56 protein-coding genes and 1 tRNA gene (2 of these 57 cut by a window edge) are annotated in these 56,510 nt (G+C 56.9%); 30 read left to right on the top strand and 27 right to left on the bottom strand.

All coding sequences use genetic code 11. The features are described from left to right. From CAMM_RS00865 to CAMM_RS00890, 6 genes are all read left to right on the top strand, one after another. A protein-coding gene (locus CAMM_RS00865) for an aldo/keto reductase (RefSeq protein WP_003846581.1) crosses the window boundary here: on the top strand, window positions 1–756 show its 3' portion. Its footprint begins 180 nt before the window's first position; 756 of the gene's 936 nt are visible here — the last part of the coding sequence; the start codon falls outside the window, past its left edge; it ends in the stop codon at window positions 754–756. Between the two features lie 35 nt (window positions 757–791). Further along, a complete protein-coding gene (amn, locus tag CAMM_RS00870) occupies window positions 792–2,213 on the top strand; it encodes an AMP nucleosidase (RefSeq protein ID WP_003846579.1) in 1,422 nt (473 codons plus the stop codon). A gap of 138 nt (window positions 2,214–2,351) precedes the next feature. Further along, entirely contained in the window at window positions 2,352–3,008 is a 657-nt protein-coding gene (locus tag CAMM_RS00875) for a biliverdin-producing heme oxygenase (protein ID WP_003846576.1), read from the top strand. Between the two features lie 297 nt (window positions 3,009–3,305). Then, complete coding sequence (locus tag CAMM_RS00880) at window positions 3,306–3,806, top strand: ferritin (RefSeq protein WP_003846574.1); 501 nt, start codon at window positions 3,306–3,308, stop codon at window positions 3,804–3,806. 178 nt (window positions 3,807–3,984) lie between these two features. Continuing rightward, window positions 3,985–4,425 (top strand): cytochrome C biogenesis protein, encoded by a 441-nt coding sequence (locus CAMM_RS00885; protein WP_232051015.1) that lies wholly within the window; start codon window positions 3,985–3,987, stop codon window positions 4,423–4,425. A 150-nt stretch (window positions 4,426–4,575) separates the two neighbouring features. Then, on the top strand, window positions 4,576–5,178 hold the full coding sequence (locus CAMM_RS00890; protein ID WP_003846571.1) for an HAD family hydrolase: 603 nt from the start codon (window positions 4,576–4,578) through the stop codon (window positions 5,176–5,178). Here CAMM_RS00890 and CAMM_RS00895 read toward each other — a convergent pair. Next, window positions 5,175–6,317: an ROK family transcriptional regulator gene (locus CAMM_RS00895; RefSeq protein WP_040355024.1), complete on the bottom strand. Its 1,143-nt coding sequence runs from the start codon at window positions 6,315–6,317 to the stop codon at window positions 5,175–5,177. The genes CAMM_RS00890 and CAMM_RS00895 overlap by 4 nt on opposite strands. Window positions 6,318–6,463: 146 nt before the next feature. Then, window positions 6,464–7,204 (bottom strand): SIR2 family NAD-dependent protein deacylase, encoded by a 741-nt coding sequence (locus CAMM_RS00900; protein WP_003846567.1) that lies wholly within the window; start codon window positions 7,202–7,204, stop codon window positions 6,464–6,466. Window positions 7,205–7,230: 26 nt separating this feature from the next. Between CAMM_RS00900 and CAMM_RS00905 the strand changes: the two genes are divergently transcribed. After that, window positions 7,231–7,794, top strand: coding sequence for an LOG family protein (locus CAMM_RS00905; RefSeq protein ID WP_040355052.1), 564 nt, complete (start codon window positions 7,231–7,233; stop codon window positions 7,792–7,794). Between the two features lie 65 nt (window positions 7,795–7,859). Next, the gene (locus CAMM_RS00910) at window positions 7,860–9,521 is read left to right on the top strand and encodes a DUF885 domain-containing protein (RefSeq protein WP_003846563.1); all 1,662 of its coding nucleotides are present in this window, start codon (window positions 7,860–7,862) and stop codon (window positions 9,519–9,521) included. 11 nt (window positions 9,522–9,532) lie between these two features. Here the strand turns inward: CAMM_RS00910 and CAMM_RS00915 are convergent, their stop codons facing one another. Then, window positions 9,533–10,579, bottom strand: coding sequence for an AbrB family transcriptional regulator (locus tag CAMM_RS00915; protein WP_003846561.1), 1,047 nt, complete (start codon window positions 10,577–10,579; stop codon window positions 9,533–9,535). 85 nt (window positions 10,580–10,664) lie between these two features. Here CAMM_RS00915 and CAMM_RS00920 point away from each other — a divergent pair, with 85 nt between their 5' ends. Beyond that, a complete protein-coding gene (locus CAMM_RS00920) occupies window positions 10,665–11,435 on the top strand; it encodes a TSUP family transporter (protein WP_003846559.1) in 771 nt (256 codons plus the stop codon). Between the two features lie 14 nt (window positions 11,436–11,449). Here the strand turns inward: CAMM_RS00920 and CAMM_RS00925 are convergent, their stop codons facing one another. The 3 genes from CAMM_RS00925 to CAMM_RS00935 all read right to left on the bottom strand — a co-directional run bounded on the left by CAMM_RS00925 (window position 11,450) and on the right by CAMM_RS00935 (window position 15,638). Next, window positions 11,450–12,541, bottom strand: a complete 1,092-nt coding sequence (locus CAMM_RS00925) for an HNH endonuclease signature motif containing protein (protein WP_075761507.1) — start codon at window positions 12,539–12,541, stop codon at window positions 11,450–11,452. 107 nt (window positions 12,542–12,648) lie between these two features. Next, entirely contained in the window at window positions 12,649–14,997 is a 2,349-nt protein-coding gene (locus CAMM_RS00930) for an ATP-dependent RNA helicase (RefSeq protein ID WP_003849827.1), read from the bottom strand. Beyond that, on the bottom strand, window positions 14,994–15,638 hold the full coding sequence (locus CAMM_RS00935) for a sugar O-acetyltransferase (RefSeq protein WP_003849825.1): 645 nt from the start codon (window positions 15,636–15,638) through the stop codon (window positions 14,994–14,996). The genes CAMM_RS00930 and CAMM_RS00935 overlap by 4 nt, the downstream gene beginning before the upstream one ends. Window positions 15,639–15,674: 36 nt before the next feature. Here CAMM_RS00935 and CAMM_RS00940 point away from each other — a divergent pair, with 36 nt between their 5' ends. The 6 genes from CAMM_RS00940 (at window position 15,675) to CAMM_RS00965 (ending at window position 19,026) form a co-directional block, all read left to right on the top strand. Next, window positions 15,675–16,355 (top strand): alpha-ketoglutarate-dependent dioxygenase AlkB family protein, encoded by a 681-nt coding sequence (locus CAMM_RS00940; protein WP_040356407.1) that lies wholly within the window; start codon window positions 15,675–15,677, stop codon window positions 16,353–16,355. 84 nt (window positions 16,356–16,439) lie between these two features. Continuing rightward, the gene (locus tag CAMM_RS00945; RefSeq protein ID WP_003849821.1) at window positions 16,440–17,159 is read left to right on the top strand and encodes an SDR family oxidoreductase; all 720 of its coding nucleotides are present in this window, start codon (window positions 16,440–16,442) and stop codon (window positions 17,157–17,159) included. A gap of 30 nt (window positions 17,160–17,189) precedes the next feature. Continuing rightward, window positions 17,190–17,519: a YbjQ family protein gene (locus tag CAMM_RS00950; RefSeq protein WP_040356485.1), complete on the top strand. Its 330-nt coding sequence runs from the start codon at window positions 17,190–17,192 to the stop codon at window positions 17,517–17,519. Between the two features lie 3 nt (window positions 17,520–17,522). After that, window positions 17,523–17,834: an MGMT family protein gene (locus CAMM_RS00955; RefSeq protein WP_003849817.1), complete on the top strand. Its 312-nt coding sequence runs from the start codon at window positions 17,523–17,525 to the stop codon at window positions 17,832–17,834. Between the two features lie 55 nt (window positions 17,835–17,889). Next, window positions 17,890–18,180: an RNA-binding S4 domain-containing protein gene (locus CAMM_RS00960; protein WP_003849816.1), complete on the top strand. Its 291-nt coding sequence runs from the start codon at window positions 17,890–17,892 to the stop codon at window positions 18,178–18,180. 3 nt (window positions 18,181–18,183) lie between these two features. Continuing rightward, complete coding sequence (locus tag CAMM_RS00965; protein WP_003849814.1) at window positions 18,184–19,026, top strand: VOC family protein; 843 nt, start codon at window positions 18,184–18,186, stop codon at window positions 19,024–19,026. Here CAMM_RS00965 and CAMM_RS00970 read toward each other — a convergent pair. From CAMM_RS00970 to CAMM_RS00980, 3 genes are read right to left on the bottom strand one after another with little or no spacing between them, the layout of a single operon-like run. Continuing rightward, the gene (locus CAMM_RS00970; RefSeq protein ID WP_003849813.1) at window positions 18,935–19,912 is read right to left on the bottom strand and encodes a PrsW family intramembrane metalloprotease; all 978 of its coding nucleotides are present in this window, start codon (window positions 19,910–19,912) and stop codon (window positions 18,935–18,937) included. The two genes, CAMM_RS00965 and CAMM_RS00970, sit on opposite strands and share 92 nt — an antisense overlap. Beyond that, window positions 19,909–20,472, bottom strand: coding sequence for a hypothetical protein (locus CAMM_RS00975; protein ID WP_003849812.1), 564 nt, complete (start codon window positions 20,470–20,472; stop codon window positions 19,909–19,911). Before CAMM_RS00975 ends, CAMM_RS00970 begins: the two co-directional genes overlap by 4 nt. Window positions 20,473–20,499: 27 nt before the next feature. Beyond that, complete coding sequence (locus tag CAMM_RS00980) at window positions 20,500–21,921, bottom strand: Na+/H+ antiporter NhaC family protein (protein ID WP_232051016.1); 1,422 nt, start codon at window positions 21,919–21,921, stop codon at window positions 20,500–20,502. 327 nt (window positions 21,922–22,248) lie between these two features. Here CAMM_RS00980 and CAMM_RS00985 point away from each other — a divergent pair, with 327 nt between their 5' ends. From CAMM_RS00985 to CAMM_RS01010, 6 genes are all read left to right on the top strand, one after another. Further along, window positions 22,249–24,192, top strand: coding sequence for a M13 family metallopeptidase (locus CAMM_RS00985; RefSeq protein WP_003849809.1), 1,944 nt, complete (start codon window positions 22,249–22,251; stop codon window positions 24,190–24,192). 21 nt (window positions 24,193–24,213) lie between these two features. Next, window positions 24,214–25,116 (top strand): alpha/beta hydrolase, encoded by a 903-nt coding sequence (locus CAMM_RS00990; RefSeq protein WP_003849807.1) that lies wholly within the window; start codon window positions 24,214–24,216, stop codon window positions 25,114–25,116. Window positions 25,117–25,338: 222 nt separating this feature from the next. Beyond that, window positions 25,339–26,544 carry an ABC transporter substrate-binding protein gene (locus CAMM_RS00995; RefSeq protein ID WP_232051017.1) on the top strand — a complete coding sequence of 402 codons (1,206 nt, stop codon included), beginning with the start codon at window positions 25,339–25,341 and terminating at the stop codon, window positions 26,542–26,544. Then, window positions 26,541–27,323 carry an ABC transporter permease gene (locus CAMM_RS01000; RefSeq protein WP_003849803.1) on the top strand — a complete coding sequence of 261 codons (783 nt, stop codon included), beginning with the start codon at window positions 26,541–26,543 and terminating at the stop codon, window positions 27,321–27,323. Before CAMM_RS00995 ends, CAMM_RS01000 begins: the two co-directional genes overlap by 4 nt. Beyond that, window positions 27,316–28,104 (top strand): ABC transporter ATP-binding protein, encoded by a 789-nt coding sequence (locus CAMM_RS01005; RefSeq protein ID WP_003849801.1) that lies wholly within the window; start codon window positions 27,316–27,318, stop codon window positions 28,102–28,104. Before CAMM_RS01000 ends, CAMM_RS01005 begins: the two co-directional genes overlap by 8 nt. A gap of 67 nt (window positions 28,105–28,171) precedes the next feature. After that, window positions 28,172–28,615 (top strand): hypothetical protein, encoded by a 444-nt coding sequence (locus CAMM_RS01010; RefSeq protein WP_003849800.1) that lies wholly within the window; start codon window positions 28,172–28,174, stop codon window positions 28,613–28,615. 68 nt (window positions 28,616–28,683) lie between these two features. Here CAMM_RS01010 and CAMM_RS01015 read toward each other — a convergent pair whose 3' ends face one another. From CAMM_RS01015 to CAMM_RS01045, 7 genes are all read right to left on the bottom strand, one after another. After that, window positions 28,684–32,079 carry an arabinosyltransferase domain-containing protein gene (locus CAMM_RS01015; RefSeq protein ID WP_003849798.1) on the bottom strand — a complete coding sequence of 1,132 codons (3,396 nt, stop codon included), beginning with the start codon at window positions 32,077–32,079 and terminating at the stop codon, window positions 28,684–28,686. Between the two features lie 10 nt (window positions 32,080–32,089). After that, window positions 32,090–34,030 (bottom strand): galactan 5-O-arabinofuranosyltransferase, encoded by a 1,941-nt coding sequence (locus tag CAMM_RS01020; RefSeq protein ID WP_077715782.1) that lies wholly within the window; start codon window positions 34,028–34,030, stop codon window positions 32,090–32,092. Window positions 34,031–34,158: 128 nt separating this feature from the next. Next, window positions 34,159–34,917, bottom strand: coding sequence for a decaprenylphospho-beta-D-erythro-pentofuranosid-2-ulose 2-reductase (locus tag CAMM_RS01025; protein ID WP_003849794.1), 759 nt, complete (start codon window positions 34,915–34,917; stop codon window positions 34,159–34,161). A 12-nt stretch (window positions 34,918–34,929) separates the two neighbouring features. Further along, complete coding sequence (locus CAMM_RS01030; protein WP_040356399.1) at window positions 34,930–36,345, bottom strand: decaprenylphosphoryl-beta-D-ribose oxidase; 1,416 nt, start codon at window positions 36,343–36,345, stop codon at window positions 34,930–34,932. A 103-nt stretch (window positions 36,346–36,448) separates the two neighbouring features. Further along, window positions 36,449–36,727 (bottom strand): hypothetical protein, encoded by a 279-nt coding sequence (locus CAMM_RS01035; protein ID WP_003849790.1) that lies wholly within the window; start codon window positions 36,725–36,727, stop codon window positions 36,449–36,451. A 23-nt stretch (window positions 36,728–36,750) separates the two neighbouring features. Beyond that, the gene (locus tag CAMM_RS01040; protein WP_003849788.1) at window positions 36,751–38,193 is read right to left on the bottom strand and encodes an MFS transporter; all 1,443 of its coding nucleotides are present in this window, start codon (window positions 38,191–38,193) and stop codon (window positions 36,751–36,753) included. A gap of 43 nt (window positions 38,194–38,236) precedes the next feature. After that, window positions 38,237–39,250 (bottom strand): nucleoside hydrolase, encoded by a 1,014-nt coding sequence (locus CAMM_RS01045; RefSeq protein WP_003849786.1) that lies wholly within the window; start codon window positions 39,248–39,250, stop codon window positions 38,237–38,239. 78 nt (window positions 39,251–39,328) lie between these two features. On the opposite strand from CAMM_RS01045, the gene CAMM_RS01050 reads away from it, so the two are divergent. Genes CAMM_RS01050 through CAMM_RS01065 form a run of 4 tightly spaced genes read left to right on the top strand, consistent with a single transcriptional unit; the run spans window position 39,329 to window position 41,639 of the window. Further along, complete coding sequence (locus tag CAMM_RS01050; RefSeq protein WP_003849784.1) at window positions 39,329–39,760, top strand: hypothetical protein; 432 nt, start codon at window positions 39,329–39,331, stop codon at window positions 39,758–39,760. 21 nt (window positions 39,761–39,781) lie between these two features. Beyond that, complete coding sequence (locus tag CAMM_RS01055) at window positions 39,782–40,750, top strand: IS1096 element passenger TnpR family protein (protein WP_003849782.1); 969 nt, start codon at window positions 39,782–39,784, stop codon at window positions 40,748–40,750. A 6-nt stretch (window positions 40,751–40,756) separates the two neighbouring features. Next, window positions 40,757–41,167 (top strand): GtrA family protein, encoded by a 411-nt coding sequence (locus tag CAMM_RS01060; protein ID WP_040356397.1) that lies wholly within the window; start codon window positions 40,757–40,759, stop codon window positions 41,165–41,167. Window positions 41,168–41,180: 13 nt separating this feature from the next. After that, a complete protein-coding gene (locus CAMM_RS01065) occupies window positions 41,181–41,639 on the top strand; it encodes a GtrA family protein (protein WP_003849777.1) in 459 nt (152 codons plus the stop codon). Window positions 41,640–41,659: 20 nt separating this feature from the next. Here CAMM_RS01065 and glfT1 read toward each other — a convergent pair whose 3' ends face one another. Further along, on the bottom strand, window positions 41,660–42,601 hold the full coding sequence (gene glfT1, locus CAMM_RS01070) for a galactofuranosyltransferase GlfT1 (protein ID WP_040356395.1): 942 nt from the start codon (window positions 42,599–42,601) through the stop codon (window positions 41,660–41,662). Between the two features lie 43 nt (window positions 42,602–42,644). On the opposite strand from glfT1, the gene CAMM_RS01075 reads away from it, so the two are divergent. Next, window positions 42,645–43,301 (top strand): GNAT family N-acetyltransferase, encoded by a 657-nt coding sequence (locus CAMM_RS01075; RefSeq protein ID WP_003849772.1) that lies wholly within the window; start codon window positions 42,645–42,647, stop codon window positions 43,299–43,301. An 88-nt stretch (window positions 43,302–43,389) separates the two neighbouring features. Here the strand turns inward: CAMM_RS01075 and CAMM_RS01080 are convergent, their stop codons facing one another. The 4 genes from CAMM_RS01080 to CAMM_RS01095 all read right to left on the bottom strand — a co-directional run bounded on the left by CAMM_RS01080 (window position 43,390) and on the right by CAMM_RS01095 (window position 48,300). Further along, window positions 43,390–44,712, bottom strand: coding sequence for an enolase C-terminal domain-like protein (locus CAMM_RS01080; RefSeq protein ID WP_003849771.1), 1,323 nt, complete (start codon window positions 44,710–44,712; stop codon window positions 43,390–43,392). A 36-nt stretch (window positions 44,713–44,748) separates the two neighbouring features. Next, a complete protein-coding gene (locus CAMM_RS01085) occupies window positions 44,749–46,323 on the bottom strand; it encodes an aldehyde dehydrogenase (NADP(+)) (protein WP_003849769.1) in 1,575 nt (524 codons plus the stop codon). 33 nt (window positions 46,324–46,356) lie between these two features. Continuing rightward, window positions 46,357–47,301 carry a 5-dehydro-4-deoxyglucarate dehydratase gene (locus CAMM_RS01090; RefSeq protein ID WP_003849767.1) on the bottom strand — a complete coding sequence of 315 codons (945 nt, stop codon included), beginning with the start codon at window positions 47,299–47,301 and terminating at the stop codon, window positions 46,357–46,359. Window positions 47,302–47,397: 96 nt separating this feature from the next. After that, on the bottom strand, window positions 47,398–48,300 hold the full coding sequence (locus tag CAMM_RS01095) for a LysR family transcriptional regulator (RefSeq protein WP_003849765.1): 903 nt from the start codon (window positions 48,298–48,300) through the stop codon (window positions 47,398–47,400). A gap of 200 nt (window positions 48,301–48,500) precedes the next feature. Between CAMM_RS01095 and CAMM_RS01100 the strand changes: the two genes are divergently transcribed. Continuing rightward, window positions 48,501–49,856 carry a gluconate:H+ symporter gene (locus CAMM_RS01100; RefSeq protein ID WP_003849763.1) on the top strand — a complete coding sequence of 452 codons (1,356 nt, stop codon included), beginning with the start codon at window positions 48,501–48,503 and terminating at the stop codon, window positions 49,854–49,856. Window positions 49,857–49,911: 55 nt separating this feature from the next. Beyond that, window positions 49,912–51,042 carry an L-talarate/galactarate dehydratase gene (locus tag CAMM_RS01105; RefSeq protein ID WP_003849762.1) on the top strand — a complete coding sequence of 377 codons (1,131 nt, stop codon included), beginning with the start codon at window positions 49,912–49,914 and terminating at the stop codon, window positions 51,040–51,042. Window positions 51,043–51,101: 59 nt separating this feature from the next. On the opposite strand, the gene CAMM_RS01110 is transcribed toward CAMM_RS01105, so the two are convergent. From CAMM_RS01110 to wzm, 3 genes are all read right to left on the bottom strand, one after another. Beyond that, window positions 51,102–51,548 carry an XRE family transcriptional regulator gene (locus CAMM_RS01110; RefSeq protein ID WP_147581021.1) on the bottom strand — a complete coding sequence of 149 codons (447 nt, stop codon included), beginning with the start codon at window positions 51,546–51,548 and terminating at the stop codon, window positions 51,102–51,104. A gap of 161 nt (window positions 51,549–51,709) precedes the next feature. Beyond that, a complete protein-coding gene (gene wzt, locus CAMM_RS01115; RefSeq protein ID WP_003849759.1) occupies window positions 51,710–52,504 on the bottom strand; it encodes a galactan export ABC transporter ATP-binding subunit Wzt/RfbE in 795 nt (264 codons plus the stop codon). Window positions 52,505–52,512: 8 nt separating this feature from the next. Further along, entirely contained in the window at window positions 52,513–53,406 is an 894-nt protein-coding gene (gene wzm, locus CAMM_RS01120; protein WP_003849757.1) for a galactan export ABC transporter permease subunit Wzm/RfbD, read from the bottom strand. A 103-nt stretch (window positions 53,407–53,509) separates the two neighbouring features. On the opposite strand from wzm, the gene CAMM_RS01125 reads away from it, so the two are divergent. Beyond that, window positions 53,510–54,718, top strand: coding sequence for an aminotransferase class V-fold PLP-dependent enzyme (locus CAMM_RS01125; protein ID WP_040356484.1), 1,209 nt, complete (start codon window positions 53,510–53,512; stop codon window positions 54,716–54,718). Window positions 54,719–54,761: 43 nt separating this feature from the next. Here CAMM_RS01125 and CAMM_RS01130 read toward each other — a convergent pair whose 3' ends face one another. After that, the gene (locus tag CAMM_RS01130; RefSeq protein WP_232051018.1) at window positions 54,762–55,730 is read right to left on the bottom strand and encodes an NAD(P)H-quinone oxidoreductase; all 969 of its coding nucleotides are present in this window, start codon (window positions 55,728–55,730) and stop codon (window positions 54,762–54,764) included. A 127-nt stretch (window positions 55,731–55,857) separates the two neighbouring features. On the opposite strand from CAMM_RS01130, the gene CAMM_RS01135 reads away from it, so the two are divergent. Then, window positions 55,858–55,945, top strand: a tRNA-Ser gene (locus CAMM_RS01135). 157 nt (window positions 55,946–56,102) lie between these two features. Here CAMM_RS01135 and CAMM_RS01140 read toward each other — a convergent pair. Next, window positions 56,103–56,354, bottom strand: a complete 252-nt coding sequence (locus CAMM_RS01140) for a hypothetical protein (RefSeq protein ID WP_040356393.1) — start codon at window positions 56,352–56,354, stop codon at window positions 56,103–56,105. Between the two features lie 144 nt (window positions 56,355–56,498). Beyond that, on the bottom strand, window positions 56,499–56,510 hold the end of the coding sequence (locus CAMM_RS01145) for a ThiF family adenylyltransferase (RefSeq protein WP_003849749.1). The gene runs 1,101 nt beyond the window's last position; 12 of the gene's 1,113 nt are visible here — the last part of the coding sequence; its start codon lies beyond the right edge, outside the window; its stop codon occupies window positions 56,499–56,501.

The raw sequence follows: 56,510 nt of genomic DNA on the forward strand, positions 1-56,510 counted from the left end.
GGCGAATCCGAGCGCGAAATCGGGGCATGGCTCAAAGAACGCGGCCGGGACAAGCTCATCGTTGCTACGAAATCGGGCGAGCTGCAGGGCGTCGAAGGACGCTCCCGCGAGGCAACCTACAAGGCAGTCGAAGGCTCCTTGGAGCGGCTCGGCATCGATCAAATCGATATTTTCTACTATCACTATGACGATGAAAACGTCAGCATCGATAACCAAATCGCCATCGCCAACGACCTCATCGCCGAAAGAAAAATTAAGCACCTCGCGCTGTCGAACTACACGCCGGCACGCCTGCGGGAATTCTTCGAAAAATCTGCCGGAACCCCAGCTCGACCAGTTGCTCTGCAGCCGCACTACAACCTTTTGGCACGAAAGGAGTATGAGGAAAATGTCCAGCCGATCATCGACAAGCATGGCGTCGCAGTCTTTCCTTACTTCTCCTTGGCTGCCGGCCTGTTGACCGGCAAGTACGCCAGCGAAGAAGAAATCGCCGGCAAGCAACGCACCGGCCAGCTGGAAGGCTATGTCACCAAGGAAGCCTTCGAGGTCGTCGATGAATTGCGCGCCGTGGCCAAGGAACTCGACGCTGCTCCCACTACTGTTGCGCTGGCTTGGCTGATTGCGCACGGAGTTACCGCACCTATCGCCTCTGTCTCTAACCCGGAGCAGCTGACGGATCTGATGGCGGTGAAAGAGCTTAAGCTTTCCGATGCCCATGTGGCACGCTTGGATAAAGCTTCAGCACCATTTGCTTAAGGCACAGCACCAAAGACGTAGCTAGGATTGCCAGCATGAGTGATTTGCAGCATGCGCACACGGTAGATGAGGCTATTGATCGACTAGTTGAGCTGTATGAATCATCATGCCAACTAGCGCGAGAGTCCCTGAAAAGTGGCGATTATGATGCCTACCGCCACGTGGTCTATCCCAAGATCGTCGTCGACGTTCGCGAATGGCGCCCGATTGACCGCTCCCAACCATTTGGCTACGTCGATGAAGCGGGGCGGTACAGCGCGACGCTTTCGAAGCCGCATATCATTCGTGACTACCTGCACGAACAGCTGACGCGCCTGACCGAGAACTATCCGTGCGATATTTTCGTCGGCCAGTCATCGCTGCGCATCCCGCCGGAGTACATTCGCGATGTTGGTGATACTTCCGAGGCGCGCCGGGCTGGCGATGTCGCTGATGCCATCCCGCGTCCGACCTTGGATGAAGTCCACGACGCGATCATCGATGGTGATTGGGACGCTTTCCATGGTGAAGAAAAGCCGCTGTTTCACTTTGGTCCGCAGCGTTTTGATATCGCGTGTGCCCGGATTGAGCACTACACCGGTGTGGAAATTGATACCGTGCAAAAGTTCATCCTCTTTACCAACTACGCCATGCACACCACTGAGTTCGTGCGGTTTGGATTGAGCCAGTTAGCGCAGGAAGACTCCCGGTACACGGCGATGGTCCTGCCCAATGGGGAAACGTTGCATTCCGACGATGCGGTCAATGTCGATTATGAACAGCTGACCTTGACTTCCCGTTTTCAGATGCCGCGCTTTGATTTGGTCACGGCAGCAGGCGATGGCATCACGATGATCAACATTGGCGTGGGGCCATCGAATGCCAAGACTATTACCGACTGCCTAGCGGTCTTGCGCCCCGAGGCCTGGATCATGATTGGCCACTGCGCCGGCCTGGATGGCCGCATGCGTATTGGGGACTTAATCCTCGGTAACGCGTATCAGCGCGAAGACAATCTTTTGGATGGATACGTTGGTTCGCACAACCCGATTCCTGCTATCCCTGAAGTCCAGCGCATGCTCGAAGTATCAGTTGATGAAATCTACGGTAAAAATAAAACCTTGATGCGCACGGGCACCGTGTTATCGACCGATGACCGCAACTGGGAATGGCGCACCAGCCGGCAGCTGTGGGAATGGCTTCGCGCCTCAACCGCTGTGGCCGTGGACATGGAATCCTGCACCATTGCCGCCAACGGATACCGCTACCGCGTGCCGTATGGCACCTTGCTCTCAGTCTCCGATCTCCCGCTGCACGCGGTGCCAAAGCTACCGGCGCAGGCGCAGGCTTTTTATTCCAACTCCAAGGAAGCACACGTGATGTGTGCGGTGCGCACGGTGGAGCAACTTGCGGATAATCCGCAGCGTTTGCACACGCGCAAGCTGCGCCGCACCATCGGCGAGGTGCCATTCCGGTAGAACCGGATCGCTGGGGGTGCAACTTTCGGAGGAACTTTGCACAACTCGTTGCATTTTAGGTAACCCTAACCTTATAGTTGGGGGCAGTGAAGTCAACGATTGTCGCTTGCTCGGCGACGACCTGAAGGAGAAAACGCCATGACTGTTGCAACCTCGCAGCCACTGTCCGCAGCCCTGAAAGAGGCAACCGCCGCGGCGCACGAAGATGCCGAAGGCTCCCGTTTTATGGAAGAGCTCCTCAGCGGTCAGCTCAACCGAGGCGCGGTGGCCGAATTTACCGGCCAGTTATGGTTTATCTACGAAGCGCTGGAACGCGCCGTGCGCGAGATTGAAGATCACCCCTTGGCGGCTTCCATCGTGGACCGTCGCCTGGAGCGCCAAGTCTCGCTCGAGGCTGACTTAGCGGGAATGTACGGCTCCAACTGGCGTGATGCTATCCGTATCCTTCCCGCGACGATGAAATATGTGTCCCGGCTCGAGGAACTTACCGGCACGGGCGATGCAGTTCCAGTCATTGCTCATCACTACGTGCGTTACCTCGGTGACGTATCCGGCGGGCAGGTCATAGCCGCACGTTTGGGCACGTACTATGATATCGACTCGGAGTCGTTGAACTTTTATGACTTCTCGGCCATCGGCAAGATTCCTCCCTACCGCAATAGCTACCGCGCTGCATTGGATGAGTTGGATTTAGATGACAAGCAGCGCCAGCACCTCGTTGAAGAAGCGCGCCGCGCTTTCGGGTTTAATTCCGCGGTCTTTGCCGATCTCGCGCAACGCCACTGCGCCCTATAAATGAGGTAGTCATTGGTTTGATGGCTGAGCTATGAAGTAAAAGCTATCAAACTGTGATGATTAAAAACCGTGGCTGTTCTGCGTGTTTAAGCTTGTAATCTTAGGGTTTCCAAATTTTGGGTGGGCTTACCTACGTGGCACAGGCTGCGCAAGCCCTCTAATGTTGTAAGCGAACGCAGCGGACAGAAGCTGCGCGGTAGGTACCGAAGGCTAACGGTTTTCTGTGCACGCTTTTAGTACCTGCAACACTCGCATTTTGAAGAGTATGACGTAGAAGTACGAAGGAAGAGGAAAATCATGAATGAGAAGCTCGTTACCGCAATTAATAACCAGGTCACCAATGAGCACCAGGCTGCAATGATCTACACCCAGCTGGGCTACGAAATGGATGACCTGTCCTTTACCGGCATGCGTGACTGGTTTATGGCGCAGGCAGAAGAAGAACGCGTGCACGCGCAGAAGTTCTCTGATCACTTGCTCGCTCGCGGATACCGCGTCGAGCTCGGTGATATCACCATGCCATCCATCAAGGCAGCCACCCCATTGGACGCTTTTGAGACGGCACTTGCTCACGAGCAGAAGGTTTCCGAAGACATCCGCGAAATCGTTCGTATCGCTGATGAGGTCAAGGACCTTGATTCCCGCTCCTTGCTCAACTGGTTCATGAATGAGCAGATCGAGGAAGAGGACACCGTTTCCGAAATCATCGACCAGGTCAAGCTGGTTGGCAATGACGGTGCTGGCTTGCTGCGCATCGACCGCGGTTTGGCGTCTCGCCAGCCTGCTATCGATGCATAAAATGCGTCGCAGGTAGCCGCTCGCACCATGTCTTGCGCATGGGCGGGCGGCATCGCTATGTAAATATCGAGGTAAATAGCCACTTTTTAGTGAAGTAGGTCATTCGGGAAATAACATCTCGGTATATTTCCGCGAATTTTCTTTCATTCTGACTATGACAAGTGGCAGAATACTTGCTATGTCACCAAAGCAAAAGATCGCGTTGTGCGCATTCCTGATCAGTTTAGGGTTTGCCATGATGTGTGGAGTCACCCTGATGGCTACGCAAGTAGCCTTAGGGACTTTTCTTTTCGCGTTCGCCCTCATGCTTGCCCCGCTGGCCGCAATTTTCATGTTGCTGGTCAGCTGGTACATGAACGTGGGCACTATTTCTAGAGCCCTGTTTGGGTTAAGCGGAACCTTGGTTATGGCGTCTATGGCTTTTGCCATTTTCACTCCCTTTGGCACGCTGCCTGGAATTAGCATTCCTGTCTTTATGGCAGGTACCGCGGTTGGGGTAGGGGCTGTGTTATTGGTCAGCCCCTATGCCAGGTTGGAAGGTCCCTTCAAGGTGCTGCAACCAAAATCTGGCTCCTCGGCTGAGCTATCCAACACTAGTCATTTAGTGGGCAGCCGATAACCACTATTTATGCTGACCGCGCAGAAGAGATTCTGCGCGGTCAGCATTGTTTTTATGTCACGGATTCGGGCAGCAAACACAGCTTTGGTGATAAATCATTAAACTGGGTCAGCGTAGTTGGCACAGGCAAGGACTGGTTAGAATCTAAACATGAGTACGCGAGTGTTATTTGACCTCTACGGGGTCTTTCTCACGCGGGGAGTAGAGGACTCTCTGCTCCAAATCACGGACGTGGTAAACGCCGACGCTGCTCAACAATTCCGCCAGACGTACTTGGAACTGCGCCCCGAATTAGAAGCGGGAAATATCAGTGATGAACGCTGGTGGCAGCAGCTAGCCCAGCGCTCCGGCGTGCACAACGGCGAAATCTCCGAAATTGCCCGGGCTCTAGATTCCACCTTTGAGCTCAACCTGCAGGGGCTCGAGATGGCGACCACGGTCATCGATGCCGGATACGTTACCGGCATCTTCGCCAACATCTCACCCGGGATGGCCCAGCTCGCCCGCGAGCGTTTCGCGTGGCTGGAAGATTTCGCCGCGGTTATCTTCAGCTGCGATATCGGCGTGTGCAAGCCAGACCCGGCAGCTTATGAAGTCGCCGCAGAATCTTTAGGCGCCCCGGTGAAAGACACCATCTACTTCGGTTCGAATGAAGTATTTGTCGCTGCAGCCAGCAATTTAGGCATGCAGGCGTTTATGTACCGCTCGCCGCAGCAAGTCTTCGACGTGCTCGACGGCCGCAACGGACATTAACTGCGCACAGACGCGGTGCTGGGCTGCAGTGACAGTGGCACGCGCAGTAGCGGATCCAAGGCGACGGCACGCGCAATCGCACGGACAATCTCCCGGTGAGTGGGGATCAGGCGCAGCTGCGCATCAGTGTTGTGCTGGCGAAGCGAGGACGCGAACAGCTTCGCTGCATGCGGATCATCAATAAAGGCAGAACCGGCGAGCACCACGGTGACCGGGTTGTGTTCGGTGACCAAGTCGGCTGCGATGGATGCCAGCAAATGGGCACGTTCATCTAAAATGCCGCGCGCCGTCTCATTATCTTCGGCGATAGTGGCGGCTTCGGCCAGGGTGCTGGCGGAAATCTCACGCGCTGCGAGGGCATCCAATACGGCTTGGGTGGCAACGTTGTCTTCCGATGCGGAATCGTGCAGGTTCAGCAGCTCAGAGGAAATCCGCGGCAAGGGCACCAACTGGGTGACACCTGCTTCGGTGGACAACGCTGCGCCCGTGGAGTCATCGGCGAAAAGAACTAAGACCTTACCCGTTTGATTCAAATCCGCGCTTTGGGTCTCAGAGCCCAAAATGGCAGGAATCGCAGAAGAGACCACCACGGGAACATTAAATTGGTAGCGCAAGCGCGCAGCAATATCGACGCCTTCCCACCCCAGGTTGGCAGCCCAGACTAACCCGTCTTCATCGACGTTGCCCGATGTCGTAACACCCACGGACACCAGCGTGCGGGAAATTCCCGTGGTCAAGCGGTTAACGCCAGCCATGATGTGCTCAATGAAATCAGATTCACTCAAACGCGCCACGGGAGTGGAGATATCGTCTTCGCGCAGCGTGCGACCCATGGTGTCAAAAAGCGCGATGTGCGTGCGGGAGGTACCGATGGCAATGCCGGCCAGAATCCACTTATTATCGGCTACTTCTAAGGGAACGGTAGGCCGCCCCCGGCCGCGCGTGCGGGTGAGGTCGGTGCGCTCCTGCACCAAGCCGGCTTCTAATAACGCTGCAGTAGCGCGGGTAATCGTCGGCTGAGACAGTCCAGTGGCCTCCACTAATTCACTGCGCGTGATGATCGGGTTAAGCCGCACCAAATGTAAGCAACGCGCAGCAGGGGTTTGTGGAGGCGAAAATACTGAACCGGGCTTAATCATGACGTTATATTAACCTGCATAGACCGCATTGTCTAATACTCTCAACCGAGCTGTCTACAGAAATTCACGATTTGCCCATTCAACAGGAAGAATGCGTGAGGAGTCATCAATAGACTAAGCGGTTCGAAATGCCTTCCTATTTCAGCTTATTTCAGGATTGCAGGCAGCGCCGCTGCCGCGGTATCTTCAATCCACACCGTTGCTAAATCTGTTAAATCACTGCGGTGCGGGGATACCTCAATAATGGGGGTGCCCGCCCGGTGCGCGATGCTTGGCAGTCCCGCCGCCGGCCAGACCGAGCCCGAAGTCCCGACGATGACCACCACATCCGCCGCCCGCATATTCTCTTCCGCCTTCTCCCACTGATCTTGCGGCAGTGATTCTCCAAACCACACCACGCCGGGGCGAATGAGCCCGCCACATTCTTCACAGTGCGGTGGGCGCAGCCGGCTAACCGGCTTACTCGGTAGCTCAATGTGGTGGGGGTAGGGAAGGTGGCAGGAGGAGCATCGAAAAGCGACAAGCGAACCGTGCAAGTGTGCAACGTCGCTGCACCCTGAGCGCTCATGCAGGTCATCGATGTTTTGGGTGGTAACAGACACCTGCGATGACCGTTGCGCGAGTGAGCCAATGGCTAGGTGGCCAGCGTGCGGCTGCGACTGATGCGCGAGGTGAGCACGCCACAAATACCAGGCCCACATAGGCTCAGGGTCCCGCTGCCACGCTTCAATCGATGCCATGTCCTGCGGATTTACTTTCTGCCACAGGCCCGTTTGGGCATCCCGGAAAGTGTCCAAGCCGGAGTCAGCGGACATGCCGGCGCCAGTGAAAAAGTGCACGTGGGAGGCTGCATGAATGATCTCACGTGCTGTAGCCACGGTATCCATGGGTTTAAGCTTATATGCTGAAAGACATGAAGTCAGTCGCTGTTTATTGTGGATCCACACTTGGAAACTCCCCGCGCTTTGAGCAAGCTGCCCAGCAAGTGGGCGCTGAACTGGCGCGTCGCGGACTGCGCATGGTCTATGGCGGCGGCAACGTTGGCCTTATGGGCACGGTGGCAGATGCAGCGGTGGCAGCCGGCGGCGAGGTGGTAGGTGTAATTCCTCGCCAATTAATTGATAGAGAAATGGCGCACGCCGGGCTGACGGAGCTCGAGGTTGTAGACACCATGGCGCAGCGCAAAACACGCATGGAAGAGCTTGCCGATGCCTTCCTGTGCCTGCCCGGCGGCGTTGGCACCTTGGAAGAATTGGTGGAGGTGTTGACCATGCAGCAATTAGGGCACGTCCACGGGCCGGTGGGATTGGTCAATGTCGATGGGTTTTGGCAGCCTTTCCTGCAGACTTTGCAGTCGATGGCGGCGTGCGGTTTTGTTCAGCAGCGCTACATTGATGCCATAGCGTTATCTTCCGATCCGGCCGAAATTTTGGATGAATTCGCTGGTTGGACCCCGATTGGTGCGAAATGGGCGTAAACTAGACACGCCGCGCTATTGTTTGGGTGTGCAACCACCTTTATTGAAAGATAGACTTTGCAGTCATGAGTTCTGAGCATCAACCAGCTCGCGAGCCATCCTTGCTGGATGCCTCCTGCGATAACTTTCTTGCAGACCTTGCGAAGCTAACCCCCACCGATGCCACCGAGTGGGGCATTGAAGGCTACGAAGGGGAGCTGCAAGATTTCTCCCCGGATTACTTCACCGCCGTCGCCGACCGTACCCGCGAGATGGTCGCTGACTTGGACGCACTGGATGACAGTACTGATGAGTCGGACGACGATGATGATTTTGACGACGTCGATTACGTCACCGCCGAAGTCCTGCGCGATCGCCTGTGCTTGGAGCTGGATTTGCACCACCACGGCGAAGATATCCGCAATCTCAATAATATTGCCTCGCCCGTGCAGACTATTCGCGATAGTTTGCTGCTGATGCCGCATGAGACGGCGGAGGAAAAAGACGCGATTCGTTCGCGCTTGTCCAAGGTGAGCGCTTCGCTGCAGGGATATCGTGAGTCCTTGGTCGAAGCCGCTAACCAGGGCATGGTTCCACCAACCAGGCAGATCAATGAAGTCATTGGCCAATGCAATGCGCTTGCCGATGCTTCCTCGATGCTCGATGGGCTCGGCCTTGAAGAAGACAATGCCGAGGTCGAAAGCGCCAAGGCCGCCTTCGATGAGTTCTCGGCGTGGTTATCTGCCGAGTTGCAGCCTTCTTCTGCCAATGAAGATGCCGTTGGTCGCGAGCGCTACGCACGTTTTTCCAAGCTTTTTGTGGGTGATGCCGTCGATCTCGATGAGGCTTATGAATGGGGCTTGCACCGCCTGCAGGAAATTCATGCGGAGCAAATCAAGATTGCCCAGGAATTGTATGGTCCGAGCACCTCGTTGCGTACTGCGGTGCGCAAGCTCAATGCCGATGAGCGCTACCAGCTGCACGGCACAGATGCGCTGGTGGAGTGGATGCAAACTGTTGCCGATAAGGTCATCGCGGATCTTAACGGCACCTATTTTGATATCCCCGAGCAAATCCAAACCATCGAGTGCAAGATTGACCCAGCCGGTACCGGCGGCATTTTCTACACGCAGCCGACGGAAGACTTCTCCCGTCCGGGCCGCATGTGGTGGTCCGTCCCGGCAGGACAAGAAATCTTCCACACGTGGCAGGAGCTGACCACCGTCCACCATGAGGGCGCACCGGGACACCACCTGCAAATTGGTACGGCGTTGATGGAGCCGAACCTGAACTCGTGGCGTCGCAATGCCTGCTGGAATTCCGGCCACGGCGAGGGCTGGGCGCTTTACGGGGAGCAGCTTATGGCCGAGCTCGGTTACTTGGACGATCCCGGTTTCCGCATGGGCCTGCTGGATTCGCAGCGTCTGCGTGCCGCGCGCGTGGTTGTTGATATCGGACTGCACCTGGGCAAAAAGATGCCCGATGGCTCTGGCATTTGGGACAAGGCGCACATGAAGTCCTTCATGCGTGAAAACACCGCTATGGACGATGCCAACCTGGCCTTTGAAGTCAACCGCTACCTGGGCTGGCCCGGCCAGGCACCAAGTTATGCGATTGGCGAGCGGTTGTGGGAAAAGACCCGCGACGATGCCGTCGCCCAAGGCTTAAGCCCCCGCGAGTTCCACTCCCAGGCGCTGGCCTTAGGTTCGATCCCCATGTCGATTTTGCGCGAGACCATCCTGGACTAACGTCACTCGGTCTAAGAGCGGCGTTTGAAGAGGAAATTCAAAATCTGGGGCAGGTAGGCCGCGACGGTGAGTACCAGAATCAGGCGGATTATCTGCAAAGAGACCACCACGGGGCCTGCTCCGCCTTCGGAGGATAGCGCGAGGACCGTTTCCAGCGCGCCGGGGCTGGTGGCCAGGTAGGACTCGAAATAGGTGATATCAAAAATCGCCATCACCGGTATCGCCAGCAGCGCGCACACGGCCAAGACCAGGCCAATCAGGCCAAAGGTAGCCGGAAGTTGGCGCGCGAAGTGCTTTAAGGTGGGCAAATCCAACCCGCCGCCGCAGACCCAGCCGATGGAGATAAACGCCATAATGCGAAAGATCTCCAGCGGCTGCAAGGTGATGTCATCCGGCAACAAGAACGACACCAGTACGGTCAGAACGACTGGCCCCATCACCGATGCCACGGGGATGCGGAGCTTTTTGCCCAAAGGCTCGCCGAAGGCAGCAATCGCTATAACGATGAGCAGCACCCACCACGTGGTACTGGCTTGAATCGACGCGTTGTCGGAGCCGGATGGCTGCGCCATGAAGGTAACCAGCAGCGGCAAACTGACCGAAACACACAATAAGCGCAGGTACTGGGTCAGGGCGACGTAGCGGTAGTCGGCGCCGAGGGCATCGGCAAGCGGGGGCATCATCGATGCACCACCTGGTAGCAGCGATAACACGCCGGTTTCGCGGGTAATGGCGCCGTGTTGCATCTTGTAGAGCAAAAGCCCGCCCGCCATGCAAAAGGCCACGGACACCAGGCCGACGATGATACCCACGGGCAAGTACTGCACCAGCTGGCTCGCTGGGGTTATGGTCAACGGCACCGCCGCCATGACGCCGATGAAACCGCGAGAGAGACCGTAGAAATTCTTATTGACGGGCATATCGCGTTGGGAAATCAAAGCGACAGAACCGGAGGCCACAATCGCGGCCAAAATCCACGAGGCAGGAACGTTGAGCCAATCAAAAAGCAATCCCAGCAGGATGGATGCCGGGACTACTATTAACCAGCGGAGATCCATGTGCCTGCTTTCAGAAATAAAATTAGAGTGTATTTAAATGCAATAACTAAGGGTTACTAGGTTAGCACCGGTTTATAGTTATGCCATGGAGCTAGAGCTTGCGCAGTGGGCGCTACTTATCGGTGGCGCGGCGGTGGCCGGATGGGTCGATGCCGTAATCGGCGGCGGTGGATTGGTGCTCATTCCGCTCATCATGGCCGTGGTGCCCGGCATTGCCCCGGCCACGGCGTTGGCCACAAACAAGCTGGCCGCGGTATCGGGTACGGCATCGGCCGCCTTTACGCTGATGCGCACCGTGAAACCACCGATGAAAGAAACGCTGAAGCTCGCCGCCATCGCGGGCGTGGCTTCGGCAACCGGCGCCTTGGCGGCCACGGTGATTCAAGAAGAGTTCATGCGCCCGCTGATTATCGTGCTGCTGGTGGCAGTCGGGATCTTCGTGGCCTTCAAACCGAATTTCGGCACCGGTACCTCCGATGGAGTACGCGGTGGCTGGCGTACCTGGGCGGCGCTGGCGGCGGTTGCCGGCATTGGCTTTTACGATGGAATCTTCGGACCTGGCACCGGCATGTTCCTCATCATGAGCTTTACCGCCATCTTTTCGCAGAACTTCATCAAATCCGCCGCGATGGCCAAAGTAGTCAACACCGCCACCAACCTCGGCGGTCTCGCCACTTTCATTATCGGCGGCCACGTCTGGTGGACCCTGGGAATTGCGTTAGCGATCGCCAATATCGCCGGCGCCCAACTCGGCGCCCGCACCGTGCTTGGCGGCGGTACTAAACTAGTCCGCTACGCACTGCTTACCCTCGTCGTCGTAATGTCCGTCAACCTCGCCTGGCAGCAGTGGTTTTAAAGCGCTGAGCCAGCTTATTTTATGAGGTCCATTGCTCCCATGTTGCTGAGGTGGTGTGTGTTGCCGAGTAGTTTTCCGCCTGGGGTAATGAGGCGGACTTGGCCGCGGTGGCGTTGTATTCGTCCGCGTCTTCGTTTTGTCGGATCATCGTCGTTGACGCCGTTGTGATAGCGGCACAGCATCGTCAGGTTGGAGGGTGTGGTGTGTCCGCCGTTTTTGTGGGCGTCGATGTGGTGTACCTGGCACCTATCGGCCGGCACGTTGCAGTCTGGCCAGGGGCAGACAAGGTTTTCTGCGGTGGCCACGATGCGCTGTTTCAACGAGGCGAACCGCGCTTCATACAGGTTGACGGGGCCAGCAGTCGGGTGAAATAGTCCAGCGTAGAGGTTCTCACCCAGTGCACCGGATAGTGCGGCGTTGATAAGTTCTGCCCCGGTCATGGTGGTGCCATCGGAGAGTCCGACGATGACGTCGTCTCCAGAACCGCATGATACTTTCGCGAAATCATCCACGCCAATGGCAATCACGGTGCGGTATTCCGGGCGCAGCACGCCGCCGCTGCCGTCGACTCGTTTCCAAAATGCTTCCAGCAGTGCTGTGGAGCGGGGTTGGTCCGTGGTGTCGGTGGCGTCGAGGGTTTTCTCAAAATCCGTAATGCGTCGTTGGGTATCGGTCACGCTAATCGTGCGCATGCCGCTTGCAGCGCGGCCGATGCGAACCCCGGGTTCTTTCGGCTTCTCGCCGATTTCTTCTTTGACGCGTTGTGCGCCATAGGCATCGGCTTCTTCGAAGCTGCCTTGATGCGCGATGAGTTCGGCGCGCAGTTTCCACGCAGCACCACGCTTCTTCAGCTTCTTGGCGTGCTTGTTTACCATTAACAAATGCTCCACGCTTAATTCGCGCTGTTCGGCCAGGGCGACCGACTCGCGTTGCAGGCGGGGTGAGTCGGCGGGGCCAAAAAGGACATCGGCAAGCGTGGCGTACTGCTTCGCTGTTGACAGCGCGATGCCGGAGCTTGCCACATCGTACGGCGAGCGCTCAGCGATGGCTCGCAGCAGCCCGATGCCGTGGCTGTTTAAAAGCACGAATGCTTGGAAAATGTCCATGGCCCCTACGCTAAGCGGCACGATATGACGGGCGCGAGGGAAGCATCGACAAGCTGTGGATAACCGTGCTGACACGTCAACGAATGCGGCAAGTTATCCACAGATTCCTACATCCGGTTCTTGGTGCGCGCGGTGGCTTGCGCCGTCCAGGGGTCTTCTGGCCACGGATGTTTGGGATAGCGGCCGCGCATATCGGCGCGCACGCCGGTATAGGGCCCGGACCAAAAGCTTTTGAGGTCATCGGTGACTGCCAGCGGTCGACCCGCGGGGGAGAGTAAGTGAAACTGCACGCGCACCCCGGCGCATTCGGGAGATTCCGCCAGGCCAAAGCATTCTTGGAGTTTCACCCGCACCACCGGCCGCCCGGTGGAGTAATCAATCCGCGGCTGCGAACCAGACGGCACCGACAGGCGTGCGGGTGCGAGTTCATCCATGGCATTTGCCTCCGGCCAGGGCAACAGCCGTTGTAAGGCTTGATGCATATCGATGCTTTTGGGCGCCATCCCATGCGCCATGGAGTTTAGCTCCGGGCCCAGCCAGTATTCGGGGTCGGCGGATTCCACATCGGGCCAGGGTTCACCGAGTTGGGCGTGCAAGAAATTCATGCGCTCGCGCAGGGCTTGCGCCTTGTCCGAGAAGGTAAAAAGGGATAGGCCGTGGGTGCGGATGCCATCGGCAAGCGCGGCGGCAGCCTGATCTGGTGCAACCTTGACCGGGGTACTTGATAGCTCGATGGCACCTGCGCGTTTGATGGCGCGGCCTTGTACCTTGCCACCTTTCATCGTGGCGGTAATAGTTTCTTCGACCCCGATGATGCTGGTGGCGTCGTGCTCGGTGATCGTCGCAGCGGCGCGGATGACCGAACCTGCCTTGCCCATGCCTGCTTGGGCGACGGTGACCTCTGCGATAGCTAACCACTCGCTGGCTGGAATGGCACTTCCCGGCGGCAGCCAGGCGCGGGTGCCGGAGGCCAGCAGGTACTCGGCATCGGTGACCTTTTTTCCAATGCGCATGGGAAAAGCCAATCCCGTAATCACACCGGGATCACTACTACCTGAGCCCTGGGACACTAGGCGCTGCAGGCGCTTGACTTCGCGCTGCGGCGGCTGCGCGGTGGCAATATTGCCCGCCGGCGAATCCGACAACACCGCGATGGTGGACGCCGCGCGCGGACCGCACTCCAGCAGCGCCCGGCCTAAGCGCGGATGCAGCGGCAGCTGCGAAAGGCGCGTGCCCAACTCGGTGATGGTGCCATCTTGCATCGCACCAATATCTTCTAGCGCATCGTGAGCCTGCGCCCACGCATTATGCGGTGGCTTATCCGGCAGCGGGAAGTCGGCGCCGCCACCCCAGGCGGCAATCATCAAGGCGGCCTCGGTGAGATCGGACGTCGCAATCTCCGGGGTGATATGCGCGGCGGCATGCTGATAATCCGACTGCGCATAGGCGCGAATCACGGTGCCGGGACCTTCACGCCCGGCGCGACCCGCGCGCTGATCCACGGTGGATTGCGCTGCAGACACGGTGACCAAACCAGTCATGCCGCGGGCAGCATCACGGCGCGGAACGCGCGAGAGCCCCGAATCCACCACGGCGCGCACTCCAGGCACAGTCAGCGAGGATTCCGCGATGGAGGTAGAGACAATAATGCGCGGGGAGGCAGAAGGGCTCAGCGCCTGGTCTTGGTCGGCGGAAGTCAGCCGGCCGTGCAGCGGCAGTGCGCCAGGAATCTGCGCGCAGACATGTTCAACCTCGCGCACTCCGGGCACAAAGACCAGCACGGAATGCCCGGTTGTCTCTCGCGCTTGCACAGCTTGCTGCGCCAGGTGGTTAAGAAATTCCCGCGTGCATCCGGCACGGCCCGGATGCGGGCGGTAGTGTGTATCCAGCGGGTAGGTCACCGCCGGGGTGGCGAGCACGGACGCATTCATCAGCTCGGCAAAGCGCTGGGCATCTAAGGTCGCGGACATGGCAACGAGCGAGAGGTCATCGCGAAGCTCAGCGAGCTCAAGCAACATCGCGAGCACGATATCGGTATCCAGCTGGCGCTCATGCACCTCATCGATCGCAACCGCGCCGACACCGGGCAGCTCCGGGTCATTGAGCAGCCTGCGCAGCAACACCCCCGGGGTCATAAACTCCACATGAGTGCCCGGATGGTGTTCCCCGCGGATGTTAAAACCAACCTTTTGCCCAACACGGCTGCCATCAAGCTGCGCTAACCGCCGCGCAGCAGCACGCACCGCCACGCGCCGGGGCGCGGTGACAAGGACTTTGCCGCGGCCATGCCCCAAGTAGTTCGCCAGCGCCGGCGGCAACAGAGTGGTCTTACCGGTGCCAGGCGGGGCGTGCACCACCAACCGGCCTGTGGTAGACAACAGCCCAGGCAGCCGGTCGATATCGCCGGCAACAGGCAGGCCTTGACCGAGGGCCGCAAGAGAAAAAGGCGCGGTCATTGAACCGGCCCCGCACACTCGTCGCGCTCCAGCGGCTGGGAGCCATCCAGGGTGCGCACTACCTTGCCGGGAGAACCCAGCACCAGGCTATTATCAGGGATATCACGGGTGACCAGCGTGCCAGCGCCGATCACGCATTGCTTTCCGATGCTTACCCCCGGCAACACCGTCACATTCGCGCCCAGCCAGGTGTTGTCCCCAATAGCAATGGGTTTCGCCTGCTCCCAGCCCTCGCGGCGCATCTGGTGGTCAGCGACCGGGTGGCCCACGGTAATCAAGGAGCAGTTTGGGCCGATCATGACGTCATCGCCAAGCGTGATGGGAGCTTGGGCCAAAATAGTGGCGTTGAAATTGATAAAGACGCGCTCGCCGCAGCGCAGGTTGCAGCCGAATTCGATATTGACCGGCGCATGAATCATGGTGGCACCGGAATCGGGGTGAATCATTTCCGCAATAAGGCGACGGGCTTTATCGGGATCGGTATTGCTGGCATCGTTAAGCTGCTTGGCGAGCTCAAACCCGCGGGCATGCTCTGTGGCTGTGCCTGGGCGGCCGGGCATATACCACTGACCGGAGGTCATTGCCTCCCACGTGCCATAGTCATCCAGGTGGGATCGCTGGTCGAATTCGCTCATGGACATATTGTCTCAAATCCCCGCGCAACTAGGATGGGGGCCATGTTGTTTCATGACATTGGGCGCAACCCCACCAAGATTAAGCCGGGTGTTGCGCATGTCCCTGGCTGGTTGGATGTGCCTACCCAGCGGGGATTGGTGGAGCAGCTTCGCGATGAAGCCCGGATCATGGCCGGCACGCCCATGGCGATGCGCAAGCCGATACTCAAATCCGGCGGGCAAATGAGCACATTTACGCTGCACCTGGGGCATCACTGGGATCATCAAGGCTATCGGTATGTGGACCGCATCGGGGGTACCAGCGTGCGCCCGGTGCCTGAGAACCTGCTGGAGCTTGCCCACCGGGGTTTGCGCGCCGCAGCGGAAGTCGCTGAGGAATTACAGCCGTGGATCGCGGGCTTTGGCCCCGATATGGCGCTGGTGAATTTCTACCCGCCGGGTGCGACGATGGGCATGCACCAAGATGCCTATGAAACAACGCTGGCCCCGATTGTGTCTTTATCCATCGGCGATGAAGCCGTCTTTCGCCTGGGTAGTACCGAACACCGCAATAAACCCTGGGACGATATCGCGCTGCTATCCGGTGACCTCATTGTCTTCGGCGGGCCCAACCGCCAAGCCTTCCACGGCGTTCCCGAAACCCGCCCCGGCACCCTCGATGAAGCCTGCGGGCTGAAAGAAGGCCGGATTAATATCACCTTCCGGCAGGTCTATCCGCGGTAGTACACGATCCCTGGAGCCCTAGAATTGTGAATTTAACTAGAATCTGCGCTGTGGCAGGGGTCTCAGTGGCCTAGGGTGGTGTGCATGAGTATCCCAGAGAATCAAAAAGTTGCAGTAGTAACAGGTGCATCGTCAGGCATTGGCGCGGCGAGTGCGCGTTTGCTTGCCGATGATGGCTGGCACGTTGTGGTTGCGGCGCGCCGCAAAGACAAGCTGGAGGCGCTGGCTGAGGAAATCGGCGGCACCGCAATCGAGCTGGATGTGACCAAGCAAGAATCCGTAGATGCTTTTGCTCAGCAGCTGCCGCGCGTTGACCTTTTGGTCAATAACGCCGGTGGCGCCAAGGGCTTGGAACCGCTGGTCGATACCGCGATTGATGACTGGAACTGGATGTATGAGACCAATGTTTTGGGCACCGTACGTTTGATTCAGGCATTGATTAAGAAAATTGAGGCAGCGCCGGATAATTCCGGCCTGATCATCAATATGAGCTCGGTCGCCGCCTGGGGCGTGTATGCGGGCGGCTCCGGCTACAACGCGGCGAAGCACGGCGTGCGCGTAATCTCTCGCGCGCTGCGCTTGGAAAATCACAATATTCGCACCACTGAACTTATTCCGGGCCGCGTGGCCACGGACTTTTCCCTGGTGCGTTTCGAAGGCGATGAGGATCGCGCCAAGGCCGTCTACGACGGTCAGCTCAACCTCGTTGCCGAAGATGTTGCAGAAGCTGTGCGGTGGGTAGCGTCGTTGCCGTCGCACGTGAACATCGACAAGCTAGAAATCCGTCCTCGCACCCAAAGCTAATTCCGACCTGGGCGCTGTATGCTGGGGGCCATGATTTTTACTACCACCCACAATGTTGAAGGCCGCGAGATTGACTCCTACATCCGCATCATCGCGGGTGAAACAGTCACTGGTATTAACTTCCTCAAAGACATCGGGGCGTCGTTTCGTTCCTTTACCGGTGGGCGTTCCGCCGGTTATGAGGAAGAAGCGGTTCGCGCGCGCGAATCTGCGCTGAATGAACTGTGGAACCGTGGCCAGGAAATTGGTGCGGATGCCGTCGTGGGAATCTCTTTTGATTATTCTCCGATGGGCGCGTCCAATGACATGCTGATGGTCACCGTCATGGGCACGGCGGTCAAGCTCAAGCCTCTGCAGTAGCTCATGTCGACACCACCTGAGCCAGCCCAGCGGGTTTTAGCACTCGCTGGGCTGATTCCGCCGGGCAATGTCTCCACCTATGGGGAAGTGGGCAAAGCCGCCGGTGTTTCTGCGCGCCAAGTGGGCTCGGTAATGCGGCAGTGGGGATCGCAGGTGCCGTGGTGGCGGGTCATCAAAGCCGATGGCACTTCCCACGATTATGAGCGTGCGAAAGCGAAATGGGAAGCCGAAGGGCTTGTCCTGCGCGGTCGGGCCGTCCGGATGGATTTGTGCGGGTTGGATCACCGCGATTTAGAAAATCTTGCGCGGAAATAGTTAGCTTCCTCCACCGAAGCTGTGAATACTGCAGTCAGCTGTAAACTAAGTGCTTATGAGCGACATCGAAGTACCTATCACGGGTGAGTCCATCAAACTGGGCCAGTTTATTAAGCTGGCCAGCCTCGTCGCCACCGGTGGCGAAGCAAAAACTGCGATTGCCGAAGGTGCAGTCACCGTCAACGGCGAGGTAGATACCCGCCGCGGCGCGAGCTTACGCGCAGGTGACAAGGTGTGCGTTGGCACGATGTGCGCTGTTGTCGCGGAAGCAGATGACGATGATGACTACTTCGATGAAGCCACGGCCGACGATGATTTTGATCCTGAAAAGTGGAGGAACCTCTAAACCATGCCCGCATTTATGTCTGAAGTAGGCATGCCCTACTGGATTGATCTCACCACTTCGAACCCGGAAAAGTCCGCAGAGTTTTACCGCCGGGTACTCGGGTGGGAAGTGACCGCTGAGACTGATGAATACCGCATCGGTCGCATGCAGGGTCTTCCCATCGGTGGCTTTATCCCGCAGCCGGTGGATTCCACCATGCCTGATACCTGGGTGACCTACTTCCGCGCCGGCAACTTGGACAAGGAATGCCAGCGTGCGGAAGAACTGGGAGGTCGCGTGCTTTCTGGTCCGCAGCAGGTAGAGCTGGGGCAGATGGCATTGCTTACCGATGCCGCCGGTGCCCTTTTTGGACTCATTGAACCCACCAACACCGAACAATTCGTTGCTGCCGGCGAACCAGGTCTGCCCGTGTGGCATGAGCTGACCGCGACCGATGGTTTTGCCAAGGCGCTCGATTTTTATGGCGAGCTGTTTAATTGGGAGATCCGCACCCAGTCGATTACCGGCTCCGGCCCGGTTGATGAAGCTGATTATGCGACCGCGGAAGAAGAAGGCGCACCTTTTGCCGGGATTTGGAATGCCAAGGGCAAGTTCCCGCCGCAGGTAGGTGGCTTTTGGCAGACTTACCTGGGCGTTCGCAATATGGAAGAGGCCGTGAAAGCTGCGGTGGACTGCGGGGGCGAAGTTATTCGTGAGCCGTGGCTGTCGACGTTCGGGCTGATGGCTTTGGTGGCAGACTCGACCGGCGCGACCATTACCTTGACTGAGGTTGAGGACGCTCCCGAAGATGACGCGACGGAAGCTGATGACCTTCTTGGCTTGGACGTGGAGTTTCCGGAGCAATAACTAAGGCTTTCGCTACGCTTGCCCCTGCAGGATGTTGTCGCAAGGATGCTGCGGGGGTATAGCTGTGCCCTAAATCAGCCCGGAACAGCCGCGTGCTGTGAATGCACAGGCGGGCGAAGACAAAGTACATGATCGCCATGATGACGATGATTTTGATGACCATCGGGGTCATGGCCACCAAGTCATAATTCCACGCGAAGTGAATGCCAAAGGCCACCAGCCACCAGCCTACGACCGTGCGCACGCGCCACCAGCGCGATTGATCCGCGGTGAACAGTGCGCGGCCGATGCCCCAACCAGCAATCGCGGTGCAGATAATGTGCACGCCTGGACCGGCGAGAACGCGCAGCGCCCAGGATTGCCAGAATCCGGCCCAGTCCGAGTCTTGGTGCATTTGCGCACCACCAGCGCCGTATAAAACATTTTCTACGGTTTCAAAACCCAAGCCGATCACCGCGCCCACCAGCAACCCATGCCACGGGCGCGAAAGTTGGGTAAATGCCAGGCAGATGACTAAGACACCGAGTGTCTTTACTATCTCTTCCGGGTACGCCCCGCCCCAAGAGGCGGCCGATGCACGACTGGAGGTATAGGCAAAAATGGCCATGACCGGGGTGCCGATGGGAAGAGTCATGGCAATGGAGACCCCGCCGCCCCATAAGAGTGCGGCATACAGCCACAACCGTGATTGACCGGGGCGTGTGCGCGGCCAAAACGGCAAGCGCGAGAGCAAGAAGATCACGATGGCAAAATACACCGCAGACAAGACCATGCTTAAAGCACCGAGGCCAGGTGACATCAGCAGCGCCGTTAAAAACATAAAGGCGCTCACGCACGCGCCAACAACCATGCTGATGATGGTGAGAATGTAGAAAATCTTACTCATGCGGCCACCTTCATGTCCTTCGGCAAATCCACCGGCAGGGGTTCGGGCCGGAAGCTATTCCAAATCTGATGGGCCAGTGGTGCCAGCTTATCTGGTGCTCCTTGCAGCAAAATCTGGAACTCCTCGCCGTCATGCTCTGGTGTTTGGTTGCGGATATTCATCGCCACCATGTTGTAGTGCGGCAGCACCATCACGCCGGCATGGCCGACGTGGACAATGGGCTCACGCGGAAGCGGCGCGAGCGTATTCGCGCGCACGGCACGGCGTAGGGAATGGTCAGAGTCTTGGGGCTCGTTGACCCAATTGACTTGAACGGTGACATTGTTGCACACGTAGGCATCGACAAGCATGTTTTCCGGATCCCACTGGCACTCGACGCCCTCGATGGGCCGTTCCCACTCGGTCTCCGCCGTGGTGATCACCAGCGGTTCTGTGGCTTTGGGCTGTTGCGAGACCACGGATAAAACAATGACTGGCGCCGCGATAGCTAGTGCTACAACGACGCAGAGCAGCGCAAAGTATTTCCCCGTCTTTGCCGGCTGAAATCGGTATGATGCCATAGTTTCCAGGTTACAAGCCCGGGTGGTTTACGCTTCAGCGGCAACCTCAGCCACGGTGGATTTATTGAGTGATTTCAACACCACCGCGATAACGCCCAGGGCCACAATCATGCTGATAAAGCCAATGATGGCAGAGGTGGTGATGGCAAACAGCACATATCCAACTAGGGCGGCGGCCGCGCCTACGAATGCATAGGGCAACTGCGTATTGACGTGAGTGCCCACGGAACAGCCCGCGCCGGTAGATGACAAAATGGTGGTATCGGAAATAGGGGAGGAGTGATCGCCCCAAACCGCGCCAGCTAGCACCGCGCCGAAGGCGGGAATCAATAAAGTGCCATCCGGAGACGCCGCGTTCATGATCTCACCTGCCAAGGGAAGCAAGATTCCAAAAGAACCCCACGAGGTACCGGTGGCAAAAGCCATGCCCCCGGCCACGAGGAAGAGAATCGGTACCAACCACACCGCGGAAACGGACAAGCTAGTCACGAGACTGGCGAAGTACTCACCGGTGCCCAGCTGGCCAATGAGTGAGCCGAGCATCCACGCCAAGAGCAAAATATAGATAGCTGGCAGCATGGACTTGGCGCCATCGAGCGAGCCGCGGGTAATGACGCTGGCGCTAAATTGTGGGTCATTGCGCGTGTAGCGAATGCAGTAGGCAAGACCCACGAGAAGGCCTGCCACGCCCCCGATATTGAGCGAGGCCGCGACATCCGCATTGGCCATGACCTCTAAGACGCCCCAGGAGCCAGCGGCCAATCCGCCGGTGATGTACATGCCGCCGATGACTCCTATGACCAGCACCACGAAGGGAATGGCCAAGGCTTGGATGGTGCCGCGGTCATGGGTGGGTAGGGCCTCAGTAATTTGTCCGGGAACTTCGTCATTGTCCGCCATGACGCCGTGCCCGTGGGCGGCGCGTTGTTCTTCTTTGCGCATGGGACCGAAGTCCAGCTGCCAGATGACAACAACCCACAACAAAATAATCGCGGCAATGGCGTAGAAGTTCATCGCCGCGGAGCGTAGGAATACTTCCATCTCACTCATGGTCAGCGCAGAGGCCGCGAGGATCGGAGCCATGATGCCGATGATGGACGCGCCCCAGCTCGACAGCGGAACGAGAACGACGGTGGGGGCAGAACTGGAATCCACCAGGTAGGCAAGCTTTGCGCGCGAGACATTTTGTTGATCGGAAATAGGGCGCGAAATCTGGCCGACGGCCAAGGCGTTGAAGTAGTCATCAATGAAAATGACCATGCCCAAAATAGCGGTCAGAACCTGCGAGTCCCGGCGATTTTTCACACGCTTGCGCGCCCAATTAGAAAATGCTTTGGTGCCACCCGACATCAAGACGACCGCGGTTAGCGCGCCGAGTTCGAGCAAGAACGTCAGGATCAAAATGTTGTACCAATTGAGCTCACCCTCGACCCAGAACAGCTCAACCACGCCGGAAATAAGAAGTTTGAGACTCTCTAGCGGGTGAAAATTTGTGATCAGCAATATACTCAGCAGCGATCCCGAAAGTAAAGATATTAATACCTTGCGGGTGGCAATTACCATGATAATTGCTACTAGGGGCGGTAAAATTGTCAAGATTGGAATCGACTCGACCATCGTGGGGCTCCGATCAATTGAAAAATTCTAAGCAAGCATAATCTATTTTCATCAGATTGTCTCATCAGATGGACAGACGGGCGACACTAGGTCTAATTAGACATTCGGCGTAACCGAAAGTGCTGCCTTCGTGATGGGTTTTCGCATAATGTGGGCGGTATGACGCAACTCAATGATTTGTACCAATTTGTTAACGGACCTTGGCTAAAGTCCCACGTCATCCCCGATGACCGCGGTGTGGATGGCACCTTCCATAAACTGCGTGACCAGGCTGAAGAGCTCTCGCACGAGATTGTAAAAGAAGATACCGGTCGTGCCGGTACGGTCTACAACTCCTATATGGATACTGACGGCATTAATGGCGCTGGCATGGCGCCGCTCGATGCCGATTTAGATCGCCTCTCAGTGGCGGACATTAATGAGTTTGCCACCGTCATCGGTAAGCTCGAGCGCTTGGGCGTGAGCTCTCCTGTGACCTTCTGGGTGGAAAAGGACTCCGGCTCGGAAGATTGCGTTGCCTACATCATCCAGTCCGGCCTGGGGCTGCCTGATGAGGCCTACTACCGCGAAGAAGCACACGCCGATACCTTGGCGGCGTATCAAAAGCACGTGGAAGAGATGCTGGAATTCCTCGACCCTGCGCGTCTATTTGGCCTTGGTGCCCAGGTAGCTGCCGAGCGTATCGTCAACCTGGAAAAGAAGATTGCCGCTGGCCACTGGGACGTGGTGGCAACCCGTGACGCTGTGAAGACCTATAACCCCACGGAGTTTCAGGACCTGCCGGAAATTGTGCGCACCATTTTGACCGGCGGCGGACTGCCCGAGCACCGCGTGGTCAACATGATGCCGTCCTACCAGGAACATCTCGCGCAGCTGCTGACGGAAACCCAGCTCGCGGACTGGCAACTGTGGGCCACCTGGGCCATCCTGCGCGCTCGCGCCGGGGTTTTGCCTGAGGAAGTTGGCAAGAAGAACTTCGAGTTCTACGGCACCAAGCTCACCGGCGCTACCCAACAGCGTGACCGCTGGAAGCGTGCCTTGGGTCTCGCCGAAGGCATGGTCGGCCAGGAAATCGGCAAAATCTTCGTCGACCGGCACTTCCCTAAGTCCTCCAAGGCAGAAATGGATGAACTGGTGGAGTACCTGGTGCGCGCCTACCGCGAGCGCATTTCCGATCTTGCCTGGATGACACCTGAAACCCGTGAGCGAGCCTTGGAAAAGCTGGGCAAATTTAAAGCCAAGATTGGCTACCCAGATACCTGGCGTGATTACTCCGGTCTGGAATTTTCTGCCGCCGGTGCCGACTTGGTGGACAACCTGCGCAACGGCAATGCCTGGGCGCATGATTTTGAGCTCAACAAGATTGGCAAGCCCACCGACCGCGATGAATGGTTTAGCACCCCGCAGACCGTCAACGCTTTCTACAACCCAGTGGTCAATGACATCACTTTCCCCGCAGCAATCCTGCGCCCGCCGTTTTATAACCCCGAGGCAGACGCCGCAGAAAACTTCGGCGCCATCGGAGCCGTCATTGGCCACGAAATCGGCCACGGCTTTGATGACCAGGGCTCGCAGTATGACGGCGATGGCAACTTGAACTCCTGGTGGTCGGATGCCGACCGCTCGGCATTTGAGAACTTAACGTCCAAGCTGGTTGAGCAATTCGACGGCGAAGTGCCCTCCGTATTGAAGGAAGCCGGGATTGAATCCAACGGCGTCAACGGCGAATTTACCCTCGGTGAAAACATCGGTGACCTCGGCGGATTGGGCATTTCCGTGGTCGCCTACCGCATGTACTGCGAGGACAAGGGCTTGGATATCAACGGCCAAAAGGCCAAGTTCGACATCGAAGGCGGCTCAGAGGAGCTCGCCGCCGGGGAGTTCACCGGGCTACAAAGGTTGTTCTTGGCATGGGCTCGCGTGTGGCGCACCGCCATTCGTCCAGAGATGGCTAAGCAGTACTTAGCGATGGACCCTCACTCCCCAGCGGAGTTCCGCTGCAACCTGATTGCGGCCAATATCGCCGAATTCTACGAGGCATTCGACGTTGCAGAAGACGGGCCGATGTTCCTGGAGGAAAAAGACCGCGTCACCATCTGGTAGTGACCTAGTACTCTGAGGTGCATGACTGACACGGTAAATGATGGGGATAATCAGCAGTGGCACATCGGTGGCTATGACCACGCAATGAGCCAAGAGGATCAGCTCGAGCAGCTGTATTCACAGATCGAGGCTCATTTTCCCCTTCCTGATTTCACTCCACCCTGGAAAGGCGGCTTGGGCGATCCCACCGCGGCGGATAATTACAGCGCCAAGCTGACCGATCGCATCACCCAAGCAGCGATGATGGTGCTGGGCAGCGCGGTGGATCATTCCATGCCCGGGGTAGCATTTACCGAGGGCATTGATGTCTCCAATCCCAGCGAAGAGCTCACGCAATTCACGCCAGCCGAAACAACGTCTACAACGTGGATTGTGTCCTTCCACTCGGGCGGTTGGTGGCGGGGGTCTGGTGCGGCATTAGAAATGCAGTGGCAGCCGGAAGTTGCCGCTGTTGCGAACCTCGCTGGGGTGATGGCAGTTGATGTGGATTATCCACTCGCCCCGCAGCACACCGTCGCCGATATGGTGCGCTCCGGCCGCGCAGCCATTGAGTATGCGCGCAACAACGGCGCGGAAAAGATTGTGCTGTGGGGATATTCTTCCGGCGCTGCGCTGGCCGCATTGCTTATCGATGCCGCCGATGCCCTCATCCTCACCTATCCCGACTTCGCCGCGCTGGATGGCCTGCCAGACGACATTCGCGGCGAGGCAACCCTGCCGGATAGCACGTCGTGGCCGACGACCTATCTACAAACCGCCACGCACGACGAAGTTGTAGACGCCAGCAGCACCCGCGCGGTGGCCGCGGATGCTCCGGATATCACCTGGGCGGATTACGTCTCGCGTCACCGGATTTCGACACCAGAAGTAGCGCGGCAGCGCGTGCAGGATATCGCGGACCTCATTAAAAACTTGGCAGCATAGATAGACCGCACGGTTCAGAATCGGGAATATAAGACGATTCTGAACCGATATTATTCATTCGCAGAAACTCCGTTGAGGTGCGCATTCATTCGCTTTCTTGAGGCGCGTAATGGGGGAGTGTGGACACTGAGGGTGAGATTTACTAGTCTCGCTTGGTATTATCGTTGCAAGACAGACCAGTCTATTGATTGTTGAATAGTCGGTCTATTGCTTGGGATCCGAGTGAAAGATGCAGCACCAGTGCCACATGACCACAATCTTCACCGCCTCGACCGCAGGCGGTTTCTTCAGCTGGGCGCTTTAGCGACCGCTGGAGCCGCGGTCGCGGGTTTGGCTGGGTGTGCGCCAACATCCACCAAGGCACAACCAACAGAGAGCACTCCGTTAACCATTGGCTATGTGCCGATTGCGTGCTCCGCGCCGATTGCGATTGCCGATGCCCTGGGGCTTTTCGAAAAGCATGGCGCGAATGTCGTGTTGAAAAAGTTCTCCGGCTGGGCGGATCTGTGGACGGCTTATGCCACAGAGCAGCTCGATGTCGCACACATGCTCTCGCCCATGACTGTGGCCATTGACGCGGGCGTGACCAATGCGGCACGTCCCACGGAATTGTCCTTTACCCAAAACACCAATGGACAGGCCATTACGTTGGCGTCGAAGCACTATGGCTCGGTGACATCCGTGGAGGATTTCAAGGGCATGGTGCTGGGTATTCCTTTTGAGTACTCCGTGCATGCTTTGCTGTTGCGGGATTACTTGGCAGCTAATGGCGTAGACCCCATTGCCGATGTGGAGCTGCGCTTGCTGCGCCCAGCGGACATGGTCGCGCAGCTATCGGTGGAAGGCATCGATGGCTTTATCGGCCCAGAGCCTTTTAATGAACGTGCTATTCAAAACGGCTCTGGCAAAATCTGGTTGCAGACCAAGCAGCTATGGGATAAACATCCCTGCTGTTCTGTGGCGATGGCAAAAGAATGGAAAGCAGAACACGGTGACACCGCGCAGGCGGTCGTTGCCGCGCTAGAAGAGGCTGCGGACATCTTGAGTACCCCGGCGCAATTTGCATCGTCAGCGCGCACCTTGGGCCAAGAAAAATACCTCAACCAGCCTGCGGAATTGCTGGAAGGACCGTTTTCCGGGGTGTACCAAGACTGGCACGGCAACACGCACACGGATTTAGACCGCATGTCTTTTGGTGATCCCACAGATCCCGCCGCGATTGTCTGGATGGCCACGCAAATGGCCCGGTGGGGTTTGGGTGGCGAGACCTTGACCATGGATGATTCCAGCATCATCGCCGCCGCGCGCAGCGTGTTAGCGCCAGGCCTTGCACTATCGGGCGAGCACTTAAGCATCAATGGCGTGGATTTTGATCCATTTGCCCCTACCCGTGGATATGACCACATGGACTCGGTGATTTTTCGGTGAAAACTAAACCACAACCGCTTCACGCCATCATCATTGGCGTCGTGATGTTTCTGCTCACCATCGGCATTTGGCAATATGCTGCCCATGCTGGGTGGATTAGCGATATCGCGCCGACTCCAATCAATACCTTTCAGCGCGCGGTCGAGATTTTATCCGATCCCTTCTACCAAGATGGCCCCGCCAGCGTGGGCATCTTTTGGCATTTGCTCGCGAGTCTTCGACGCGTGCTTTTAGGTTTCCTGCTGGCCGCCGTTATCGCTTTGCCCGTCGGCTTTATCTTGGGCCGCAGCACCACGCTGCGCTGGGCTGTGGATCCAGTGGTGCAGATTCTGCGCCCGGTCTCCCCGCTGGCGTGGTTGCCGTTGGGGTTGGCGCTGTTGAAAGATGCAGAAAACACCGCAGTCTTTGTCATCTTGCTGTCCGCACTGTGGCCGATTCTCATCAACACCATTGACGCGGTCCGCAGCGTGAACCCGACCTATATCAACCTCGCGGACACCATCGGCACTAACTGGTGGTCGCGCATCATCTACATCTGGCTGCCGGCGTCCTTGCCCGGCATTATTACCGGACTTCGCTTGTCCTTATCTACCGCGTGGCTGGTCATCGTTGCCGCGGAGATGCTCATCGGTGGCCGCGGCGTGGGCTTTTTCGTGTGGAATGCATGGAACCGCCTAGATATTGACGCCATTGTCGTGGCCATTTTCATCATCGGTATCGCAGGCCTTGTCCTTGACCATCTCGTCGGCGCATTGCAGAAAGTAGTTCGCTATGACTAAAACGCTCAATACCACCTCCACAGATGCCTCAGTCGAGCTTGATTCCATCACCAAGTCCTATGGTTCGACCACGATCATTGGTGATACCAGCATCAATATCCATGACGGTGAATTTGTCGCCCTGCTGGGTCCTTCTGGCTGCGGCAAGTCCACCATTTTGAAGATGATTGCGGGCTTGGCTGAACCGTCTACCGGAATCGTGAGCACTGGGCACAAGCAAGTCCAGGGGCCAGGGCCTGATCGCGGCATGGTTTTCCAGGATCACGCGTTGTTGCCGTGGATGACCGCGCGCGGCAATATTGATTTCGGGTTGCGCTCTGCTCGTCCTGGTTTGAGCAAGTCCGAGCGCGCGGAGATTACCAAGACCCACTTGGAGCAAGTAGGGCTTTCCGATGCCGCCGAACGCCGCCCCGCCCGCCTTTCCGGCGGCATGCAGCAGCGCGTGGGCATCGCGCGCGCCTTTGCCATCGACCCGCCGATCATGCTTCTCGATGAACCCTTCGGCGCCCTTGATGCCCTTACCCGCCGCGAGCTGCAACTGCAATTGCTCAATATCTGGGAAGCATCGCAGCGTACCGTCGTGATGGTCACCCACGACGTCGATGAAGCCATCTTGCTATCCGATCGCGTGCTCGTGATGTCTAAAAGCCCCGAGTCCACCATCATCGCCGACATCGACGTCGACCTGCCACGCCCGCGCCACGAGGCCAGCGAAGACCCGGCCGTAGAAGCTAGGACCGCGGAGCTGCGCAGAGAAATGCTGCACCTGCTCGAGCACTAGTCCTGTTTCGACATCTCATCTCGTCTACCCTGAAGAAGGCAACTATTGGTGCAACCGGCAGGGGACGATGAGATTTCTGAAAGGCACAGTCGCGTTATTGGCTGTCGCAGGCGTGGCCTTTGGCGGTTCCATAGCGGGGACAACGTATGTTTTAGATTCCCGGGAAGAAGCCGCACACGAAGCTCAACAGGAAGCGGTCTTGGCGCAAGAGCGTAGCGAGATTATCGCCGGTCTAGATGACAGCGTTGAGGCAGCCGAAAACGCGCCTGAGGTCAGAGACAATATCGGAACCTACACGGTGCGCTGCCAGGTTCACGAAGAAGATGAGCAGGGACCGCTTCTAGGATTTGTCTTTGGAAACCACCACGAAAGCATCGACACTGCGGAGCTTGTTGCCGAGAACTATCTCTCCCGCGTCGCGCCCATGGGCAATGGGGAATTAAGCCACTGCCGGACGTGGGAGAACTACACCTCACAGGGAGCGATTGATGCTCAGGGAAATCCTCTATAAGCATTACTGATATAGCAAAACCCGCACCCAGGTTTGGGTGCGGGTTTTCTGCTCGGAGGCGAGAGTGGTTATTCTTCGCCTTCCTTGCGGATCTTCATCTCGGAGTTTTGCCACCAGCCGGAGCGGGTGATTTCCTCGTAGTTGATATCCGCCGGATCTGGGGTGACGCCCTGGGAGTTAGTGCGCAGTTCATACTTTTGGATTGCGCCCCAATCGCGAGCCCAGTCGCCGTCCAGGTAGGACGGGATCTCATAGGAGTAGTTCACAGCTTCGGCTGTTGCCATCGCGCCACCACCGGAGAAGGACTGGAAGTCCGTCAGCGAATTCTGTGCCGGAGCATCCGGCAAAATCCGGTATTCCGGAATCTCCGTGACACCAGCGAAGTGATCGAAGGTGCGCTGGCATGGGAACTGGAAGGCGGTCGACCAATCCAGCAAGCCGGGCATGGAGGAGTCAAACTGCGAATTCAAGGTCGTCAGCTCCGGCACGCGTGGTGGGGTAAAGGCCAACCAGGAATCTTCGTCCGTGGAGTCATCGACAGCCACGAGGCGAACGACATTGGCGTCGTCTGGGATCTCATCCAGCGCGATGCGCAGGTTGCGCCACTTGGGGGAAGCGCCGACATCGCGAAGCTCTAGCTCACCGGTGTTGGTGACCTCATCGCCCTCGCCGAGGGTGCCGTACTCCAAGGTCAGTTCCATGCCCTCTTGCTCAACGTCATTGACATCGTGGTGGTAGATATCGCCGGCAGCCGCAACCGACAGCACCGGGGTGTTTTCCCCAGGAGCTTCCGGCAGGTTGTACCACTGTGTGGTGACCTCAGAGGTACCGCGCTGGCCGGTGTCATAAGAGCCTAGTACTGGCACCTTGGTGTAGTCCAAGTTAAACGGCAGGTGCATGGTGGAACCATTAACGCCGTCGGTGCCGCGAATACCACCGGAGGAAGTATCGGTGACATTTTCGGCATTGGCCTGCGGACTCGAAGCATTGCTTTGCTCCTCGGTTTGACCGCCCAATGAGGGATCGGTGCCGGAGGTAGCTTGCTCAGAATCAGAGGAGGTGGAACCGGTCTGGGTAGAACCAATCGCACCCACAGACGCGGAGTTGAGGTTCTCCGGCTCAATGTCTTCGGGGATGAAGTTCGGATCAAATCCGCGGTTATCTTCCTCAGGATTGATCAGGGATTCGCCGAGATCACCAGTAACTGGAGTTAGGAAAGACTCATTGGTATTGGTCTCGATCAATGCCGCATCCGCCAGCTGGCACTCATTGCCGCCGATGGCCTTTAAGTTGCCTTGGCCGACCGAGTAGCTCGGCGATTGGGAAATATAGGCCTTGGCAAAGGACAGGCAGGAGAAGGCCACGATGGCAATGCATGCGATGGCCAGCGGCGCGGACAAAATGCTCGTCCAGCGCTTGGCGGAAACTTGTGGCTGTTCGATGCCGTGGTTCTTGCGGTAGTTATGGCGCAGTGCTTGGACGATGCCGATGGCGACGATGATAAGGCCGATGACCATGACCACGGTGGAGGCTTCGATGGTCTTAAATTGCACGGATCGGTCCCACCACGGAACACCGAAGGAAGACACGTACCACCAGGCGTTCCAGCCGGCCAAAGAAATAGCCATGAGGAAGACCACTGAGGCCACGGCGAAGGTGCGGGCGCGCGGGGAGCGCATCGCAATTTGCGATAAGACCACGGCGCCGAGAGCTGCAATCACACCAGCAATACCGGCGTAGATACCAAAGTGGTGGGTCCACTTGGTCGGGGTGAACATGAGGAAGAACATGCTCAGACCCATAATCACCAACAGGCGCTGGGTTGGTCCCTTGGACGTGCCCAGGACCTTTTTGTCACGAATGAAGGCGTAGATGATCAGGGCTAGGGCGAAGAGCATCGTGAACATCGCAAAGCGGCGCGTCAGCGAGCCATCGACGGAGCCCTCGAACAATGTGGTGTAGCGAACGTATTCGTCGTACCAATTCAACGATGGACCCACTGCGGAGCGCACGCGGGTGGATTCCAAGACGGTGGCCAAGGTTTGATCACTAAAGACCAAAGCGAGCACGGACGTACCCACGGCTAAGAACGGTGCAATCAGTGGCAGCCAACCACCGGCGGAGTCTTTGCGGCGGCTGAAGATGCTAAATAGCGCCGGCAAGCTGACCAAGAATACGCCAACGGCCAACAGGCCAGTAGGTCCTGCCGTAAGCGTCAAGGTAGCGGCGATGGTGCCTACTGCTGCTGGCAGCATGCGCGAGGTGGCGATGGAGCGCTCAAAGGATGCCCAGGTGAAAATGACGCCGAAGGCAACGATGGGCTCTGGGCGGATGCCGTTGTTGTATGGCAGCCAGAATGCCAAGAACATAAACGCGGCGGTCCAGTGCGCAACGCGACGATCATTAATCATCGGGCCAAAGCGCGGCAGGATTTCTCGCGAGAGAATAAACCACGTCAATATTGCCGCAATCAGCGTCGGAATGCGCATGAAGACCGAGGTGGCCGAGATATTAGACAACAGGGCCACGAGGTCGTAGTACGGAGTACCAAAAGGTGCCTCCGGTACGCCGTACCAACGGTAGTAGTTGGCCATGTACGTCGCGTGCTCTTTGACCCGACCCATGGTCAAAATAAAGCCATCATCGGAGGTATTGGCACCAAAGATGTGCCAGAAGACCAGGACGGCCGAAACCACACCATCGAGTGGGCGGATCTGCTTCCAGGTGGCCGGCATGAAGCTGATCTTCTTGCCGTCGAGGCGATCCAGGCGCGCGATGCAGACCAGCGCGGCCAGCATCATGATGAGACCACCAATCATCGCCACCAGTTTGATGGTGGTCGGTGAAGAGGTAAAGCGCGAGTTAATGTCTACGTGGACATTGAGTCCGGCCTCAGAAAGCTGCTCCAGGTTTTCTGGAGTGTCTTCGATTTCAGTAAAGACACCAACAACTTGCGGGCGCAGATCTTCAGTCGACTTTTCCGAGTACTCACCGACAGAAACCGTGGTGGCGTCTTCGGTGGAGTGGATGGTGATCTCGTCGTCATCGGAAAGCTCCTGCACCTGTTCTTCCGATAAGGAGAGCACGACCTCATCCAAGGAAATAACCGACAAGCCCTGCTCACCCGCGCGCACGAACATGCCGCGGTTGGAAGCTTCCTCCGACTCCGGGGGCACGGTCGCATACAGCAAATCCTGGCCGTCGCGCAGCATGTCAGTAGCTGCGACGGGGATGGTGGCATCAATTTCTTCCGGGGATACGGAAATCAGCGGGGCTGTAACCGAATTCAGCGAATCTTCCCGTGGCCAATCAAACGACGACTGCGTCTGCGTGACTGGCAAAAATGGCGTGGCCAGGAACAACACAAAGCCAATGAGGCCGGTGATGATTGCGGCCAACCGCAGCCCCTTGGGGGCTGGGCGTGCGCTTAGCTCAGGAAGTTCGGCGGTGTAGACATCATTCACGTCGAATACCTTAGTTCACTCGAGCGACGACAACGAAAGGACCTATTTGCTCAACGTCCCAATATTCGGAATCGTTGAACACCTCTGGGTCAAACAAGATGGCGTCATAACGGACATTGGGCTGGTTAGGGAAGATATCCACGGCGAGGTGTTCTTTATAGCCATCATCCGGCGAATCAATATCGCCGCGGAAAATCATGGCGTCCGGCACATCCCAAGGATTGTTTTCAAGTGTTTCCACGAATTCCTCTGGGGTTTGATCCCAGGAATTTTCTGCCCACGTCGACATTTCTTCATTGCGCTGCTTGAACTGCCCCAGCGGGTTGGCGTAGTGCGCGGTAAAAGCATTGAAGCCGTAGTAGGGGTAGTAGGCCATAAATAGCTTTTCATCCGTCATCACGACATCAACGTTGTGATCTTGGAAGAATCCGTCAATCTCTTCGTAGTACCGTGCTGAGTCCGCGGGGAATTTATCGGCGCGCTCACCATTGCCGTCGGTATCGGAGTACGCGTTATCAAGTGCGGTCTGGTGCTCCGCTGGGATCTCTTGCATGTAGAAAATTCCGGCCAAGGCGGTGATAACGGTGACCACGGCGGTGAGGTGCTCACGTGTGCGATATTTTTCATATGCATGCGCCAGACCCAAAACACCGGCGGTCGCCATGATGAGTACTACCAGAATTTCCAGGCGGAACCCTAGCAGTGAGGTGCCGAGCAACGGCAAGATCATCGAGGCCACAATCCACAGGTAGACACCGATGAGTGCCCAGCCCAAGGTGCGGATGTGTACGTTTTTGATCCGCGCTACGAGGTAGACAATGCCAATCAGACACAGCAAGCCCACCAATGATGGGGCGAGAAACGGAACAGGAACCTCGGTACCTTCTGCGGGAAGGTAGTGCTGGGCTGCAGTTTCCGTGGGGAAATCTGCCTGTAATACGGCCAGCACATAAGGACCCCAGGCCACCGCTGCGATGGCCAACGAACCAAAGCCAATGACTAAAAGCCGCAGGATAGGTTTAAATGACCGCTCCACAAGTGCCGTGACCACCGCGACGAAGGAAACGACGGTAACTGCAATAGCGCCGGTAAAAAGCGTGTAAAAGGTCGCCGAAATACCGAGAAAGACCAACAGGCCCACGGTCGAGCCCCAGGAGCCGTGGAAGGCGCGGGAACACATGATGGCGGCGGCTGGAACACCTAAGGCAATGACTGCGGAATACGGCTCTTCCACCGCCAGCGTCAACGTCAATGCCGTGGTGGCCAGCGCGATGATCGTGCCCAGCGGCAACGAACCAGTCAAGCGCTGCCAGACGGGAACCAGGATGCAGCAGGCCATGGCGATAGAGACCAAGGACCAGGGCTGGAAAGCCTCCCAGCCCTGCAGACCTAAGAGGTTGGCCATGCGCCCGCCGAGCCAGAACCAACCCATGGGGTAGAAGGTGGGCATATCGGCGTAGTTCATATCCGCATAGCCGCCCTCGACGGTCATGCGGGTTAAGAACTGGGTGCGAAAGACCTGGTCAACCTGGATACCTTGCAGCCACAACTTAGTAGCCGACAGTGGCATGCCCAGGCTGCTGATCACAATCAGCGCCGGTGAAAGATATGCCACCACCACGGTCAGCCAGGACAGAGGTCCTTGGCCAGCCACGCCCCGTTTGGTCCACAGGTAGAGCAAGCCGGCCACAATGACGACCGTGGCAACAATGCCCGCGGTAGATAAACCGCGAGTGACCATGGAAGTGCTAAAAGCGGGCAAAGAGACCTGCTTGAACACAAACCAGGCGGCAAGGGTGACAACGCCGCCACCAATGGCTGCCGCTGCCATGCCCAGCAAGACACCCAAAAAGCTCGTGGTATCGCGAGTAGCAGGGGTCAAAGGACGCGAATCGCGCACGGGAGAAGAGGAGGCAGGCTGATGAGCCTCCGCTGAATCGGTCACAGTCATGGGGTTAGTCTCCCATACATTCGGGTTATTCCTTGCTTAAGGCCGCTTCCAAAAATGGGAATGGAAGCGGCCTTAAAAGTCAGAGATCGGCGAAGAATTAACTTATATGTTTCGGCGCTAGGCGCCTTTTAAAACGGCAGACGGCGGAAGATCGTCTGTGGGATGAACTTGAATGCCAAAGAAACGTACTGGAACAGTGGGTGGACAAAGACGGACTCTTTGCCTTCCAGCACTGCCTTGACGGTGGCTTTGGCAACATCATCCACGTCCACGGTCAGCGGTGCCTCGCCGGCATCAGCGGACATCTTGGTGCGAACCTGACCGGGGCGAACAACGACAACATTCGCGCCAGAGCCACGCAAGGCTTCGTTCAGGTTGACGTAGAAACCGTCGGTGCCAGCCTTGGAAGCGCCATAGACAAAGTTCGAGCGTCGCACGCGCATGCCAGCAACAGAGCTCATAGCAACGATGGTGCCGTGGCCTTGGGCTTTGAACTTCTCGCCGAGCAGCACACCCACCGAGACCGGCGCAGTGTAGTTAATTTCAGCAGAGGCCACGGCCTTGGCCTGGTCCTGCCAAAGTTCTTCCTGGTCGCCCAAGGTGCCGAAGGCAACCACGGCCACATCAACATCGCCGCGGGCAAATGCCTTGTCGATGACCCCTGGGTGGGACTCAAAATCCGTCGCGTCGAAATCAATAATTTCCACGTCTGCACCCTGTGCTTCAAGCATTTTGGCAGAATCTGCAATACGTGGGGAGTCTTTACGAGCCGCGAGCGTGACCTTGGCGGAGCCGCGCTCTAAGAACTCGGAGATGATCCCCAGTCCGATTTCGCTGGTACCGCCGAGCAGCAGCAGGTGTTGTGCTTGTCCAGTTGCGTTAAGCATGTCAGTCCTTTCTTAGCGCAGCTCGAGGCGGCGTGACATATCGGAGGCGAAGACGCCCATGGGGTCAATGTTGTTGCGGGTTTTCAGCCAGCCCTCAAGGCCTGGGTACATGGTGTGGAAATTCTCAGCGGAGGTGCGGGATTCCTTAGCCAGGTACAAACGGCCGCCGAATTCCATCACGCGCTTATCCAAATCATCCAAGAACTCTCCCAGACCTGGGCGGATAGGGAAGTCCACGCAGACATTCCAGCCAGGCATGGGGTAGCTCAACGGTGCCTTGTTACCAGGGCCGAAAAGCTTGAAGACGTTCAGCGCGGAGTAGTGGCCAGACTTTTGCATATCGCGGATGATGTCCTTGAAAGGCTCCACCGCATCCATCGGAACCACGAACTGGTACTGCAAGAAGCCCTTGGAGCCATAACCGCGGTTCCACTCGCCAATGAGATCCAGCGGTTGGTAGAACTGCGTGAGGTTATTGATTTGGTTCTTCGCAGGTGAGCCCATGGCATAGTACGCCTCACCAATAGCCATCAAGGTCAGCTTGTTCATGGTCCAGGATGGGAAGATATCCGGCACCGTCATCAGCTGCGGTGCATTGAACTTCAACGGATCAGCAGCCAGCTTCGGTGCAAATTCCTTAAGCTGCTCCAAAGTGGCCAAAGAACCACGCGAGATGGTGGAACGGCCAAGCTTTGGCTCCGGGGAGATGACATCAAACCACGCCGACGAGTAGGTGTAGTTGTGCTCAGAGCCATCAGAGTGCGCGGCGATGGTCTCGTCCAAGTTGCTCGTGCGCTCGGTATCCGCAATAAAGTATGCGGTTTCGGTCTTGGTCATGCGAATGCTAGCGCGCAGGATAATGCCGGTCAGACCCATGCCGCCAACAGTGGCCCAAAACAGCTCAGCATCTGGGTCATCGCTGCTGCCCTCTGGGGTGATGTGCAGGACGCGGCCATCAGCTACCAGCAGGTCCATGGAGGTGACATGGTCACCGAAAGAGCCTTCGGAGTGGTGGTTTTTGCCGTGAATATCTGGTCCAATAGCGCCACCGATGGTGACCTGGCGGGTACCGGGTAGTACGGGCACCCACAAACCAAAGGGCAGCGCAGCCTTCATTAATTGGTCCAAAGTAACGCCGGCATCGACATCAACAATGGCGGTTTCCGGATCAATAGAGTGGATGCGATTCAGCGACTGCATGTCGATGACGAGTCCACCAGCGTTTTGCGCCGGGTCGCCGTAGGAGCGGCCCATACCGCGAGCAATGATGCCGCGGCGAAGGTGTTCTGGTTTATCAGCGTTGTCATCGGCGACCATGGCAACAGCCTGACGGATTTCATCGACGTCAGCGGTTGCCAGCACATGTGCGGTTGTTGGAGCCGTGCGGCCCCAGCCATGTAATGATTTTACGGTGGTGTGCAATTCCATGGTTGTCAGCTTACCTAGCTATAAGCATTCAACACCTAACCAACGGGGCACAATGACCGATTACACAGGTGATTATCAGGACACCGGCTGGTGCGATGGAGATTTAATACAAATCCATGATGTCGCGGATTTCTTTCGGCAACTCATCCTGCGTGGTAATTTCGGGGCCTTCGTACTCGCGGAGGAGTTTGTAGACCAGCCCACGGGAGTTGGAATCCAGCATGGGGATCTCTTCGGCCATTAGCCGAGTCATGAAATCATTGAGCGGAAGATTCGTACGCTCAGCGGCAATGAAACGGCCATTGCGCTTGTCATCTTCCGTGCGCTCATCTTGCGCGGCCTGCTGGGCTGGGGTCAGGTTTTCCATCTTGCCGTCATACATGACCCCAAGCCTAGTCCTTGGGGTTAAACCACTGCGCCTTCAGCTTCCGCAGCTGTGACTTTCGGGATAAACAACGAGGTCGCTACCGAGATACCCAAGATGATGGCGCCGACCAAAAATGCAGTGGTGTAGCCTGCAAGAGAGTCCGAACCAGCGGGGGAACCAGCGACCATAAAGACCGGAAGAATGGCGAAGGAAACACCAGCGCCCAAGTTAAAGGCCGCGGAGTTCATGCCGGGCAAAAAGCCTTCATTATCTTTCGGCGAGTTCACTACACCTAAGTTATTAAGCACAATATTGCCAATGCCGGCGTAGGTAATACCCAGCAAAATGACCGCGATAATCAGCACGCTCTTGGAGTGCACGCCGACGAACGCTAGAAGCAGAAGCAATAGTGCGGAAGCAGCATTGCCGATACGCAGCAGGTTACCGTAGCCAATAACTGGTGCAAAGCGGCCTGCGAAGGGGCCTACGACGAGACCGATAAGAGCATAGGGGGCCAACAAGAATAGGGAGGCGGCATCCGCGCTCATGCTAAAACCTGCGTCGGGGTTTTGCGCCAGAGACACAGCCACGCCATTGACGGCGGCGAAGATGCCAGTCATGGTTAACACCGTGGTCAGCAACAGCCCCCAGGTGGAACGGCGCTTGAGGTACTTCGGCGCAACCAGTGGCTGGTCGTGCTTGTTTTCCCACTTCCAAAAGACGGCGAATACCGCGAGCCCGATGACCAAGCCAATGATGACGGCAATCCAGTTGGCGTTGCCGGCCTTGCCTGCTTCATTGACCGCCAAGGTAATGGCGCAAACACTGATGACCAAAAACAGTGCGCCCCACCAGTCGACCTTGATGCCGCTCGATGGCTTGGATTCTGGTGCCCAGATAGCAACCATGGCTACGGCGATAAAGCCGACGATGGCAATCAACCAGAACACCGAGCGGAAGCCCCAGTTCTCTGCCATCCAACCGGATACCAGCACGTCCACGCCCGCGACACCGCCGTTAATAGCAGCGACGAGGCCCAGCAAGGTGCCCAGGCGAACCTCGTTTTTGACCTGGCTGCGCAGGATAATCAGGGTCATCGGAATGGTGGGGCCGGCAATACCTTGCAGCGCACGAGCGAACATGAGCACTCCGATATTGGGAGCAAGCGCTGCGATCACACCACCCAGTGCCATCACCGAGAGCATCAGCAGCAAGATCTTGCGCCGGCCGACGATATCGGACAGTCGCGGGAGGAAGAGTCCACACAGCGCACCGCCGGTAAAGAACGCGGTTTGGGTCAACCCCACCGTGGCTTCATCGGTATCAAGCTCCACCGCCATGGGTGGCAGCACCGGAGACAGCATGGATGCGTTGAGCTGGAAGGCCACCGCAGCAGCCAAGAGCACCGCCATCAGCAGCGGGAGGCCACCTTTGCGGGTATCAACGGGGTCAACGACGGCGTTCGGAGGGGTCTGTGTCATCAGGATCTCCTGGGTAGATACGAGCGCTTAGAAGTGCGCGGTGTTAAAAGTTGGTGTTTCCAATACGGCGCAGCGCATCTAAGAGAAGATTCCAAAACTTTTCGGTATCCACATCCACGGCAACGGAGGTATTGGGGGACGAAGCTTCTGGATCATCAACAAGACCCAAACCACTCGGGTCATTATTAGACCAGGTGCGGCGGAAATCAACAATGGTCTGCCCACGCGCGTGTGCACCTTGAGTTTCCACGTAGATGGGAGCGCGGATGGTGCGCACTACCGATGGGTCCGCAACTGCTGCCACGGCCAACGGATCGTGCATGGGCGGGCCGGGGTAGTTGCGTTCTTTCATATAAGAAGCGCCGAAGAACTCCACGAGCTCCGCGATAAACTGGGAAACGTCGGTGCCAACTTCCTTAAGCTGTTCCATGCGCTCGGGCACGGCAAGCACCTGGTGGGTGACATCCAGACCAATCATCGTCACCGGCCAGGATTCTTCGAAGACAATCGCCGCGGCGTCCGGATCCGCTAAGATATTAAACTCCGCCGCCGGAGTCATATTGCCGGTGTGGTGGCCGCCGCCCATCAAGGTCACACCGCCGACGCGTTCTACTAGCTCTGGGTACATGCGCGCGAACAGGGCGATGTTGGTCAGTGAACCGGTGGGGATAATGACCACGGAGCCTGGTTCATTGTCCCGGATGACCTGGGCAATGAGGTTGACCGCGTGCATATCCTCCAATGGCGCGCCGGGCTCGGGTAGCTGCGGACCATCCAAGCCGGAATCACCGTGAATTTCGTCGGGGATAAGCTGCGGTCCCACCAAAGGCCGCGACGCGCCTGCGGCAAAGGGGACACCGGTGATATTTCCAACGCGTGCCAAAGCCCGCGCATTCGTGGTGACTTTTTCTAGGGTTTGATTACCCGCTACGGTGGTGACAGCGAGCAATTCGAGGTTCGGGTTGCCGTGCGCCAGCAGCATCGCGATGGCATCATCATGGCCTGGATCGCAGTCCAGAATGATCTTCTGTGCAGGTGAGTTGGTATCTGCGTTCATGCTCTCAGATTCTACCCCCTATGTGTGTCTCCAGCGCTTCCTGCCGCCGGTGAAAATACGCGGGTATTCTGGGGCGCTATGCAAAACACTACTGATGCCGTGCACGTGGAAGAAGACAATTACGCCCTCGATGACACCTTGGCTGGACGCGTGGTCCAAGCAGGGTTTGCGGGCGCCGCCTTATCTTTTCCGGATTACATCAAAAAGCCCACGCCACTGATCGTCACTTATCTTGTGACCCTGGCATCGTTTACCGGGCTCGTTGGTTACTTAAACGCCATCGACGAAGATGAAGAGATTACGCCGGAACCACCCGCCGAGTCGAATATTTCTTTGTGGCAGATCATCGCTGGTTTAAGCGTTCTTGGTGTGCTGAAAGTAGCGGGGCTGCGCGGGCTGGCCAAGGCGCTGCGCAAGCGCGGCGTGAAAAAGCCGTGGACCTTATTCGGTGGCCTAGGCGCAGCCACTGTTTTCGCTGCTAGTGAATACGCTGCACGTCGCAGCTTGTGACATTTAAGTACGCTGGGGACTATGTCAGGCACCGGAGTATTTGACCTCGACAGCCTTCGTGACCGCAAAAATCGCGAGCGCGCTGGCGGCGAGAGCCACGACTCCCAAGACACGTCTGTCGAATTACGCCGGGAACCGCTCACCGTTATTGTGCAGGTATCCAATGTCCGCGAAGATGCTGAAGTCCACCGTCACATCGGCATCAATGATGCGTTGACGTTTTCGCAGCTTCACAATGTTTTGGTGATTTGCTTCGACCTGCCCGCCGAAGAGTCCCCGTGGCATTTTTATCACCTAGATAAAAACGCCGATAAAGCAGCGCAAAAAACTGAATCCCGCAGGATCGATCCCAGCCATCACGTCGCGGAATTTTTATGGCGCGAGGATGAAGTGGTGGAATTCACCTGGGGTCTGTGGGACTTTTCCATCACAGTCGCAGATATCTATCCGCGCGATAAGGGCACGCCCCAAGCTTTGTGCGTGGGTGGGTCCGGATCCTTTCCCGGATCGAAATTTGATCTTACCGCCATCAACGCCGAATTAACCGGACAAGCCGTCATCGATGAGGTTCTGACCTACCTCACCCCACCGGCGCGCAGCATCGTCGAGCGCTCCCGGCTCTTTGATTTCGTACCTCTTCTCCAAGCGCTAGATCTTAGCCGTAACGTGGAATTATCCACCGACGTGCGCAAAAAATTAGCATCGTTGCCACGCGAGGTCACCACCGAAGGACAAGACGCATTTTGGTCCATTGTTCTAGGGCTTGCGTGCATGGGCAGTGAAGAGCTGATGGGCGCGGTTACCGCCACCACCATGGAAGCGTTGGGCTGGATTTCTGATGACGGGGAGGAATTAACGGCGGAGGAAATCTGGGAGATGTGCGGGGCATCGACAAGCGTCTTGGCGTCGGTGGGTGCCTGCGGGCCCAACGCCGCGGCGCCGGTCGACCGTTTGGATATCTTCCGTGCGCTGTTGCGTGGGGTAGGCTAACCCTTCGTGACTTCATCGAATAACTCTTTAAAGACCCAGCTGTCGCGGTTTGTATTCGTGGGCATTTTTACCGCGATCCTGGACTATTCAGTCACCATGGTGCTGACGTACTTTGGTCTGCACCGCTCTGCGGCAAAGGCCATTGGCTGGGTCTTTGGTACCGTCGCTGCATACTTAGTCAATGCGCGATGGACTTTTGGCGCGAAGATTAGCGGCAAGACCGCCATTAGCGTGGCGTTGTTGTACGCCTCGACTTTCGCGGTGCAAAACGTGTTGTACTGGCTGCTGAATTCGCCGCTACAAACCATTGGCCTGCACGGTCTGACTAAAGATACAGTCGCGTTTATTATTGCCCAAGGCGTTGCCACGGTGACAAACTTTGTTATCCAACGCGTCTTTGTATTTAACTCGAAATAGGTAGGAACCTGCGATGACATCTGAGGGTGCCCAGCGCCTGGCCAAGTCGAATTCGCTGCGCGGCCAATCCACCAAATTTGCTATTACCGGTGGTATCTCCGCAGTCATTGACGCCAGTTTGACCTGGACCTTTCAGATTGCCCTGGAGCTTCTAGGCAATATCGCCGCCCGCTCCGTGGGCTTTGTCTTCGGCACCTTAACCGCCTACCTGCTCAACCGCCGGTGGACGTTTCGGGCGCAGCCGTCCAAGCGCCGCTTTGCGATGGTCGCGCTGACCTACGGCATTACCTACGCCATCAATATTGTGATCTACCGCTGGGCGTTCCCATTTTTCGATCACACCCTAGACTGGAATTCCACGGCGTCATTAATCGTGGCCTTTATCCTCGCCCAGGGAACCGCCACCGTCATCAATTTCTTTGTGCAACGGTGGCTCATTTTCCGCAACGCCCCCAAAGTGCGCGAGGTTTAGCGCGTGGCTTAACACGAAGCCTAACCGTGCTCAGGGCGGCGGAAATCCTCCCGGCGACCGCGGTTATGCAGCGTCAGCCACTCGATAAAGCCCTTGGGATCATGCTGTTGGACGAGGAAGAACCAACCAAAGCGTGCGAATTCTTGTGGCAATAACTTGCGCATGCCGCGCTGCCACAGCAAGTAGCCGCGGTTGCGGTAGGTGAAAAAGCGTTTGAAATCGCCGTCTGGGTACTGGGTGTGCATCGCACCGCCCAAAATCGGCTTAAACTCCGCTGAACCATCCGGGTGCAGGTAGGCACAGGTTAAAGCCGTGCCGAAGCTTAGCCCGGAATTGACCAGCCGGCGGTGGTATTCCACCTCATCACCGCGGATAAACAGCCGGTAGTCCGGCACGCCGATGATTTCCATGGCCGCGGCCGAAATGAGCGCGCCATTAAATAACGAGGCGATACCGGGTAAGAAATCGCCTTCAAGTTCTTCCATGCGCCGGCGCCACACCACGCCTTGGCGCAGCGGGAAGGCCAGCGCGCCGGGGTCATCGATATTGCATACCGCGGGGGAGACCTCATGCAGGTGGTTATCTTCGGCGACGCGGTAGAGCTCTTTGAGCACCGCGTTATCGGCGGGGCGGCCATCATCATCAGCGCACCAAATGGCATCTGCGCCCAGGGCTAGCGCGGTGAGAAAGCCCAAGGCAAAACCACCCGCACCACCCAGATTGGTTTCTGAAGGTACATACACCGCGCGCTCACCGGCGACCTCAGCTACTAAATCTTCCACGGCGTTGTCCGCGCCGTTGTCGACCACGATGACCCACTGCACCGGGTGGGTTTGGTGGACGACTTGTTCCAAAGAAGCGCGCAATAATTCCACGCGGTTGTGGGTCACAATGACCGCGGCGAGGGAACCAGTTGAGCTAAGTGGGGCAATCTGTGGGGCCGAAGAGCGCGAAGTGGGCATGGCGTTTATTCTTCCATGAAATCCCCGGTGGTAGCATTTCGCCATGGATCTTGCGCGCATCTGGCCGCCTTTTGGATTAGAAATCACAGCACACAACGGCCGTGAGGAAATAACCTTGCGCGCCATGCGTGATGAAGACATCCTCGCCATCGCCGATGTCACCCCCGCAGATATCTTCGGCCCCGAGATTCCGGAGCACGCCTTCGGCTGGCTTTTCGATGCCCACAATAACCCCGCCCAATTTCGCTGGGCCCATCGCGCGCAGATGTCCCCCGCGCACTGGTCATTAGACCTAGCAATCGTGCACAAAGGCCAAGTTATTGGTTCAGTAGATATGCGCGCGAATGATTTCCCCGCGAATAAGACCATTGAAACCGGCTCGTGGATCTACTACTCCCTGCAAGGTAAAGGACTTGGCACCTTGGTACGCCACGCCATTGCCCAGACCGGGTTTAACCATTTTGGTGCCGCCAAACTCACCACCGCCTGGGCGTCAAGCAATAAAGCCTCCGCAGCGGTGAGCGCAAAGCTGGGCTATGCCACCATTGCTGAGACCACCGTCGAAGGCCTTGGCCCTGATAACCACACCGCACCCGGCGAAAGAGCCGAACTATTACGCCAGAATTACCAACACCCCGATAACCTGCACGTCACCGTTGATGGCGTGAACCCCGCTTTAGAAAAGCTGCTGGGCCTGTAAGGAGAAAACCCAAAGACAGCGGCACAAGCTCTCATCTTTTAATGAAAAGGAGAGCTTGTGCCGCGTGTTTATTGCGGTGGGATAAGACTTAGCGAACTAGCGCAGGGCGCTTCGCGTCGAATTCCCAATCCTTGATCAGATACTGCATCGCGAGTGCATCATCGCGGCCGCCCAATCCGTGCTGGTTATACAGTTCATTCGCTTCCGCCAGGCGGTCTTCATTAATCTGCAGACCCAGACCACCCGTATACGGAACATCGATTTCGCCGTTGACAATCTGCAGCGGATTCTTGGTCAATGCTTGACCATCCTGCCAAATCCAGTGGGTATCAAGCGCGGTGATTTCCCCTGGGGCTGCGGCGCCCACGTGGGTGAACATGGCCAAAGAAATATCGAAGTGGTTATTGGAGTGCGAACCCCACGTCAGGCCAAAGTCATGGCACAGCTGCGCGACGCGGGTGGAACCAGACATGGTCCAAAAGTGCGGGTCAGCCAATGGAATATCTACTGAGCCTTCGCGTACCGCATGCGCCATTTCGCGCCAATCGGTGGCAATCATATTGGTTGCTGTGCGCAAACCGGTAGCGCGGCGGAATTCAGCCATGACCTCGCGGGAGGAAAAGCGCCCTTCCGCGCCGCATGGATCTTCTGCATAAGCAATGAGTCCCTGCATGGCCTTGCCGTAGCGGATGGCATCGTCCAAGAGCCAGCCACCGTTGGGATCCAAGGTAATGCGCGCATCAGGAAACGCTTCTTTGAGGGCACGGATGGTTTCTACTTCATCATCGCCAGAAAGCACGCCGCCTTTGAGCTTGAAGTCTTTGAAACCATACTTTTCGGACGCCGCACGACCCAGCTCCACGACGGCTTCTGGGGTCAGCGCTTCCTCGCGGCGAATACGGTCCCAGCCTTGGGCCTCTGGCTCGCGCAGGTAAGGCAAGTCCGTCCTATCAGGATCCCCCACGTAGAAGAGGTAACCCAGGATGGGGACACTGGCGCGCTGTTGACCATCGCCAAGCAACTCGGCAACTGGAACGCCGAGGAGCTGGCCCATCAAGTCCAGCAGGCTGGACTCAATGGCTGTGACCGCATGTACGCCAATGCGCTGGTCGAAGGTCTGGTTGCCGCGTCCGCCGACATCTTTGCCCGCTACCTTGGCGCGAAACTGATTGAGCAAGGACTTGTACTGGGCAACGGGCTTGCCAATTAGAAGATCACGGGCTTCCTCAATGGTTTGCCGAATGGCTTCTCCACCTGGAACTTCGCCGAGGCCAACGCGGCCGTCGGAGTCCGTAATCAACGTGATATTTCGGGTGAAAAAAGGGGCATGAGCTCCGGAAAGATTTAACAACATGGAGTCGTGTCCGGCAACGGGAACGACCCGAAGTTGTTCAATAGTGGTGTTGTTCATCGCGATTCTCGCTTCGAATAGAGGATGAGGGGAAAGTTAGAACTGTCCGTCGAATACTTGTGGAACATCCCAGGGGTTGGCATCTCGCACAGGTGCTGGGCGCAGCGATTCTGGGAAGGATTGGTAGGCGACCGGTCGCTGGAAACGCTCAATTGCCAAAGTGCCCACGCTGGTGGTGGAGCCATTGGTAGTAGCTGGGAACGGTCCACCGTGAACCATTGCGTGGCCTACTTCGACACCGGTGGGCCAACCACCGAAGAGAATGCGTCCGGCAATTTCTTCTACGTGTGGCAACAGCTTCTCAACCTCTGCGAAGTCGCTTTCGGCAGCTTGGAAGGTAGCCGTGAGCTGTCCTTCGAGGCCATCAATGACGCGGATGAGGTCATCGACCGTGTTGTAGCGAATGACAAGTGAGGCCGGGCCGAAGAGTTCAACTTCGAGCACATCATTGGATTCAAAGGTGGCCAAGTCAGTATCAAAGATGACTGGCGCAGGAGCGTTTTCTCCCTCTCCAGCAGCACCTTCACCGGCTACGCGCACGCCGTCTTGGGAACGCAACTTCGACGTTGCCTCCAACCAGGCATTCGCAATATTTTTGGTCAACATGGTCTGGCCGTGGGAATTGTTGAAGTGCTCAGCGAGTGCGGCAACGAACTTATCGCCGGCATCACCTGCTGGCAAAAAGAGCAGTCCAGGCTTGGTGCACAGCTGACCTGCAGAACCAGTGACCGAGCCAAAGAAACCTTCTGCAAGACCCGCGGCATCATCCAGCGCGCCGGGCAAGACAAAGACGGGGTTGACCGCGCTCATCTCGGCATAGACTGGGATGGGCTTGGGACGTTCATTAGCGGTGTGGAAAATGGCCATGCCGCCGGTGCGTGAACCAGTAAAGCCCACGGCGGTAATAGATGGATCGGATACGAGGCGTTGGCCAATCTTGGCGCCGGGGCCAAAGACGAGGTTAAACACGCCGGGGTGCAAGCCTTGCTTGTCGATGGCCGCTTGAATTGCCTGGGCAACAATTTCCGAGGTACCAGGGTGTGCGTTATGGGCTTTAAAGACTACTGGGCAACCTGCGGCGAGAGCAGAGGCGGTGTCTCCGCCGGCGGTGGAAAAGGCCAGGGGAAAGTTGCTGGCACCGAAGACTGCAACCGGTCCCAATGGCACGCGGCGCTGGCGAATATCCACGCGCGGTGCTGGCGTGCGATCCGGCTGTGCGGGATCAATGCGCACACTATTGTCATTGCCGTGGCGCAGTACCTTCGCGAAAAGACGCAGCTGATTGCTGGTGCGTGAAGTCTCCCCGGTGAGGCGTGCTTCGGGAAGTCCGGTTTCTTGGGTTGCGCGAGCGAGGATGTCCTCGCGGCGTGCTTCAATTTGCTCTGCAATCTCGTCGAGGAAGGCTGCGCGTTCTTCGGGAGTGGTTGCCCGGTAGCTAGCAAAAGCATCCTTTGCTGCAGCGGTGGCTTGATCAAGTTGGTCTGCGCCGAGAAGCGAGAATTCTGGTTCAAGTGCTTCATTAGTTGCTGGGTTGAGACCAGTTACTGTGCCTTCAGAGCCAGTAACCCATTCGCCGTTAATTAGTGATTTGCCGTAGATATGCGTGCTCAAAGTAGTTCCTTTCTGAACGTATGGTGCGGATATTTACTTGGCTGGCTCGTGCTTTTCGGCACCGGCGCCAGAAGAGTCAATGAGGTTTTTCAAATCTTCCAAGTCCTTATCGGAAAGATTCTGCAGTGGTGGGCGAACTGGGCCGCAGTCGCGGCCTTGAACCTTCAGCCCGCCCTTGACAATGGAGACACCGAAGCCGTGCCCGCGGTCGCGAATATTGAGGTAGGGGAGAACAAAGTCCTTGAGCTTTTGCTGCACTGCCTCGGTGTTGTGCGCGCGGACATCGCGGTAGAAATTCAATGCGAAATCTGGCACGAAATTGAACATGGCGGAAGAGTACGTGCTCATGCCCATTTCCAGGAGGGACAGCGCGTAGGTTTCGGCAGTAGGTAATCCACCCAGGTAGAACAGGCGGTCACCGTTGGTGGTGGTCACTCGTGCCAGGTGCTCAATGTCGGCGGTTGCGTCCTTGTATCCCACAAAGTTTTCATGGCGCTCGGCCAGGCGTGCCAGGGTATCTGCGCCGTAGACCGCATTGGCACGGTTGTAGACGATGACGGACAGGGAGGTGGAACCAATGATGGCCGAAGCATGTTCAAATAGACCATCTTGGTCGCACTCGGTCAGGTATGGCGGCAGCAAGAGCAGACCTTCCGCTCCGGCCTTTTCTGCTCCCTGAGCGTGCTCAATAGCCTGGTGAGTGTTGCCGCCTGCGGAGCCTAGAACCGGCACATCTGGGTGAGATGCGTCTACGGCCAACTTGGTCACGCGGTGGTTTTCTTCCGGAGTCAGGCTGAAGCCTTCACCGGTACCGCCGGCGGCGAACAGCCCCGCGACCGGGTAGCTCGATTGCCACTCGATGTGGTTTTGGTAGGCCTTTTCATCCACTTCGTAGGTGGAGTCAAAAGCAGTGGCAGGAAAAGACAACAGACCGTCCTTGAGCTGCTGCTGCAACTCGGTCGGGGTAAAACGTGACATTTATAAACTCCTTGGTACGTGATGTGGATTACTCAACTCCGGAGTCTATGGAGAGTTGCAATACCTGTCCAACACTTTTAAGGCATACGTTAATACTCAAAAGGTATGGTCTGACTGGCTGGCATCTTCGCTGATGAGTTCAAAGAGTCGGTGGACGATGGGGTTGTCGGATGGGTGCTTGGCAATGATCTGGGTCTTGATAATTTCCTTTTCCAAATCCTCAAAGTGGCGAAGTCTTACTCCGGGGAAAGAAATGTGCTGTGCGGATTCAGGAACCAGTGCGATGCCGTGTCCGGATGCAACTAGGGCGATCATGGCGCCTACTTGGCTCAGCGAGTACGCCACTTGGTGGTGATTGACCTGGAAGTTGCGCACCGTGATGTCATAGAAATACCGCGCCTTGGTGGGCGAGTAAATGATAAGCGGGTGCCCACCGACGTGCTCGCGTAGTAGCGGTTTGTCCTGCAGCATCAAGGGATGGTCCACCGGAGCTGCCAGGACCAAGCTTTCGTGATGGATTTCTTCAATTCGGTAGTCGTCGTCGCTGTCTGCAAGGCGCCCGATGGCTACGTCGATGGTTTCATTTTCGAGTGCTTCTAACTGTTCTTGGGTGACCATCTCAAAGACTTCGATTTGAATTGCGGGAATTTTATTCTTGATAAATCGCAGCAGCGGGCCGAGTACGCTAAGTCCGGACGCGGCCGTATAGGCAATGCGAATCTGCCCACGCAAACCCGCAGCGGAAAGTTGGGCGAGCTTGCGTGCGTTCTCTGCAGAATTCAAGATGGTGCGCGCTTGCAGTACAAAGGTTGCACCAGCAGGCGTGAGTTCCACCTTGCGGTTATTGCGAAGCAACAGTGGGGTGCCAACATCTTTTTCTAACTTTTGAATCTGCCGGCTCAGCGGCGGCTGAGTCATGTTGAGTTCTTCTGCGGCGCGCCCGAAATGGAGATGCTCAGCGACGGTGACAAAGCACTGCAATTGGTCGAGGGTGTACATCCGGCTCCTGACGTATATGCGTTTAAGGTATTACTGGATACCTTAATAACCTTAGACAAACATCAATGAGCCTCTTTACGATTTCTTCTAGATGTGATGCCACGCACAAGATTTTTGTTTCGGCGGCAGCGCACTTGTGAACAATCGAAAAGAATTCAGGAGCTCCGGCTCCGACTATCCCTCAACGAAGGAGGACGATCGTGCCGCTACTGATCGTCGCACTGGCCGTGGTTGTGCTGCTGGTGTTAATGACCAAATTTAGGCTCAATGGATTTATCGCCCTGCTCACCGTTGCCATCGGTGTTGCCCTGTGGGGTGCATCCAGCGGAAATCTCGCTATCGACGGAGAAAACGTCGGAATCGACGCCATTCCAAAAATCGTTGCTTCAGGTTTAGGTGACCAGCTTTCTCACACGTTGATTGTCATCGGGCTTGGCGCGATGGTTGGTCGCGTCGTCGGTGACGCTGGCGCAGCGCAGCGAATTGCGCTCAAGATTGTTGATGTCTTCGGTGAAAAGAATGTCCAATGGGCGATGATTGTCACCTCGATGATCATCGGTATCACGATGTTCTACGAAACCGCTTTCGTCATCGTCGTTCCCGTTGCCTTTACTCTCGTTCGCGCTACTAAGACCAACCTGCTGTGGGTCGGTTTGCCCATGTCGATTTCGTTATCGACTATGCACTCCTTCCTGCCACCGCACCCAGGACCAGTAGCGGCCGCCGGTATCTATGAAGCATCAACTGGCCGAACCATTCTCTACGGTTTCGCCATCGCCGTTATCGCGGGTGTCATCGTCGCCATGATCTGGCCTCGCCTGCCGTTTGTGAAGAAGATGAATCCTTCCATCCCCGAAGGCCTAGCGCCGAAGCGGATGTTTGAAGAAGATGAAATGCCAGATACCTTCACCTCCATCGGTGTAGCAATTCTGCCCATCATCCTCATCGCTGGCGCGGAAATCTATGCAATGTTCGCGAACACCGAATCCACGCTTGGACGCATTATTGCGATGGTCGGTGCACCGGAAGTCGCGCTGCTTATTACGCTTTTCGTTGCCATTATCGTCTTTGGCCCGATGCGCGGTACGCCAATGTCTGAAATCGCAGCCTCCATGTCGGATTCTGCTCGCGGCATGGTCATGATCATCATGGTCATCGGTGCCGGCGGTTCACTCAAGGAGGTTCTGGTTTCCACAGGAATTGCTGATTACATCGCGGACTTCACTGGCGGTTGGGATCTCAACCCCATCATCTTGGTCTGGTTCACTGCCGTCATCCTGCGTGTAGCGCTTGGTTCTGCTTCTGTTGCAGTAACCACCGCGGCCGGTATCGCCGCACCGCTCGTGGCCGCCAGTGGCGTCTCTCCAGAGCTTATGGTCTTGGCAACCGCGTGTGGCTCCATCGCCTTTAGCCACGTCAATGACCCAGGCTTCTGGATGTTTAAGGAGTACTTCAACCTCACCGTTATCAACACCATCAAGGTACGTACCACCTATACCACCGTGCTTTCTATCCTCGGACTCTTCGGCGTCCTGGGTATGAGCCTGATTGTCTAATCATCACTTCCGCGTCATCCACGCACTTAAAACCATTCTTTGAAAGGTAACTACCATGTCTGCCAGCATCGATGCCATCCGCAAGGTCAAACTATCCTCCATTGTGCTTCCCCTCAAAACCGCAATCTCTGACGCAAAGGTCTTCACTGGTCGGCAAAAGCCGATGACAGAAGTCGTCTTCCTCTTTGCCGAGATCACGACCGAATCCGGCCATGAAGGCATCGGTTTTTCTTACTCCAAGCGCGCCGGTGGCCCCGCTCAGTACGCCCATGCTTGCGAGGTTGCGGATAACCTCATTGGTGAAGACCCCAACGATATCCCTCGTCTCTATGACAAATTGCTGTGGGCAGGCGCTTCCGTCGGCCGTTCCGGGGTGGCAACTCAAGCTTTAGCTGCGATTGATATTGCCCTGTATGACCTGAAAGCAAAGCGCGCCAGCTTACCGTTGGCCAAACTTCTTGGCCCTTACCGTAATTCCGTGCGAACCTACAACACCTCCGGTGGCTTCCTCAATGCAACAATCGAAGAGGTCAAAGACCGTGCTACTCAATCCATTGAGGAAGGCATTGGCGGAATCAAGATCAAGGTAGGACTTCCTGATAATAAGGAAGATATCCGCCGCGTGGCAGCGGTACGCGAGCACATCGGGGATGATGTTCCACTCATGGTGGACGCGAACCAGCAGTGGGATCGCGCAACCGCATTGCGCATGGGACGCGCGTTGGACGAATTCAACTTGGTGTGGATTGAAGAGCCTTTGGATGCCTACGATGCCATCGGCCATGCTGATCTTCGCCAAGCTTTGGATACACCGATTGCCACGGGCGAAATGCTCGCCTCAGTGCGCGAGCACCAGGACTTAATTGATACTCGATCGTGCGATATTATCCAGCCGGACTGCCCGCGCGTCGGCGGAATTACCCAGTTCCAGAAGTTATTGACTCGTGCGGATGCAGCAGGCTTAGATCTCGCACCACACTTTGCGATGGAAATTCACCTGCACATGGCAGCGCTCTTTCCTCGTGAACCATGGGTGGAGCACTTTGACTGGTTGGATCCATTGTTTAATGAAAAGCTCGAAACCCGCGATGGCCGAATGATTGTTCCGGACCGGCCTGGACTGGGCATTACGTTGACAGATCAAGCCCGCGCGTGGACTCGCGAATCAGCCACCTTCGGTGATTAATTAAGACACAAGAAATTATCCGCTTCCCCTTTTCACAGATGGGGAAGCGGATTTTTGTGTTATTCCGCAGCAACGTGTGGCAGCGGCATGCCGGCTTGCAGTGCGACGTTATAGATGATGGCGCCGACGGCTAAAACGCTGCCGAGGGCAAGGAGGATGTCGAGGTTGGTGCCAATTGGGTCGCCGTTTTCGATGTCTTTTTTGACGGAGCTTTTGGCAAGACCCCAGCTGGATTCAATGACTCCATCGGAAACGCGCTCGGAGCTGCGGTCGCGAAGAAATTCTGAGGATTGATTAGCAGTGCTGACAGAGCTGGTGGGTTGTTTGAGCAAGGTCCCGCTGAATGGAGATTCAGCCTGCCACTTGAGTAAGTCTTTGCGGATTTGGCTATCAGAGGCGGTGCTGCCGGTACCAAGGCCTTGGGCGGAGGCAACACCAGTAGAGACACCGGTGGATAAGGACAGGGCGGTTACTGCTGCCACGGCAGCGGCGATGATGCGCTTCATGAAAATCTTCCTGAGTAGGGCTGAAATAAACATGGTGGGTAGGGGCAATCAAGTGCCCCTACCCACGTAATCAGCACCCAGGAAAATCTGCAGCGCGAGCGGGCGTTATGCCCACTGTGGTGATTAAATTCGCCGACTTATCGGCGAATTTTAGATACGCCTTAGGCGTCTTCGCGCTCAAAACGCTCGCGCATATCGCGAACATATTCGCCAACTTCGGGGCCTTCGTATTCGCCCACGACATCGGCCACTTCACCCGCGGAGCGAATCTCGCCCTTATCAATCCACAGCGCGGTATTGCACAGCTGCGCGAGGAAGTCATTGGAGTGCGAGGCAAAGACCAAGATGCCGGAGCGTTTGACGAGCTCTTCCAAGCGCACGCGGGCTTTGGCCATAAAGGCGGCATCGACGGCGCCGATGCCTTCATCGAGAAGCAAGATTTCTGGCTCAATGGAGGTCACCACGCCCAAGGCTAGGCGCACGCGCATACCGGTGGAGTAGGTGCGCAGCGGCATGCCTAAGTAATCACCAAGTTCGGAAAACTCCGCGATTTCATCCATCTTGGCTTTCATTTGCTTGATGGTCTGGCCCAAAAATAGCCCGCGAATGATGATGTTGTCGTAGCCGGAGACCTCCGGGTCCATGCCCACGCCAAGGTCAAAGACCGGCGCCACACGGCCGCGTACATCAGACGAGCCGCGGGTGGGCTCATAGATATTGGACAACAAACGCAGCAAGGTGGACTTGCCGGCGCCGTTGTGGCCGACCAGCCCAACGCGGTCGCCTTCGCGCAGGTGTAGGTTGATGTTTTTTAGCGCCTCAACCACCACGACGTTGTCATCGTTTTTGCCAATGGCGCCGCCAGCGGAAGAAAGCATGGCTTTTTTCAGCGACCGGGACTTGGCATCAAAGATGGGAAAGTCCACGCACGCGTTATATGTATCGATAGAAACCATGGTTCTCCTTAAACCCAGTAGCTCACGCGGAAGCGCCATTGGCGCATCGCCAGCATGGCAACAAGTAGTCCAACTGCGGTAAATGCCAGCACAATCCACCAGTGGTAGGCCTCAATGGGCTCGCCAATTAGCGGTGAGCGCACAATCTCCAGGTAGTGGTACAGCGGGTTGATCTCCGCCAACCGCGCGCGGTCAGCAACCGCGCCACCTTGATCCGTCAGGGTCTTGGTCGTCCATACAATTGGGGTGACATAAAACAGCAATTGTGTCAGGGCTTCCAGCAAGGGGGCAACATCGCGGAAGCGCGTGGCCACCATACCGAAGAACATCGCTACCCACACGCCGTTGACGACCAACAGCAGCATACCTGGGATGACCAGGAAAAACTCCCAGCCCAGGCTGCGCGGGAAGATCACAATCAGCAGCAGCCAAATAATCAGGTTGTGGCCCAAAAACAGCGTTTGCCGCCACACCAGGCGGTAGACGTGCACTGATAAAGGCGCCGGCAACTGTTTAATCAAACCTTCGTTATCAATGAAGATCGTGGAGCCTTCCCGGATGGCACCGGAGATGAAATTCCACATAATCAAACCCACCGTCACGTGCGGCAGGAAGTCAGCCAGTGGAAGTTGAAAGAGCATCGAGTACAACAAACCCAATGCCAACGCCATCACACCGGTGGCGATGGTGATCCAAAAAGGACCCAAAATCGACCGGCGATAGCGCTGCTTGATGTCTTGCAGACCCAGCATAAGCCACAGTTCGTGCTGTTTAGCGCCCTGGAGGAGGTCTTTAAACGCCGCGCCGAAAGTCTTGGAATTAGACGGCGGTACGGTTTGACCCTCTGGAGTGCCCGTCATGCGCGCAATATCTGCGGCAAGTGTATTTTTATCTTGCTCCATGCCGAATACCCTAGTGCCAAGAGGCTCACTAGGTGGTTTTCACCCGCCCATAAACCCGTATAGAGTAGTGAGCGTCAAGAGCCAGCAGGAGGGAGAGCTTGACGTGGATGTTGCTAGCGTGCGCGGCCTTTATGCAGGGCTGTCTGACGGCTGGACATACCTAAATGCGCACGATACGCCACAGATCGCGGAGCAAGTCTCTGCAGGAGTAGCTCGAGCTTTTCGTATGTCGCCAGCTGTTGCGGCGATCGATGCCCCCAGTGGCTCGCATTCCGCTCCCGTGGTCGCGGGGCATTTAGAACGCGCGGATTTCATCACTACTGCGCGCCTGGCCATTGCGGATCTCACCGGTGCGCACCAAAGCGCTGTGGTTTTGGGTCCGAGTTTGCCCGTTTTATATTCCACGTTGGCATCCAACCTGGGTCCCTTGCTGCGCCGTAATTCGGCCGTGGTCTTGCAGCGTTTAGACTCGGCTTCTTTGGGTGATATTGACGCTACTATCCACTGGGCGCAGCCAGATTTGGGTACGGGGGAGTTGCCGGGCTTTCAGTTCAATGAGCTTGTCGATGGCACTACGAGGTTCGTTTCATTTACCGCCGCGCACACCACACTCGGGGCAGTGGCTCCAGTGGAAAAGATCACAGACATCGTACGGAACACATCGCGCGCATGGTCGCTTGTCGATGTCTCCGCGTTAGCCACCTACCGCTCCATCGATATCGATGAGCTCGGTGCAGATATCGTCGGTATTGATCTGGCCCAGCTGGGCGGCCCCGAAATCTCCGCGCTGGTCTTTCGCGATACCAGCATGTTCAAGCGGTTAAATATTCAACGCGAGGATTTAGAATCCCGGGTCTCTGCCGGTCTCGCCGGTGGCGTGGGGCCTTTGGTGGATCATTTGGCGCGCTTGGGTGACCCCGATGATGAGCTGCGGGGATCGCGTCGCACGCGGTTGCGCAATTCGATGGCGAAGGTTTCCGCGCATATGCGCCAGCTCAGTGATGAACTGTATTCCTTGATGGGCACGCTGCCTGCCGTGCACATTCTGGGTGTCACGGGTGAGGCTGCCGTGGGTGCACGCACCGATAACCGCATTCCGCGTCTGTCTTTCGCGGTGAAAAACGTTCCCGCCGAAACCGTGCACCAGCGCCTTTTCGGCAATGGCTTAGTCACGACATTGACGCCGCGTAGCGAGCTGCTTACGGAGATGGGTGTCGATGATATCGGCGGGGCAGTCACGGTGTCCCTGAGCCCGTTTAACACGGCTCAGGACATCGAGCACCTCGTTCGCGTGGTGGCCTCGCTGGCCTAGGACTAAGCAGGAGACTTAGTCCAACGGGTCGAGAACAATATCTTTATTGTTCTAGTACGAGCTTGCCGGTATGCGTGCTGTCCACCAAGTGCTTTAAAGCAGTGGAGGCTTGCGCCAGGGGCAGAACTTCATGGATGTGGTGTTTAACGCGACCATCTTCGAGCATCGGCCACACATTCTCGATCGTTTGGCGGACAATTTCTGCCTTGACCTCCAGCGAGCGGCGGCGCAGGGTCGTGCCGTGCAGGGAGATACCCTTCATCATCATCACGCCCATGTTGATCTCGGCCTTATTGCCGCCCTGCAAGCCAATGGTGACCATGCGGCCGCCTTCGGCGAGCGCGAACATATTCTTTTTCAAATAGGGCCCGCCCACGATATCGAGGATGACATCGCATTTATTTTTTAGCTCTTCGGCAAAGTCCTGCTCTTTGTAGTTGATCAGGATATCCGCGCCGTATTTCTGACATACCTCGAGCTTGCCCGCGGAACCCGCGGTAACCGCCACGGTGGCGCCTAGTGCTTTGGCAATCTGAGTGGCCATCAGGCCAATGCCGCCGCCACCGCCGTGAATCAGGATGGTCTCGCCTTTTTTCAGGCCGACTTCCATCACGATATTGGACCAGACGGTACATGCGGTTTCAACCACCGCTGCGGTCTCAGCGAAAGACCAGCCCTCTGGAATCGGCAGCAGCTGGCCTTCGGGAACCGCGACGTATTCGGCGTAGCCGCCGCCGACGAGCAGTGCTCCGACTTTCTCGCCTACACTCCGATCAGTATCGCCGGTATCGGCGATTTCACCAGCGCATTCCAGGCCAATGATTTCCGAGCCACCCTTTGGTGGTGGGTAGTTGCCCTGGGCTTGGGAGAGATCCGCGCGGTTTACACCTGAGGCCGCGACCTTTACTAAAACCTCGCCAGGTTGTAGCTGCGGCTTGGGTACTTCTTGGATTTCCAGCGCCTCTGGATCTCCTTCGGTGGTTTGGACGATTGCTTTCATCACATCAGTCATGTCTTCCACGCTAATCAAGTTTGAGCACTCAGGCACGCAGTTTTAGTCTTTAACATTCGATCGGGTAGTCTTTTTGTGTGCTTGAGATCAGACATTTCAATATGTGTGAATCTTTTTCATAGCGCACGGAGACGTGGCAGAGCGGCCGAATGCACTGGTCTTGAAAACCAGCGTGGGGAAACTCACCGAGGGTTCAAATCCCTCCGTCTCCGCCAAATTTTTGTGTGTCTCGAGACATCGTTCCGCATGGCGATGCTCGAGATTTCTTTTTGCGAATTGGGCACAGAAAAACAACACCGGTAGCAAAGCTTGTTTGTCGATGAAGACGAACAAGCTGCTACCGGTGAAGAAAGCCAGCCGGATCGTGGAAGATTACTTCTTCATCTTCCAGTCTTTGCCACAATCCTGGCAAAGGGCAGTCTTTACGTTCTTCGTCTTGGTTTTGTGGGTGCCTCTGGACTTTTTCCACACCAGGTTGGACATACCGAGGGTGCCCAACGCGGTCATGGTTCGTGCGGCGTTGTTCATGTTGCCGCCAAGGCCAGTGCCGTGAGAAGCGGTGCGAGTGCCTTGCTCTACGAAGCTAATCTGGACGTTTGCGCCATTGCAGCTAGGACAATTCATGAGAAAGTACCTTTTCAATTTTCACAGGGATAGGGAATACCCCGCTGACCAGCGGGAGTAACGATGAAGATAATACTGGACTTCTGCGAGGTTGGGAAGGTGATGTCCGTCCCTTTTTAATCCCGACTAAATTTTCCTATTGGGCTACTGCTTGTC

This window comes from Corynebacterium ammoniagenes DSM 20306 (assembly GCF_001941425.1).
GTDB classification, from domain to species: Bacteria; Actinomycetota; Actinomycetes; order Mycobacteriales; family Mycobacteriaceae; genus Corynebacterium; species Corynebacterium ammoniagenes.

Excerpts from the sequence above, each read along its gene's own strand:
- amn (WP_003846579.1), top strand. The coding sequence starts at position 792 with ATGAGTGATTTGCAGCATGCGCACACGGTAGATGAGGCTATTGATCGA.
- CAMM_RS00875 (WP_003846576.1), top strand. The coding sequence starts at position 2,352 with ATGACTGTTGCAACCTCGCAGCCACTGTCCGCAGCCCTGAAAGAGGCA.
- CAMM_RS00880 (WP_003846574.1), top strand. The coding sequence starts at position 3,306 with ATGAATGAGAAGCTCGTTACCGCAATTAATAACCAGGTCACCAATGAG.
- CAMM_RS00885 (WP_232051015.1), top strand. The coding sequence starts at position 3,985 with ATGTCACCAAAGCAAAAGATCGCGTTGTGCGCATTCCTGATCAGTTTA.
- CAMM_RS00890 (WP_003846571.1), top strand. The coding sequence starts at position 4,576 with ATGAGTACGCGAGTGTTATTTGACCTCTACGGGGTCTTTCTCACGCGG.
- CAMM_RS00895 (WP_040355024.1), bottom strand. The coding sequence starts at position 6,317 with ATGATTAAGCCCGGTTCAGTATTTTCGCCTCCACAAACCCCTGCTGCG.
- CAMM_RS00900 (WP_003846567.1), bottom strand. The coding sequence starts at position 7,204 with ATGGATACCGTGGCTACAGCACGTGAGATCATTCATGCAGCCTCCCAC.
- CAMM_RS00905 (WP_040355052.1), top strand. The coding sequence starts at position 7,231 with ATGAAGTCAGTCGCTGTTTATTGTGGATCCACACTTGGAAACTCCCCG.
- CAMM_RS00910 (WP_003846563.1), top strand. The coding sequence starts at position 7,860 with ATGAGTTCTGAGCATCAACCAGCTCGCGAGCCATCCTTGCTGGATGCC.
- CAMM_RS00915 (WP_003846561.1), bottom strand. The coding sequence starts at position 10,579 with ATGGATCTCCGCTGGTTAATAGTAGTCCCGGCATCCATCCTGCTGGGA.
- CAMM_RS00920 (WP_003846559.1), top strand. The coding sequence starts at position 10,665 with ATGGAGCTAGAGCTTGCGCAGTGGGCGCTACTTATCGGTGGCGCGGCG.
- CAMM_RS00925 (WP_075761507.1), bottom strand. The coding sequence starts at position 12,541 with ATGGACATTTTCCAAGCATTCGTGCTTTTAAACAGCCACGGCATCGGG.
- CAMM_RS00930 (WP_003849827.1), bottom strand. The coding sequence starts at position 14,997 with ATGACCGCGCCTTTTTCTCTTGCGGCCCTCGGTCAAGGCCTGCCTGTT.
- CAMM_RS00935 (WP_003849825.1), bottom strand. The coding sequence starts at position 15,638 with ATGTCCATGAGCGAATTCGACCAGCGATCCCACCTGGATGACTATGGC.
- CAMM_RS00940 (WP_040356407.1), top strand. The coding sequence starts at position 15,675 with ATGTTGTTTCATGACATTGGGCGCAACCCCACCAAGATTAAGCCGGGT.
- CAMM_RS00945 (WP_003849821.1), top strand. The coding sequence starts at position 16,440 with ATGAGTATCCCAGAGAATCAAAAAGTTGCAGTAGTAACAGGTGCATCG.
- CAMM_RS00950 (WP_040356485.1), top strand. The coding sequence starts at position 17,190 with ATGATTTTTACTACCACCCACAATGTTGAAGGCCGCGAGATTGACTCC.
- CAMM_RS00955 (WP_003849817.1), top strand. The coding sequence starts at position 17,523 with ATGTCGACACCACCTGAGCCAGCCCAGCGGGTTTTAGCACTCGCTGGG.
- CAMM_RS00960 (WP_003849816.1), top strand. The coding sequence starts at position 17,890 with ATGAGCGACATCGAAGTACCTATCACGGGTGAGTCCATCAAACTGGGC.
- CAMM_RS00965 (WP_003849814.1), top strand. The coding sequence starts at position 18,184 with ATGCCCGCATTTATGTCTGAAGTAGGCATGCCCTACTGGATTGATCTC.
- CAMM_RS00970 (WP_003849813.1), bottom strand. The coding sequence starts at position 19,912 with ATGAGTAAGATTTTCTACATTCTCACCATCATCAGCATGGTTGTTGGC.
- CAMM_RS00975 (WP_003849812.1), bottom strand. The coding sequence starts at position 20,472 with ATGGCATCATACCGATTTCAGCCGGCAAAGACGGGGAAATACTTTGCG.
- CAMM_RS00985 (WP_003849809.1), top strand. The coding sequence starts at position 22,249 with ATGACGCAACTCAATGATTTGTACCAATTTGTTAACGGACCTTGGCTA.
- CAMM_RS00990 (WP_003849807.1), top strand. The coding sequence starts at position 24,214 with ATGACTGACACGGTAAATGATGGGGATAATCAGCAGTGGCACATCGGT.
- CAMM_RS01005 (WP_003849801.1), top strand. The coding sequence starts at position 27,316 with ATGACTAAAACGCTCAATACCACCTCCACAGATGCCTCAGTCGAGCTT.
- CAMM_RS01010 (WP_003849800.1), top strand. The coding sequence starts at position 28,172 with ATGAGATTTCTGAAAGGCACAGTCGCGTTATTGGCTGTCGCAGGCGTG.
- CAMM_RS01020 (WP_077715782.1), bottom strand. The coding sequence starts at position 34,030 with ATGACTGTGACCGATTCAGCGGAGGCTCATCAGCCTGCCTCCTCTTCT.
- CAMM_RS01025 (WP_003849794.1), bottom strand. The coding sequence starts at position 34,917 with ATGCTTAACGCAACTGGACAAGCACAACACCTGCTGCTGCTCGGCGGT.
- CAMM_RS01030 (WP_040356399.1), bottom strand. The coding sequence starts at position 36,345 with ATGGAATTGCACACCACCGTAAAATCATTACATGGCTGGGGCCGCACG.
- CAMM_RS01035 (WP_003849790.1), bottom strand. The coding sequence starts at position 36,727 with ATGTATGACGGCAAGATGGAAAACCTGACCCCAGCCCAGCAGGCCGCG.
- CAMM_RS01040 (WP_003849788.1), bottom strand. The coding sequence starts at position 38,193 with ATGACACAGACCCCTCCGAACGCCGTCGTTGACCCCGTTGATACCCGC.
- CAMM_RS01045 (WP_003849786.1), bottom strand. The coding sequence starts at position 39,250 with ATGAACGCAGATACCAACTCACCTGCACAGAAGATCATTCTGGACTGC.
- CAMM_RS01050 (WP_003849784.1), top strand. The coding sequence starts at position 39,329 with ATGCAAAACACTACTGATGCCGTGCACGTGGAAGAAGACAATTACGCC.
- CAMM_RS01055 (WP_003849782.1), top strand. The coding sequence starts at position 39,782 with ATGTCAGGCACCGGAGTATTTGACCTCGACAGCCTTCGTGACCGCAAA.
- CAMM_RS01065 (WP_003849777.1), top strand. The coding sequence starts at position 41,181 with ATGACATCTGAGGGTGCCCAGCGCCTGGCCAAGTCGAATTCGCTGCGC.
- glfT1 (WP_040356395.1), bottom strand. The coding sequence starts at position 42,601 with ATGCCCACTTCGCGCTCTTCGGCCCCACAGATTGCCCCACTTAGCTCA.
- CAMM_RS01075 (WP_003849772.1), top strand. The coding sequence starts at position 42,645 with ATGGATCTTGCGCGCATCTGGCCGCCTTTTGGATTAGAAATCACAGCA.
- CAMM_RS01080 (WP_003849771.1), bottom strand. The coding sequence starts at position 44,712 with ATGAACAACACCACTATTGAACAACTTCGGGTCGTTCCCGTTGCCGGA.
- CAMM_RS01090 (WP_003849767.1), bottom strand. The coding sequence starts at position 47,301 with ATGTCACGTTTTACCCCGACCGAGTTGCAGCAGCAGCTCAAGGACGGT.
- CAMM_RS01095 (WP_003849765.1), bottom strand. The coding sequence starts at position 48,300 with ATGTACACCCTCGACCAATTGCAGTGCTTTGTCACCGTCGCTGAGCAT.
- CAMM_RS01105 (WP_003849762.1), top strand. The coding sequence starts at position 49,912 with ATGTCTGCCAGCATCGATGCCATCCGCAAGGTCAAACTATCCTCCATT.
- CAMM_RS01110 (WP_147581021.1), bottom strand. The coding sequence starts at position 51,548 with ATGAAGCGCATCATCGCCGCTGCCGTGGCAGCAGTAACCGCCCTGTCC.
- wzt (WP_003849759.1), bottom strand. The coding sequence starts at position 52,504 with ATGGTTTCTATCGATACATATAACGCGTGCGTGGACTTTCCCATCTTT.
- wzm (WP_003849757.1), bottom strand. The coding sequence starts at position 53,406 with ATGGAGCAAGATAAAAATACACTTGCCGCAGATATTGCGCGCATGACG.
- CAMM_RS01130 (WP_232051018.1), bottom strand. The coding sequence starts at position 55,730 with ATGACTGATGTGATGAAAGCAATCGTCCAAACCACCGAAGGAGATCCA.
- CAMM_RS01140 (WP_040356393.1), bottom strand. The coding sequence starts at position 56,354 with ATGAATTGTCCTAGCTGCAATGGCGCAAACGTCCAGATTAGCTTCGTA.